The organism is Staphylococcus simulans, assembly GCF_025561465.1.
GTDB lineage: Bacteria > Bacillota > Bacilli > Staphylococcales > Staphylococcaceae > Staphylococcus > Staphylococcus simulans.
The window spans coordinates 1-57,671 of sequence record NZ_CP095100.1 but is presented as its reverse complement, the minus strand read 5'-3'; the positions used below and the strand labels follow the sequence as shown (position 1 = coordinate 57,671).

The 57,671-nt window shown below is 37.3% G+C and carries 46 protein-coding genes, 2 tRNA genes and 1 other annotated feature (1 of these 49 running past the window's edge); of the genes, 21 read left to right on the top strand and 27 right to left on the bottom strand.

Annotated elements, in window-relative coordinates; translation table 11 throughout:
• Together MUA87_RS00240 and MUA87_RS00235 are read left to right on the top strand one after the other, a co-directional pair.
• On the top strand, positions 1 to 355 hold the 3' end of the coding sequence (locus tag MUA87_RS00240; RefSeq protein WP_262551000.1) for an LLM class oxidoreductase. 599 nt of this gene lie to the left of the window's left edge; 355 of the gene's 954 nt are visible here — the last part of the coding sequence; its start codon lies off the left edge, out of view; its stop codon occupies positions 353 to 355.
• A 4-nt stretch (positions 356 to 359) separates the two neighbouring features.
• Entirely contained in the window at positions 360 to 599 is a 240-nt protein-coding gene (locus tag MUA87_RS00235) for a DUF896 domain-containing protein (RefSeq protein WP_002480257.1), read from the top strand.
• A gap of 85 nt (positions 600 to 684) precedes the next feature.
• Here the strand turns inward: MUA87_RS00235 and MUA87_RS00230 are convergent, their stop codons facing one another.
• Complete coding sequence (locus MUA87_RS00230) at positions 685 to 1,266, bottom strand: histidine phosphatase family protein (RefSeq protein WP_057510685.1); 582 nt, start codon at positions 1,264 to 1,266, stop codon at positions 685 to 687.
• Positions 1,267 to 1,561: 295 nt separating this feature from the next.
• Here MUA87_RS00230 and MUA87_RS00225 point away from each other — a divergent pair, with 295 nt between their 5' ends.
• The 7 genes from MUA87_RS00225 (at position 1,562) to MUA87_RS00195 (ending at position 8,486) form a co-directional block, all read left to right on the top strand.
• Positions 1,562 to 2,518, top strand: coding sequence for an NAD(P)-dependent oxidoreductase (locus MUA87_RS00225; RefSeq protein ID WP_002480259.1), 957 nt, complete (start codon positions 1,562 to 1,564; stop codon positions 2,516 to 2,518).
• Between the two features lie 12 nt (positions 2,519 to 2,530).
• Entirely contained in the window at positions 2,531 to 2,890 is a 360-nt protein-coding gene (locus MUA87_RS00220; protein ID WP_002480260.1) for a cupin domain-containing protein, read from the top strand.
• Positions 2,891 to 3,076: 186 nt separating this feature from the next.
• A complete protein-coding gene (locus MUA87_RS00215; protein WP_105980236.1) occupies positions 3,077 to 3,700 on the top strand; it encodes a LysE family translocator in 624 nt (207 codons plus the stop codon).
• 233 nt (positions 3,701 to 3,933) lie between these two features.
• Positions 3,934 to 4,458: a VOC family protein gene (locus MUA87_RS00210; RefSeq protein ID WP_057510687.1), complete on the top strand. Its 525-nt coding sequence runs from the start codon at positions 3,934 to 3,936 to the stop codon at positions 4,456 to 4,458.
• Between the two features lie 124 nt (positions 4,459 to 4,582).
• Positions 4,583 to 5,323: an SDR family NAD(P)-dependent oxidoreductase gene (locus MUA87_RS00205; protein ID WP_105966746.1), complete on the top strand. Its 741-nt coding sequence runs from the start codon at positions 4,583 to 4,585 to the stop codon at positions 5,321 to 5,323.
• 207 nt (positions 5,324 to 5,530) lie between these two features.
• Positions 5,531 to 6,772: a quaternary amine ABC transporter ATP-binding protein gene (locus MUA87_RS00200; protein WP_262550995.1), complete on the top strand. Its 1,242-nt coding sequence runs from the start codon at positions 5,531 to 5,533 to the stop codon at positions 6,770 to 6,772.
• The gene (locus MUA87_RS00195) at positions 6,765 to 8,486 is read left to right on the top strand and encodes an ABC transporter permease/substrate binding protein (RefSeq protein ID WP_262550993.1); all 1,722 of its coding nucleotides are present in this window, start codon (positions 6,765 to 6,767) and stop codon (positions 8,484 to 8,486) included. The genes MUA87_RS00200 and MUA87_RS00195 overlap by 8 nt, the downstream gene beginning before the upstream one ends.
• A 369-nt stretch (positions 8,487 to 8,855) precedes the next feature.
• Here MUA87_RS00195 and MUA87_RS00190 read toward each other — a convergent pair whose 3' ends face one another.
• Positions 8,856 to 10,070, bottom strand: a complete 1,215-nt coding sequence (locus MUA87_RS00190; protein ID WP_262550991.1) for a PDDEXK-like family protein — start codon at positions 10,068 to 10,070, stop codon at positions 8,856 to 8,858.
• 334 nt (positions 10,071 to 10,404) lie between these two features.
• Here MUA87_RS00190 and MUA87_RS00185 point away from each other — a divergent pair, with 334 nt between their 5' ends.
• The 3 genes from MUA87_RS00185 (at position 10,405) to MUA87_RS00175 (ending at position 13,727) form a co-directional block, all read left to right on the top strand.
• A complete protein-coding gene (locus MUA87_RS00185) occupies positions 10,405 to 10,965 on the top strand; it encodes a hypothetical protein (protein WP_262550989.1) in 561 nt (186 codons plus the stop codon).
• 37 nt (positions 10,966 to 11,002) lie between these two features.
• Positions 11,003 to 11,560 carry a hypothetical protein gene (locus MUA87_RS00180; RefSeq protein ID WP_241964490.1) on the top strand — a complete coding sequence of 186 codons (558 nt, stop codon included), beginning with the start codon at positions 11,003 to 11,005 and terminating at the stop codon, positions 11,558 to 11,560.
• A 166-nt stretch (positions 11,561 to 11,726) separates the two neighbouring features.
• A complete protein-coding gene (locus MUA87_RS00175) occupies positions 11,727 to 13,727 on the top strand; it encodes a CocE/NonD family hydrolase (protein WP_107552523.1) in 2,001 nt (666 codons plus the stop codon).
• Positions 13,728 to 13,808: 81 nt separating this feature from the next.
• Here MUA87_RS00175 and MUA87_RS00170 read toward each other — a convergent pair whose 3' ends face one another.
• The 3 genes from MUA87_RS00170 to MUA87_RS00160 all read right to left on the bottom strand — a co-directional run bounded on the left by MUA87_RS00170 (position 13,809) and on the right by MUA87_RS00160 (position 19,510).
• A complete protein-coding gene (locus MUA87_RS00170; protein ID WP_262550984.1) occupies positions 13,809 to 15,002 on the bottom strand; it encodes an FAD/NAD(P)-binding oxidoreductase in 1,194 nt (397 codons plus the stop codon).
• Between the two features lie 359 nt (positions 15,003 to 15,361).
• A complete protein-coding gene (locus MUA87_RS00165; RefSeq protein WP_262550983.1) occupies positions 15,362 to 17,044 on the bottom strand; it encodes a trypsin-like peptidase domain-containing protein in 1,683 nt (560 codons plus the stop codon).
• Positions 17,045 to 17,308: 264 nt separating this feature from the next.
• Positions 17,309 to 19,510 carry an MMPL family transporter gene (locus tag MUA87_RS00160; RefSeq protein WP_107539869.1) on the bottom strand — a complete coding sequence of 734 codons (2,202 nt, stop codon included), beginning with the start codon at positions 19,508 to 19,510 and terminating at the stop codon, positions 17,309 to 17,311.
• Between the two features lie 374 nt (positions 19,511 to 19,884).
• Between MUA87_RS00160 and fadX the strand changes: the two genes are divergently transcribed.
• The 5 genes from fadX (at position 19,885) to MUA87_RS00135 (ending at position 27,794) form a co-directional block, all read left to right on the top strand.
• A complete protein-coding gene (gene fadX, locus MUA87_RS00155) occupies positions 19,885 to 21,441 on the top strand; it encodes a fatty acid degradation protein FadX (protein ID WP_105966753.1) in 1,557 nt (518 codons plus the stop codon).
• A 29-nt stretch (positions 21,442 to 21,470) separates the two neighbouring features.
• Positions 21,471 to 22,988 carry a long-chain-fatty-acid--CoA ligase FadD gene (gene fadD / locus MUA87_RS00150; RefSeq protein WP_105966754.1) on the top strand — a complete coding sequence of 506 codons (1,518 nt, stop codon included), beginning with the start codon at positions 21,471 to 21,473 and terminating at the stop codon, positions 22,986 to 22,988.
• Positions 22,989 to 23,059: 71 nt separating this feature from the next.
• The gene (fadE, locus tag MUA87_RS00145) at positions 23,060 to 24,268 is read left to right on the top strand and encodes an acyl-CoA dehydrogenase FadE (protein ID WP_105966755.1); all 1,209 of its coding nucleotides are present in this window, start codon (positions 23,060 to 23,062) and stop codon (positions 24,266 to 24,268) included.
• A gap of 48 nt (positions 24,269 to 24,316) precedes the next feature.
• The gene (gene fadB, locus MUA87_RS00140) at positions 24,317 to 26,578 is read left to right on the top strand and encodes a 3-hydroxyacyl-CoA dehydrogenase/crotonase FadB (protein WP_105966756.1); all 2,262 of its coding nucleotides are present in this window, start codon (positions 24,317 to 24,319) and stop codon (positions 26,576 to 26,578) included.
• Between the two features lie 31 nt (positions 26,579 to 26,609).
• Positions 26,610 to 27,794: a thiolase family protein gene (locus MUA87_RS00135; RefSeq protein WP_262550979.1), complete on the top strand. Its 1,185-nt coding sequence runs from the start codon at positions 26,610 to 26,612 to the stop codon at positions 27,792 to 27,794.
• Between the two features lie 134 nt (positions 27,795 to 27,928).
• On the opposite strand, the gene MUA87_RS00130 is transcribed toward MUA87_RS00135, so the two are convergent.
• The 9 genes from MUA87_RS00130 to MUA87_RS00090 all read right to left on the bottom strand — a co-directional run bounded on the left by MUA87_RS00130 (position 27,929) and on the right by MUA87_RS00090 (position 35,377).
• Complete coding sequence (locus tag MUA87_RS00130; RefSeq protein WP_105966758.1) at positions 27,929 to 28,120, bottom strand: hypothetical protein; 192 nt, start codon at positions 28,118 to 28,120, stop codon at positions 27,929 to 27,931.
• Between the two features lie 48 nt (positions 28,121 to 28,168).
• Positions 28,169 to 28,648: a 23S rRNA (pseudouridine(1915)-N(3))-methyltransferase RlmH gene (gene rlmH / locus MUA87_RS00125; RefSeq protein ID WP_057510708.1), complete on the bottom strand. Its 480-nt coding sequence runs from the start codon at positions 28,646 to 28,648 to the stop codon at positions 28,169 to 28,171.
• Positions 28,649 to 29,106: 458 nt separating this feature from the next.
• Positions 29,107 to 29,907, bottom strand: a complete 801-nt coding sequence (locus MUA87_RS00120) for an MBL fold metallo-hydrolase (RefSeq protein WP_262550977.1) — start codon at positions 29,905 to 29,907, stop codon at positions 29,107 to 29,109.
• A 295-nt stretch (positions 29,908 to 30,202) separates the two neighbouring features.
• Positions 30,203 to 30,991, bottom strand: a complete 789-nt coding sequence (locus tag MUA87_RS00115; protein ID WP_023014864.1) for a two-component system regulatory protein YycI — start codon at positions 30,989 to 30,991, stop codon at positions 30,203 to 30,205.
• Positions 30,988 to 32,322, bottom strand: a complete 1,335-nt coding sequence (locus MUA87_RS00110) for a YycH family regulatory protein (RefSeq protein WP_023014865.1) — start codon at positions 32,320 to 32,322, stop codon at positions 30,988 to 30,990. The genes MUA87_RS00115 and MUA87_RS00110 overlap by 4 nt, the downstream gene beginning before the upstream one ends.
• On the bottom strand, positions 32,312 to 34,141 hold the full coding sequence (gene walK / locus MUA87_RS00105; protein WP_002480278.1) for a cell wall metabolism sensor histidine kinase WalK: 1,830 nt from the start codon (positions 34,139 to 34,141) through the stop codon (positions 32,312 to 32,314). The genes MUA87_RS00110 and walK overlap by 11 nt, the downstream gene beginning before the upstream one ends.
• Before the next feature lie 11 nt (positions 34,142 to 34,152).
• Positions 34,153 to 34,851, bottom strand: coding sequence for a response regulator YycF (gene yycF / locus MUA87_RS00100; protein WP_002480279.1), 699 nt, complete (start codon positions 34,849 to 34,851; stop codon positions 34,153 to 34,155).
• A 373-nt stretch (positions 34,852 to 35,224) separates the two neighbouring features.
• Positions 35,225 to 35,297, bottom strand: a tRNA-Asp gene (locus MUA87_RS00095).
• Between the two features lie 5 nt (positions 35,298 to 35,302).
• A tRNA-Glu gene (locus MUA87_RS00090) sits at positions 35,303 to 35,377 on the bottom strand.
• 107 nt (positions 35,378 to 35,484) lie between these two features.
• Here MUA87_RS00090 and MUA87_RS00085 point away from each other — a divergent pair.
• Positions 35,485 to 36,378, top strand: coding sequence for a YitT family protein (locus tag MUA87_RS00085; RefSeq protein ID WP_002480280.1), 894 nt, complete (start codon positions 35,485 to 35,487; stop codon positions 36,376 to 36,378).
• A gap of 113 nt (positions 36,379 to 36,491) precedes the next feature.
• Here the strand turns inward: MUA87_RS00085 and MUA87_RS00080 are convergent, their stop codons facing one another.
• The 5 genes from MUA87_RS00080 to MUA87_RS00060 form a co-directional block, all read right to left on the bottom strand.
• Positions 36,492 to 37,778, bottom strand: a complete 1,287-nt coding sequence (locus MUA87_RS00080) for an adenylosuccinate synthase (protein WP_262550975.1) — start codon at positions 37,776 to 37,778, stop codon at positions 36,492 to 36,494.
• 382 nt (positions 37,779 to 38,160) lie between these two features.
• Positions 38,161 to 39,558: a replicative DNA helicase gene (dnaB, locus tag MUA87_RS00075; RefSeq protein ID WP_002480282.1), complete on the bottom strand. Its 1,398-nt coding sequence runs from the start codon at positions 39,556 to 39,558 to the stop codon at positions 38,161 to 38,163.
• Between the two features lie 31 nt (positions 39,559 to 39,589).
• Positions 39,590 to 40,039 (bottom strand): 50S ribosomal protein L9, encoded by a 450-nt coding sequence (gene rplI, locus MUA87_RS00070; protein ID WP_002480283.1) that lies wholly within the window; start codon positions 40,037 to 40,039, stop codon positions 39,590 to 39,592.
• Positions 40,036 to 42,003, bottom strand: a complete 1,968-nt coding sequence (locus MUA87_RS00065) for a DHH family phosphoesterase (protein ID WP_262550973.1) — start codon at positions 42,001 to 42,003, stop codon at positions 40,036 to 40,038. The genes rplI and MUA87_RS00065 overlap by 4 nt, the downstream gene beginning before the upstream one ends.
• Positions 42,004 to 42,017: 14 nt before the next feature.
• On the bottom strand, positions 42,018 to 42,944 hold the full coding sequence (locus MUA87_RS00060) for a DUF2232 domain-containing protein (RefSeq protein WP_031262350.1): 927 nt from the start codon (positions 42,942 to 42,944) through the stop codon (positions 42,018 to 42,020).
• 216 nt (positions 42,945 to 43,160) lie between these two features.
• On the opposite strand from MUA87_RS00060, the gene MUA87_RS00055 reads away from it, so the two are divergent.
• Together MUA87_RS00055 and MUA87_RS00050 are read left to right on the top strand one after the other, a co-directional pair.
• Positions 43,161 to 43,352 (top strand): hypothetical protein, encoded by a 192-nt coding sequence (locus tag MUA87_RS00055; protein ID WP_060803765.1) that lies wholly within the window; start codon positions 43,161 to 43,163, stop codon positions 43,350 to 43,352.
• Between the two features lie 137 nt (positions 43,353 to 43,489).
• A complete protein-coding gene (locus MUA87_RS00050; RefSeq protein ID WP_002480287.1) occupies positions 43,490 to 43,720 on the top strand; it encodes a hypothetical protein in 231 nt (76 codons plus the stop codon).
• Between the two features lie 278 nt (positions 43,721 to 43,998).
• On the opposite strand, the gene serS is transcribed toward MUA87_RS00050, so the two are convergent.
• Positions 43,999 to 45,285, bottom strand: a complete 1,287-nt coding sequence (gene serS / locus MUA87_RS00045; RefSeq protein WP_002480288.1) for a serine--tRNA ligase — start codon at positions 45,283 to 45,285, stop codon at positions 43,999 to 44,001.
• A 100-nt stretch (positions 45,286 to 45,385) separates the two neighbouring features.
• Positions 45,386 to 45,590: a binding site (T-box leader), on the bottom strand.
• A gap of 89 nt (positions 45,591 to 45,679) precedes the next feature.
• The gene (hutH, locus tag MUA87_RS00040; protein WP_070848802.1) at positions 45,680 to 47,194 is read right to left on the bottom strand and encodes a histidine ammonia-lyase; all 1,515 of its coding nucleotides are present in this window, start codon (positions 47,192 to 47,194) and stop codon (positions 45,680 to 45,682) included.
• A 435-nt stretch (positions 47,195 to 47,629) separates the two neighbouring features.
• Between hutH and MUA87_RS00035 the strand changes: the two genes are divergently transcribed.
• A complete protein-coding gene (locus tag MUA87_RS00035; RefSeq protein WP_023014869.1) occupies positions 47,630 to 48,454 on the top strand; it encodes an NAD(P)H-hydrate dehydratase in 825 nt (274 codons plus the stop codon).
• An 85-nt stretch (positions 48,455 to 48,539) separates the two neighbouring features.
• Here the strand turns inward: MUA87_RS00035 and gyrA are convergent, their stop codons facing one another.
• The 6 genes from gyrA to dnaA all read right to left on the bottom strand — a co-directional run bounded on the left by gyrA (position 48,540) and on the right by dnaA (position 57,671).
• On the bottom strand, positions 48,540 to 51,224 hold the full coding sequence (gene gyrA, locus MUA87_RS00030; protein ID WP_262550971.1) for a DNA gyrase subunit A: 2,685 nt from the start codon (positions 51,222 to 51,224) through the stop codon (positions 48,540 to 48,542).
• A 61-nt stretch (positions 51,225 to 51,285) separates the two neighbouring features.
• Positions 51,286 to 53,214 (bottom strand): DNA topoisomerase (ATP-hydrolyzing) subunit B, encoded by a 1,929-nt coding sequence (gyrB, locus tag MUA87_RS00025; protein ID WP_031262353.1) that lies wholly within the window; start codon positions 53,212 to 53,214, stop codon positions 51,286 to 51,288.
• Between the two features lie 12 nt (positions 53,215 to 53,226).
• A complete protein-coding gene (gene recF / locus MUA87_RS00020; RefSeq protein ID WP_002480293.1) occupies positions 53,227 to 54,339 on the bottom strand; it encodes a DNA replication/repair protein RecF in 1,113 nt (370 codons plus the stop codon).
• Positions 54,336 to 54,545, bottom strand: coding sequence for a S4 domain-containing protein YaaA (yaaA, locus tag MUA87_RS00015; RefSeq protein ID WP_199790672.1), 210 nt, complete (start codon positions 54,543 to 54,545; stop codon positions 54,336 to 54,338). Before yaaA ends, recF begins: the two co-directional genes overlap by 4 nt.
• 367 nt (positions 54,546 to 54,912) lie before the next feature.
• Positions 54,913 to 56,049, bottom strand: a complete 1,137-nt coding sequence (gene dnaN, locus MUA87_RS00010; protein ID WP_107540171.1) for a DNA polymerase III subunit beta — start codon at positions 56,047 to 56,049, stop codon at positions 54,913 to 54,915.
• A gap of 257 nt (positions 56,050 to 56,306) precedes the next feature.
• Positions 56,307 to 57,671: a chromosomal replication initiator protein DnaA gene (gene dnaA / locus MUA87_RS00005; RefSeq protein WP_002480296.1), complete on the bottom strand. Its 1,365-nt coding sequence runs from the start codon at positions 57,669 to 57,671 to the stop codon at positions 56,307 to 56,309.

Below are 57,671 nucleotides of genomic sequence, written 5' to 3'. Positions count from 1 at the left end.
TTTAGACTGGATTAAAGAAAATATGGATGGTTGGATGTTTTATCCCCAAGAATTCCAAAAGCAGAAAGCTTTACTACAAGCTTGGCATGATAATGATGTATTCAAACCATTCATGCATCCACTCGCATTAGATTTATCAAAAGATCCAAATGAAAAAATCAAACCCATTAAGGGTGGCTATAGATTAGGCAGAAATACTTTAATCAATGTATTAAAAGCATATGAACGTATTGGTACAAACCATATCATGTTGAAATTAGTCACACATGAAAGAACGTACCAAGATATTATGAAAGAATTGGGCGATTATGTGATTCCACATTTCCCACCAAACGAAATCAAGGAGGAACAATAATAATATGAAAATTTTAGATAGAATTAATGAACTTGCTAATAAAGAAAAAGAAATGGTATTGAGCACTTCAGAAAAACAAGAACAACATGAATTAAGACAAGAATACCTTAAAATGATTCGTGGCCAAGTTGTGAGCACATTCTCAACATTGAAAGTTGTAGATCCACTTGGCGAAGACGTAACACCAGATAAAATTTATGAATTACGCGAAGAAATGGGTACTTTAGACTTAAAACCTGAATAAAAATTTTAAAATAGATGAATAGCAAACCTAAAATAGTAAGGGTTGGACACTTCTGATGGAGTCGTCCAACCCTTTTTTCTTTGGATTAAGCAGGATGAATCGCTTCTACAAATGTAAAAGTTTCATCCTCATATTCAAATTTTAAAATACAACAATTCGTTATCTTTATTTGTTTTACCGCTTCTATCGGCAAACAATAATGCGCAAATAAGAATAAGATATCACCATGACTCGCTGCTACTACATTACGATGCGTCGTCTCTTTTAATACGCGATGTAATGTCTTCACAGTACGTGTTTGAACTTCTTCCATCGTTTCTCCGCCATAAGCCGCAAAGAATGAACCAAAATCAACTACGCCATTTTGATGTGGCGGATTCAATAATTCCGGCTCTCCTTCAAACAATCCATAATTCCATTCTTTAATCCCTTTTAATCTTGTATAAGGTTCATTTGGAAATAAAATTTCTAACGTGTCAGAGGCACGTTCTTGTGTAGAAGAGAATAATTCATAATCTGTCAGGTTTAATTGATCGAAATACAGCTTCGCTTGTGCAGCTTGTTGTTTTCCTAGTTCTGTTAACGGTGAATCTGAAGCACCTTGAATCTGATGTTTCTTATTAAATAACGTTTGTCCGTGTCTGATTAAATACAAAGTCTTTTTCATGTTGTCTGCTCCTCATTTTAGTCATTTCATGATCAGTATGTCTTTGTTTGTACTAAAAATGATTGGTGTTCCCTTTCATCATATCGAATCTATGACATAGTGAGTGCTATACTTTTTTACGATTTTAATACATCTTTTAGTGGTTTCATCTGATTATGTAGCACTTTTGTTCATTTCGCACAAAATAGAGGTGTGAGTTTAGCACTTTATGCACTTCTAATATTCTGATTCCATGATAAGCTATAGATAAAGATTGTGAAAGTTTTCACAAAGTAATTAAAAGGAGCGATTGAATATGACAAAAGTATTAGTAGCAGGTGCGATTCCAGAGGCGGGATTAAATCAACTTAAAGAACATTTTGAAGTAGATATGTACACTGGGGACAAATTAATCACTGAAGATGAATTGATTGAACGTATTAAAGATGCCGAAGGCTTAATCAGTTTATTATCTACAAATGTAAGTGAAAAAGTTATTGAAGCTGCACCGAACTTAAAAATTATCGCAAACTATGGTGCGGGGTTCAACAACATTGATATTCAAGCAGCTAGAGCACGTGGTATCGATGTTACTAATACCCCGATTGCTTCAACTAACGCAACAGCTGACCTGACAATGGGTATTTTATTAGCGGTAGCACGCCGCATCCCTGAAGGCGATCAGTTATGCCGTACAAAAGGCTTCAACGGCTGGTCTCCACTCTTCTTCCGCGGACGTGAAGTCTCAGGCAAAACTATCGGTATCATCGGACTAGGTGAAATCGGTTCAGCAGTTGCTCGCCGCGCAAAAGGTTTCGATATGGATATTCTTTATTCTGGTCCATCTCGACATGAAGAGAAAGAACAAGAACTTGGTGCACGCTATGTATCACAAGATGAACTGTTGAAAGAAGCTGACTTCGTCGCAATCAACTGTTCTTATAACGAAAGCATGCGTCACATGATTGATTATAACGAAATTAAAAAAATGAAACCAACAGCGTACTTGATTAATGCATCTAGAGGTCCAATCGTATATGAAGCTGAATTAGTTAAAGCTTTACAAGATGGTTTAATCGAAGGTGCCGCATTAGACGTCTTCGAATTCGAACCAGAAATTACTGAAGAACTAAAATCTATGGATAACGTGGTCATTACACCACATATCGGAAATGCGACATTTGAAGCACGTGATATGATGGCTGAAATTGCCGCAGGTAACGTTGTCAAAGCGCTCACAGGTGACACACCGGATTATATTGTAAATAAATAGGAGTGATAATCAATGGTCGACACACACCAACGCTTTTTTAACATGAAAGATCTACCACGCTTCTCTGAGGAAGCAGCACAAAAGACAGTCTTTTATCAATCTGAACATTCAGCTGGTGCCGTTTGGTGCATGAAACCAGGTCAATCTCTACAATGTCATACCCACCAAAACGCAGATGATGTATGGATTGTGACACAAGGCGAAGGCACATTCTATACAAACGGCGGTCAGGAAAGAACTATCAAAGCGGGCGACATCATTGTATCATTACCTGGCGAAGCACACGGTATGACGAATACAGGAGACGAAGACTTTATCATGCTTGGTTTCGCAACACCGATGCCATTAGACTTTATTCCATACGAACACTAAATAAACCAACCAAAACTACTATCTTAAAATAAACCATAACCTAACCCAACTTGAGATGAATGATATTAGCACCCATAATGTCATTCATCTTTTTTATGTTCTGATACTATTTTAAATTTCCGGTCTCATAGCGTGATAAGTCATGCTAAGATAGAGGCATTACAATTTTAAAGGGAGTGCTCGATTATGGATTCATTGATCAGTTTCATTTTAATTTCATTGCTTATTATCGTTATTCCTGGCCCTGATTTCTTCATTGTGGCTACGAATACAATGAAAGGCAGTACTAAAAATGGCGTAATGGCTGCATTAGGTATTTCTTCTGCACATGTCGTCTACTCTGCGATTGCTGCACTTGGTTTAATCTTTATCTTAACGAGCTCATATTATGCGTTCATCACGATTAAGTTTCTTGGTGCCGTTTATATTGCTTACTTAGGTTTGAAAACTATCTTAAACGCACGTAAGGCAAGCCATATTACTACATCATCAACTTACCCTATCAGACACATCAGTTTGTTTAAATCGTTTAGACAAGGCTTTATGAGCACGATTTTAAACCCTAAAGCAATTCTCTTTTACATATCTATCTTGCCGCAGTTTGTGACTAAAAGCGAAGGTTCATTAAAAATTATCGCCCTATCGGCACTCTTTATCGCACTGGTCTTTATTTGGTTTTTCATATGCAGTTTCTTATTCACACATATCAAGAAACTCTTCAATCAACCTACTTTCAAAATGGTATTTGACTATATCGTCGGTGTCATCTTAATCGGACTGGCAATCAGTATTTTAAAATTTGAACGTTAATTTACACGCAGGTTATTTAAAATGACCTGCGTTTTATGGTTTGAAAAGCTTTATAAATCGTTAATCACTATAAATATTTATGATTATGTTAATATGGATGATGAACGTCAACTAATAATTTTACAAACATACTTTTACTGTCATTTATATATTTATTGAATACTTTAAGCATAATAGACACAAGTCAGGTAATACTACAAATAGAGAGATAGATTAAGAAAGAAGTGATTAAAATGGCGATTACAAGAGGGATTAATCATATCGGTTTAACTGTGCCGGATATTGAAGCGGCAACACGGTTTTTCAAAGAAGCTTTAGACGGTAAGGTGGCTTACGATAGTCAAACAGAAATGGATCAACCTCGTGGCGGTAATGATGTAGAGCGTTTCTTAGATCTTGAGTCAGGCGCTAAAATCATTAAAAAGCGTATGATGGTTTTCGGTAATGGCCCAAATATTGAAATGTTTGAGTTTGTCCATGCGCATCAACAAGCACCCGCTGCGCTTCAAGATATTGGGTTTACGCACCTTTCTTTTTATGTCGACGATTTTGAAGAAGCACTCGAGCGTATGGTGGAAGCAGGTGGCGAACCTGTTTCTGAACCGCATGAGAATACACGCTATGAAGATTCTGTCGGAAACGAAACTATTTACATTAAAGCACCATGGGGCAGCTTAATCGAGCTTCAAACCATCCCAAACGGTTACTATTATCCTGAAAATAGTGAAGCTGAAGTCTTTATTCCTAAAGAAGATTAAACTATGAAATTTAGATATCTGAATCGTGACACATAGAATATATCAGCTAAGCTGTTTTGATGATATTAAGTCGGTCATATCTTAAGATAGATATACTGTATATTTTAAAGAAAGGTGATTTACTTTGGGTAAATTAGATAATAAAGTCGCAATCATTACTGGAGGGTCTTCAGGTATTGGAGAAGCTGTCGCAAAACGATTCGCTGCTGAAGGCGCTAAAGTTGTGATTGTCAATCGTCATAAAGAGAAAGGCGAAAAAGTGCTCAAAGCGATTGAAGATAATGGCGGCACAGGTCTAGCGTTAGGCGTAGATGTGACGTCTAAAGATTCGGTGGAGGAAGCGGTTAAAACAATCAAAGATCAATTCGGCACAATTGATATCTTATACAATGGTGCTGGTGTTCATGATGGTTATAAAGATGCTTTAGAAACAGACGAAGACACATTTGATTTATTAATGGGCGTCAACGTAAAAGGTGCTTACCTATTCACACACGCTGTCTTACCGATATTCTTAGATAATAATAGCGGTGTCATCATCAACGTAGGTTCACAAGGTTCATCTATGGCAGGTGTCGGCGGCAGTACGTATGTCACTACAAAACATGCGATTGCTGGTTTCACTAAACAACTAGCCTATGACTTCGGTCACAAAGGTATCCGCGCAAATCTCTTGTCACCAGGATTTATCGAAACACCTATGACAGAGGGTGTTGATGAACAACGTACAAAAGATATTCCAGCTCAACGTGCAGGTAAACCAGAAGACCTCGCATCAGCTGCAGTCTTCCTTGCCTCTGATGAAGCAGCTTATGTCCAAGGCGCTGAACTTAATGTAGATGGCGGTTGGACTGTAGGAAGATAAAATAATGAATTAAGAAAATAAGCTTTAAAAGCACTGTATAACTGATTTAATCAGCCTTATACAGTGCTTTCTTACTATATAAGCAAAAAATATTCAAGTATATTATTGTTTATTTTTATTTATTTGTACCACTAAGAAAGTTGTTTCATCTAATTAATATGGTAATATTAAATAAGAAAATGATTTTTAAAATGGAGGAGATTAACTTTGAGCAGAGTTCGTGTAAGGAACTTGACCAAAGTCTTTGGCAGAAATAGTCAAAAGGCACTTAAAATGGTTAAAAACGGAGATTCCAAGCAAGAAATTTTAGAAAAGACAGGTGCCACTGTTGGTGTTTACGATGCAAGCTTTGATGTAGAGGACGGAGAAATATTTGTGATTATGGGACTCTCCGGTAGTGGTAAGTCTACATTAGTCCGCTTGATTAATCGTTTGATTGAACCTACTTCAGGAAGCGTGTACATAAATGAAGATGATGTATCAAAAATGTCTAAAAATGAATTACGCGAGGTGCGTCGGACTAAAGTCAATATGGTTTTCCAAAACTTCGGCTTATTTCCTAAACGTACTGTATTAGAAAATGCAGAATATGGATTAGAAATACGGGGTGTAGAAAAAGAAAAACGCCGTAAACAAGCAGAAAAAGCTCTAGAAGATACTGGATTACTTTCATTTAAGGATCAATATCCTAATCAGCTTTCTGGCGGAATGCAGCAACGTGTAGGTCTAGCACGTGCACTCGCAAATGATTCTGAAATATTATTGATGGATGAAGCTTTCTCAGCACTTGACCCTCTTATCCGTCGAGATATGCAAAATGATTTACTCGAACTACAGCGAAAAGTAAAGAAAATTATTATCTTTATCACCCATGATTTGAATGAAGCTTTACGTATTGGTGACCGTATTGCTTTAATGCGTGATGGAAAAATTATGCAAATTGGTACTGGTGAAGAAATTTTAACAAATCCAGCCAATGACTTCGTCAAAGAATTTACGGAAGATGTTGACCGTTCTAAAGTACTGACTGCAGAAAATATTATGGAACCACCACTTACGATTAATGTTGAAACAGAAGGCCCTAACGTAGCCTTACAACGTATGCGTCAAGAAGAAGTCAGCATGCTGCTAGCCATTGATCGTAACCGTAAACTAAAAGGTAGTATCTCTGCTGAAAGTGCATTAGAAGCCAGAGAGAAAGGTCTATCTTTAAAGGATGTTACGAATGATAACGTTCAAAAAATTAATAAAGACATGTTCGTTAGCGATATTTTCAATATTATTTATAACTCCCCTGCACCGCTTGCAGTAGTAAATAAAGAGAATGAACGTGTGATTGGTGTCGTGGTCAGAGGTAGTGTTATTGGGGCAATGAGCACTAAAAATATCACTGTGGGAACAGATACTTCTTCTGATTCTGAGAAAGAAGAGGTGAATGCAGATGCTTAACTTTTCAATGAAACAATTACCTTTTGCAGAATGGATTGACGCTATCGTAGATTGGCTGACTGATCATCTGTCAGGTTTATTTACAGTGTTAAGGATTGCTGGAGAAGCAGTGATGAACTTCATGACTATGATTCTAACAGCTATTCCTCCTTTTGTTATGATGGCTATCTTAGTCATCGCAGCTTTCTTTGTATTCAAACGTAAGTGGGGCTTTGCCGCATTCACTTTAGTCGGCTTACTGTTTATTTATAACCAAGATATGTGGACCGATTTAATGAACACAATCACTTTGGTCATTATTTCCAGTTTAGTCGCTGTTATTATCGGAGTACCTTTAGGTATCCTGATGTCTAAAAGTGATACAGTAGAAAAAATTATCAAACCTATATTAGACCTTATGCAGACAATGCCTGGGTTTGTATACCTCATCCCTGCTGTCGCATTCTTTGGTATCGGTATGGTACCAGGGGTTTTTGCATCTGTTATCTTCGCATTGCCACCAACGGTCAGAATGACGAACTTAGGGATTCGTTCTATCTCTACAGAGTTAGTGGAAACATCTAATTCATTCGGTTCTACTGCTTGGCAAAGATTATTTAAACTTGATTTACCTATGGCAAAAGAAAACATATTCGCAGGTATTAACCAAACGATTATGTTAACACTTTCTATGGTAGTTATTGCTTCTATGATTGGGACACCTGGACTTGGGCAAGGTGTTTTAGCTGCTGTACAACGTTCAGAAGTCGGTAACGGTTTTGTGTTCGGTATTGGAATTGTAGTCCTTGCTATTATTATCGACCGCTTCACTCAAGCTTTAAATCGTCCTAAAAACACTAGAATGAGTAACAAGAAAAAATGGATTATCACAGGCATTATTGCACTTATTGCTTTAATTATTATTTTGCTTTCTATTTTCTTCTCACCAACTAAATCTTCAAACAAAGGTACAATCACGTTAGCTTATGCGCAACAAGATGATCAAATTGTTTCAACAAACGTGATGAAACAAGTGCTAGAAGAAGAAGGTTACACAGTTAATACAACATCTTTAGATATCCCTGTGGTTTGGGAAGCTGTAGCTAAAGGAGAAGCGGATGCTATGACTGGACCATGGCTTCCTGTCACACATGAAGCACAATATAAAGAATTCAAAGACGATTTAGATGACTTAGGGCCACATATTGACGGTAAAGCTAAGCTTGGACTTGTCGTTCCTTCATACATGGATGTAGACTCTATAGAAGATTTAGACAATCAAGCTAAGAAAAAAATAACAGGTATCGAACCAGGTGCCGGGATTGTTAAGGCCACAGACAAAACAATCAAATCATACCCTAACTTAAAAGGTTGGGAACAAGTCATCTCTTCTACAGGTGCAATGAACGCACAATTAAAACGAGCTGTTCAAAATAAAGATGAAATCGTGATTACAGGTTGGAGTCCATACTGGATTTTCCAACGTTACGACTTAAAATATCTAGATGATCCAAAAGGAACTATGGGTAGAGCTGAAAGCATCCATACGATGACACGTAAAGGATTAAAAAAAGATATGCCAGAAGCCTATAAAATCCTAGACAATTTCAAATGGGATGTAAAAGATATGGAATCTATTATGTTAGAAATTGAAGATGGTAAAGATCCAGAAAAAGCAACAAGCGAATGGATTGAAAACAATCGAGATAAAGTAGACAAATGGAAAGAGAAATAAGATTGTATAGTCATAAACTTTAAAGCTATACACATAATAAAACTCTGCAGTATCGCTGACTTAACCAGTGTACTGCAGAGTTTTTTCTTTCAAAATATCAATACTTCAATAAATAATAAATACCAAATGCTACAAGATAAATAACTAAGAATATCACAAAGTTCAACACTATCTTTACAGGCCATGATTTTGAGCCAAAACATTGATTAGTTATTGTAGAGCTAATCAACGTTGCGAAGAATACGGTAATACCTATAAAGATTATTAGTGAAATGTCTTCCATATACAGAGAACACCTTTCTTGTTTCCCTTAATAATTATCCTAATTTAACTTTAACATAATATAAGAAGATAATATTATGATGGTTTTCAAACATTATCGACTGTGGCTTTCTCATTATTCATATAGCCTTCTATTAACTTCTCTTCTAATTTATTTAAATCGCTCTTAAGAAACTTATCGAACGCTTGTTTAACTTTTTCTAGCACTTCTTCATGACTCATTACGCCTTCATTAGAATGTGTATAAAAATTCTTAGAGTAAATTGTGTGATGTTTACGTGTTAATTTTTTTCTGAAGACTTTAAATACCTTACTATGTTGAAGTGCAATATTAAGCATATCTGTCCTTACTTCATTTTCTCCTGGACCAATCAATAAAGTGATCCCTGTGAAATGACTATTATTCTTAATCTCAAATAGAAGGATTCTACCACTATCGGTCCAAGGGATTTCAGTGTTGTTTTTAGGCATAATACGTTCTAAATTTTTAGTAGTAAATCTAATATAACCTTTACTGCTTTGATCTAAGATTAAGTTTTCATGTTCAGGTATATACTCTTGCAACATTTTAGAGATTTCACTTAATGTATCTGGTTTATATTCATAGATTAAATCCAATGCTCTCTTATGTTTGGCATAAATCTCACCACAAATTTTTTCTAATGCTTCGTCTCCCACGATATGCCTCCTTAAAATATCAATATACTGTTCAATAAAATCTACTGCTTGTGGGTTCATCATTGCTTTTTTATTCACCATAGTTTCATCGATACATTCAATGATTTGGTTATAAGAGATATTGGACCATACCTCAACATTACTAGCTTCTTCACCGTGTGGTGTTAAGAATATAAATAATTTCTCATAACCGCTATAGAATTGTTCCACCTTATCTTGATACTTCTTCAATTGATGCTTAGATTCTTTACTCCATATCTTGTTTTCAATCACAATAAGCGTTTGATTTTGTTCTGACACGACTAGTAAGTCAATGTTATTCCACTCTCTTAATACTTTCGCGTCCTCAAAGTCATTTAATAATAAATTAAAGATTGTTTGTTGATCTTTTTTAGACTCTGAACATTCAATATAAGCTCGAATTAAACTTTTAATAAAGGCATCGTCAAGCCCATGAATCTCATTTGGATTCAATAACCAAGCTAACATATTACTGTGACGTATTTCGGTGTTCACAACACCAAGTATTTCAAACAAATTAAACTGGTTGGAATACTTTTCAATTTCTTTTAAAGAATCAATGTCTTTCAGAAATTCCATTAATGCTTGTTCATCATTATTCATTCAGCTGCTCCTTGATGTTTTCTTTATCTATATTTAAAGCTTCCTTTAGTTAGCTATGCCATTTATAAGCACAACTTCTAATTTATTCATTTATTATATCATCAACACTTTCAATTTAAGTATCGCTTTTCCTAAGTTATTTAAGCGGATTTATCCACTTATTTCCATGCATCTTAATAAAGAGAAATATCTACTTTATTAGTTATTTCAATTTAGCAACTCTAACTTTATTACATAAAACTAAAAGGTTCTCTATTTATTAAAAAAGTTCTATGAAAGGTTTGTTAAATAGATTATTCTATTAATAACAACGTTAAAGATGGGAGATAGTGTATTGAAAAAGATTTTTGTTAGTTTAGGAATTATAGCACTTGTAGCTGCATTAGGCATTGCGATTGTCTTTGCGTATGGCAGTTATAAAGATTTGGAACTGAAAAAAGAAGAAACTAAAGTAGCTGAAGAAAAAGAGAAAAAAACAAAAGAGAAACAAAAGAAAAAAGAACAAGAAGACGACGAAAATAACACTGAAGCAGTGAATAGTGAAGAAAGTAATACACAAGAAGCATATGACCAAACACAAAACGATACTACCACTTCCCAAGCACCTCAAGCACCTGTAAAAGAAACTCAACCTGCACAAAATCAAAACAATAATAACCAAGCATCTTCTAAAAACACATCAGAATCACCAAGCAGCTCTTATGATCCAGATGCTGAGTATGCAAAACAAAAAGAAATGTATGAAAAAGCTGCCAGAGGAGAAATTCCTGAGCCAGGCGCAGACATTTCTGGTGACAATTCACAATTAATGGAACGTGATCCAAGTACGCTTACGAATGATGAAGTTGAACAAAGAGATAGAAGAACAAATGCGATGGAAGCGGAAAGTCAATAATCTAACGTAATACACATATAATAAGGGGAACTAACATATGAATAAGCTTTTAGTAATTTTATCCGTCGTATTAGTACTCGGAATCATAGGTGCTGTAGGTTTCTTTGGATACAACAAATATCAAGAAGTCGAATTAGAGAAAAAGAAATTAGAAGCACAATTAAAACAAGGTGAAGAAAATGATGAGTTAGAAGCTGAGTCTAATAACACTGAAAACATAGGTCAGTCAGATGAATCGACAAGTAATCAACAAGAAGTACAAGCTACTGACGGAAGTGAAACTGTTAAAAATAGTGGCGGTTCAGGTAGTGGTACTGCTAATAAAGAAGAATTCTCTGATTTACAAGTGAACAGAGATAATGTCTTCGATTATCTAATCGCTGCCATTAATCAAAGTGAAGGCGGAGACGCTTCAAAAATTAAGTTTCAACAACCAGAACTAATTATGCAAGATGGCGGAATGTGGAAAATTCCTGCGAATAATAAATCAGGACATGGCTCTTATACTTTCATAGTTAATCAAAATGGTACAGTAGAATTTTGGGATGGCATGATGAATGATAAGTTCGATGAAATACATGTGACTTTACCTTAATAAACGAGGATTGAGTGTGATTGCTCAATCCTTTTTTATTTTACCTTCCTTTATTACAACTAATGCATAAGTTTGACGTTATAAACTCTATGACTGAGAATAGATATGATTCAAAAGTGATAAAGAGATTGTTTTAAATGGCTAAAATAAGGAGGATTCATAATAAATGGGCGTTTTTGATGTAGATTATAATAAGATTAACATTTTGAAAGATATGCCTTATGAGGTCGAAATCACACATCATACATGGATTACCATGTCAGATGGCACAAAGCTTTCAGCTAAAATTTGGTCACCTGTTATGGAAGGTGTGAATAAAGGAACGGTATTAGAATATTTACCATACAGAAAAGATGATTTCACTGCTTTAAGAGATGAAATTAGGCATAAATACTTCGCAGGACATGGTTATACTGCGATCAGAGTAGATATTAGAGGTACTGGAGATTCAGAAGGTATCATTGAGGATGAGTATCCAAAAATCGAACAAGATGATGGTGTAGAAGTCATTGAATGGATTGCGAAACAACCTTGGTCTAATGGTTCTGTCGCGATGATTGGTAAATCATGGGGCGGTTTCAATGGTTTGCAGATTGCCGCAAGACAACCCGAAGCCTTAAAGACTATCATCACATTATGTTCGACAGATGACAGGTACGCAGATGATGTTCATTATCGCGGCGGCACAATGATGGCTTCAGACATGTTGTGGTGGGCGTCTACGATGTTTGCGTATAATGCTCGTCCTCCATTCCCTAAATTTGTCGGTGATAGATGGTATGATATGTGGCTAGATAGATTAGAAAATACACCGCCATTTGTAGAAAAATGGGTAGAACATCAAACAAGAGACAGTTACTGGAAACATGGTTCAGTCAATGAGAATTACTCTGATATTCAAATTCCAGTTCTTACAATGAGCGGTTGGGCAGATGCATATCCAAACGCTGTCTTTCGTTTAATGAATAACTTAAATGTACCTAAAAAGGCCATTGTCGGTCCTTGGGCACACGAGTTCCCTGATCTTGCGATACCTGGCCCTCAAATAGGTTATCTTCAAGAAGTATTAGAATGGTTAGATAAATGGATGGGCTCAACTAAAGATACAACACATCAAGATGAATTCTTAGTATATCTTCAAGATTCAGTAGAACCTCAAACCTCTTATTCATACCGTGATGGTAAATGGTTAGATTTACTACAAGAACAAGTCAATTATCAGGATATCTTACATGATTTAGAAGGCCCAGTCAGATTATTAAACCGCCAACATCACGGCCTTTATTCAGGCGTCTTTTGTCCATTTGGTCAAGAAGGCGATCTACCGGATGATCAAACAATTGATAATGCTTTGGCTACAACAGTACTACTTAATCATCTCGATAACGATATCAATATCATTGGCATGCCTATCGCAAAATTACGTGTGAAATCAGATAAACCACAAGCCAATATCCATGTCAGACTTTCAGACGTACACCCTAATGGTAAGAAGACTTTAATCACAAGAGGACAGTTCAACATCAATCATCATAAGAGTCATGAATTCCCAGAATCCTTACCAATTCACGAATATATAGATGTTGAGTTCCCATTAGATGTAATCGGTTATCACTTACCGAAAGGACATCAACTAGAAGTTTCAATGTCACCAACCTATTGGCCTCAAGTTTGGCCTTCTGCAGAAATTGTGAACTTAGATGTTGATTTAACAAACTCAAAAATCGAAGTGCCTTATGTGAATGACTTCAAAGCAGTTACTTTAAATTATCCACATTCAGAAACAGCCGAACCACTAGAAAAAGAAGTTATCAGAGAAGGCAGCAGAACAAGAAATATTATTAAAGCATTAACAGAAGACAAGTGGGTGTTAGCCGATTACTCAGATGAGGGCTTAAGAAACCTACCACATTTAAACATTACGTATGGTACAGAAAACTATAATGACTTTGTGATTGTAGAAGATGATCCATTATCTGCTTATGTTAAATGTACATGGGATGTCATTGTTAAAGATGATGATATCGATACAAGAGTTGAAACAATCAGTGAGATGTGGTGTGATGAAACATACTTCTATCTCTACAATAAAGTCATTGCTTATAACAACGATGAACACTGCTTTGAAAAAGAATGGCACAAAAAATATAAACGAAACTTTGTATAAAATTAAGAGGGTGAGACAAGACGTCCCACCCTCTTTTTCTGGTTTAATATAAAAGGTTCGACATGAACTTTTCACAACTGCTTACATTAAGCCTTTTAACATACCATACCAGTACATTCTTGGTAGTATATCTTTCTTCAAGATATACATACTTCTACGTTCTTTAGCTTGGTTAAATGGCATCGTTTCTCTTGGTTTTTTATTATAATCAAACTCAGCTAACATCATCGTATTATAACTTGTCACGATTGGGCATGAAGTATAACCATCATAATGATGTGTCAGCATTTCTTGACTCATCACTTGTAGTAAGTTATTCACAACAACTGGTGCTTGTTTTCTAATTGCGGCACCTGTTTTAGATGTTGGTGAGTTAGAAGCATCACCTAACGAAAAGACATTGTTGTATGTCTTGTGCTGCATTGTCGTAGGGTCGATATCTACCCAACCTGCATCATCTGCTAGCGCACTGTTTTTAACGACATCTAAAGGTCCCATGGGCGGTGTGACATGTAACATCTCATAATCTAATGTTTTAGTCTCACCTGTTTGTAAGTTTTCAAAAGTTGCTTTTCTTTGTTCGCCATCAATTGCGATTAAGTGGTGTTGATAATCTACATTAATGCCTCTTTCTTCAACAATACGTTCTAAAGGCTTTTTATATTTATCCACTTCGAACATCGCAGGTTTTGCGGTCTCAAAGATAACATTCGCTTGATTGCGCATATTATGTTTTCTGAAGTAATCCTCAGCTAAAAACATAATTTTCATAGGTGCCCCACCACATTTAACCGCTGTATTCGGATGGGTGAATATCGCATTTCCGCCTTTAAAATTAGACAATTGATTCCATGTTTCTTTCGCATATTGTGGTGCATAGTTAGAGCACACACCATTTTTGCCGATATTTTCTTTAAGTCCTTTCACATCAGACCAATTCACTTGTAAGCCTGGACATACCACTAAATAGTCATAACTGACTTGTTTCTCATTATCTAGTTGGATGCGATTCTCTTTTGGATTAAATTGTTGAACAGCTTGTTTAATCCAATCAACACCCTTAGGAAGTACTTGTTTCATACTTTTACGTGTGGATTCTAATTTTGATGCCCCTGCGCCTACTAACGTCCATAAAGGTTGATAATAATGATCTGACGCAGGATCAACAATTGCGATTTGTCCTTTTAAATCTTTTCTCTGTCTTAAAAGTCGCGCTGCCACTGTGATACCAGCTGTACCGCCACCTATAATGACCACTTTATAATGTTGAGCCATCTTTAACACGTTCCTTTATTTAATAATTGATGACTGTTCTAGATCAACTTCTCAAAAATACCTCTAGGGGTATATTAAAAGATACATCGATATAAGTCAAATGCCCCTAAGGGTATTTATTTGTATATCAATGATGTATAAATAATAGTTCCATTTAATCCCCTTAAAAATAATCCTATTATATATTTTACCCTCACAGTTACACGAAACACTTAATAGACCCCGTATTTTTCATAAATTCTTTGTTTATAGTAAAAACTACATAACTGGCATCATTAAAAATAAAAAAACGACTATTCATTATTAAAACAATCGCTAATATTGTCTAATAAGTGAATAGTCGTTTATGACAAAACTCTTTATTTAATGTTCTTGATAACTTCCTGACGTAGTTTACCTCTTAATTCTGCCATCGTATTCAGGTTATACTTTTGATATTCTCCAGAAGCAATTCTGAAAGCATGTACACCTAATACTTCATTTTTACTATTTAATACTGCCCCACCTGAAGAACCAGGTTCAGCCATCATCTGATAATAACCAATAGGATTCACATTACGTGCCATCATAGAGTATTTACCAGTTGAATGATACATCGTACCCATTGGATCATTTTTAAATTTTCCAGCTGGTAAACCATAATGATACATATGGATAGGTGTATTCGCTTTGATTTTCGTAATTGAGGCTTCTGGTGCGATTTTACGTACGGTCATATATTGAGATAAATCTTCTTTCGTATACAACAAAGCAACGTCTCCATATTGAAGCATCTTAACACCTGTAACGGTAACAGTACGCGCTACTTTCGAACCTTCTCGCAATAAATCTATTCTCAAGTTTTGTACTTTTGAAGGTGTCATCGGTTTACGTGCTTGTGAATCGTTGACCACATGATTCGCAGTTAGAATTATATGTTTTCCAATTGCGGTACCTGTGCCATAAGTCAGCTTTTTAGTCGTTGGATTGTAGTTAAATATCGTCGCAATATTAGCTGCTTTAGCTGTTGTATGATTAATCGTTACCCCTTTATTACCAGAGGCTTTCATAATTTTTAATGCATCATTAATACCTGAGGCATAGGTAGTCTGCCCGAAGTCTCGAACATTCTCACTACCAGGTATCCCTTTTGGCCAAAGTTTTGGTGCTTGATTATAGTAATTGCTTACTGGAGATTTCGTCTTAGGCGCAACCTTAGGTACTGGCTTTGGAGCTGCTTTAGGTTTCGTTGTGACTACTACTGTTTTCTTTTTAACAGGTGCTTTCTTTACTGTTGTAGATAACAATTGAACTTTTTTCTTTGGCACTGCTGATGCTTTCTTTTTAGAAACAACTGGTGCCTTTTTCTTACTTACTGTTTTAGCTTTTGGTTTTGATTTAGTGTTTGCTTTTGGCTTTGCTTTTACTATTTTAGATTTTGACACTACTTTTGATTTTTTAGTTACAGGTGCTTTTTTAGCAACTTTTTTAACAGTTGGTTTAGGTTTTTTCACTGAGCTAGATAAGTGTTGTGGTTTGAGACCTTTCGGACTCGTAAAAGTTGTTTTAGCCTTTGTTTGTTTAACGTTTGAAGGTACTGCTTTTATTGGTTTAACTGATTGAGTTTTAACTGGAGCTGCTTTTTTAATACTTTTAACTGGTGGCGATACTTTAGTATTCTGTTTTGTGATTACATTAGATGTTTTTTGAAGTGGTTTATTAGGTACAATCGGAGGTGTTTGTACCGCTTCAGTTGATACAACTTGAGGTTGTTTTAACTCTGTCTGCTGCTTTGGCATTACTGGAGAATGTGTAGCTTCAACGCTATTTTGTGTAGAAAGTTGTGACTCATTCTGTGAGTGGTTTGTAACCTGTTCTTCGCTTCCTATAGCCGCTTCTTTATCAGTTGTAACAGCTACTCTCTGATTAACTTGTCCCTCGATCTCTTGATTCGTTTGTGACGCGTGTGCACTGTTATTTTGAATCACGAACACGCAACCCATCAACATTAAAATTAATATAAAACTGTATACATATTTACCCATTGAGAATCCTTGATTCATCAGACCTCATCCCCTTATTTCTATCTATGAAATGGGCACACCCTTATTTCCTCATAAGCATATCCTTTTTAACTAGGTATAGCAATATATTTTTAAAGATTTAATTGACTATTTTTAGTAGTTAAAATGTTCCAGAAAAATGGAGTGTTAATTAATAAAAAATTCGATTGAGAGATAACCGTTAAGTTATCTCATCAACCGAATTAATGAGGTTTCTATTCATGGTTATGAAATAGTAATTGAATCATTATTTTATTTATAACGTCACTGCTTTGTCTCATGTCCTTTTTGATCTACTACGTAGTCTTGACGCGGCATCATTGATTCTAAGGCATGTCCTTCTATATCTACTTTTGGAAGAATACGTTTCAACCATTTTGGTAAGTACCATGATGCTTTACCAAATAACACTGTGAGGGCTGGAATAATCATTAACCTAACGACAAACGCATCAAACAGTACACCAAACGCTAACGCAATACCCATTGTCTTAATCATGACATCTTCTTGCGTTACAAATGCCATGAATACACTGAACATAATCAGTGCAGCCGCTATGATAACTGGGCCACTTTCTTTAATACCTACTTTGATTGAATGCTTGTTGTCTTTTGTACGGCTATATTCTTCATGTACACGAGACATTAAGAACACTTCGTAGTCCATTGCTAAACCGAACAAGATACCAATAACAATAACAGGCAAGAAAGCAAGCACAGGTGCTGTTTCGTGTACACCAAACAGTTGATTTAAGAAGCCATCCTGCATAATAAAGGTTGTGAAACCAAGTGTAGCAGTTAGTGATAAAATGAATCCTAAAACTGCTTTTAACGGAATAAGTAATGAACGGAATACAACCATGAGTAAGATAAATGCGAGTGCCACAATGATACTAGCAAAGACAGGAATCGCATCATTTAATTTCTTAGACATATCGATATTAATCACGTTTTGTCCTGAAATTTCTGTATCAAAGCCATATTTACTTTTCGCTTTATCATGATAGTCTCTTAAGTCTTTTACTAATACATCTGTTTTTTCTGATTGCGGACCATGTTTAGGAATAATAGTCATTAATGCATAGTCATTACTCTTAGACATCATTGGAGGAGCTACAATACTTACATTTTTCATTCCATTGACGTCTTTCATCACTTGCTGTAAATCTTTTTGTAATTCTTCAGGTTGATCTTTTTTATTTTTGACATTGATTAACATCGGAATTTGTCCGTTGAAACCTTCACCGAACTTATCACTCATAATGTCATATGCTTTTTTCTCTGTTGCATGCGGTGGTTTCACACCATCATCTGGAATACCTAAACGCATATGCGTCACTGGAATAGATGCAGCACCTAAAAGTACGAGACCTAAAATCACTGCAATAATAGGTTTACCTACCACTAATTTAGACCAGAATGTATCTGCTGATTGATTCACTTTTTTCTTAGCTTTAGGTTGAATACGTTTATGGAAGACACTGATTAATGCTGGAACAAGTGTTAATGCACTAATCACCGCAAATAACACACTGATCGCAGACATATATCCCATAATACTTAAGAATCCAATACCTACTAAACCTAAACCACAAACTGCAATAATTACTGTAACACCTGCAAAGACAACTGCACCGCCAGCTGTACCAATTGCGAGACCAATCGCTTTAATTACGTCAGGTTCTTTTTTAATAATTTGACGATAGCGGAATAAAATAAAGAGTGCATAATCTATACCTACTGCGAGTCCTATCATCACTGCCAATGTCAACGTCACATTAGGAATTGCAGTGAAGTGCGTCAGCAATCCAATAATACCTACACTTGTTAAAAGTCCTAAGACTGCTGTCACAATCGGTAATCCTGCTGCGATAAATGAACCGAATGTAATTAACAATACAATGAATGCGACCGCAATACCGATTAATTCAGATGCGCCACCCATTTCAGTTGCGGCTGCCATCCCTGTTCCTGTTAATTCTGTTTGAATATGATGTTTATCTTTAAGTTCACTTACCTGATCTTTGACTTTATCAATGCTTTTCACATCCATCGCTGCAGCACTGACTTTATATTGAACATCAGCGAAAGCTGTTGTTTGATCTTCACTTATTTGTTGATACTTATAAGGATCTGTAACACTTTCTACTTGTTTATCTTCTTTTTTAATATCATTTAAGGTTTTCTGAACATCTTTCATGACTTCAGGTTTCATAATTCCTTTTTTATCATCGGATTTCAGAACGACTCTAATACCAGCCTTTTCATTATCTACCTTAAATTCCTTTTCAATCTTTTGGTTTGTTTCTATAGACTTCATACCCGTCATCTTAATATCATTTTCAAATTGCGGGGGTTTAACTGCCATTGTAATTACTAATGCGGCTAAAACCGCAATCCATAAAACGATAGAGAGCCATTTATGTTTTGCTGTAAAAGTACCAATTTTATATAAAAATTTTGCCATATCATTTTCCCTCCCAGTAGAATATATAGTGTAGCTTAATCTACATAGTAGTTTTAACTACGCTATAAGTTTACCAAGCACTAAACAGCATTCATATCCTCAAACAAATGGCTATGTATGTATAAACTACATTTCGAAGAAAATGTTGTTTTAAATCAGATTCATGAAATACTTTCATTTTATTATTAGGATTAGCTGCATTTTTTGTGTAAAATTACTCTAATCCTTTCAATCATTTCACTTTTAATTAAAACAATTTTCAGAATTTAAAGACTTTTTATTTTTACATTTTTTGGTCCTATGTTATATTTTTTGTAAGGGTTTACATTATCGATAAAGGGGAGTTGTAAAATAAAAAGAAAAGGGGTCTTTTTATGGAGCAAATCACATGGCAAGGTTTAAAACACATCGTGTCAGATGGCCAAATTATCGGGGTAGCCGGTTTATCTGTTTCTAATCTTGCCGCAGAACTTTTACTTAATTTGCTAGAAACCTATGACGAAACAGGTTCACCCAAAGATTTAACCTTCATCATTGCAAACGACATCAGCAGTTTAGGGTTAGAACCTGATTTGGATGATTTTGTTGAAAGAGGAATGATTTCACGTATCATCATGAGTATCATGACAGCCTCGCCTAAAACAGCTGAAGCGATTCGTAATAATGAGCTGGAAGCTTATTTTCTGCCACAAGGTATTATTGCGACGCATTATCGCCAAACGAACACCCTTCAACCTGGGATCATCACAAAAATTGGCTTACACACACATGTAGATCCAAGATATCAAGGTGGGCGTATCAATCAGCGTACGATTAAAGACCTCGTATCACTGGTCAAGATTCAAGATGAAATTTATTTGCATTATCATTTACCTGCCGTAGATGTTGCCTTTTTACGCGGAACTTATGCAGATGAAGATGGCAATATCTATGTCACAGAAGAAGCTTATTTAACTGAAGCCTACAGCATTGCACTTAACACAAAGTCCAACCATGGTACTATCATTGTTCAGGTGAAATCAATTATAAAACGTACAAAAGTAAACCCTAATCACGTCTTTATACCTGGTTCACTTGTCGATTATGTCTATGTTGCCGGTGCGTCTAAACACCATCGACAACTTATACAAACTTATTATGACCCTGTGTATTCAGGAGAAGCACCAATGACACAGCCTATCGATTTGCCACTGCCGTTCAATACACGCAAAACGATTTTACGTCGTACGGCACAGTTTTTAACTAGAGGCGATACGATTAGTATTGGTTTTGGTATCAACAATGAACTCTCTAATCTGTTATATGAAGAACAAGCAGAACATCTTGTTCAACCTATACAAGATATTGGTATTTTCGGAGGGTTTCTTGGCAGCGGTAAACATTTTGGTATGAATGCGGATGTTGATTTTCGCATGCGCCATGACCAAACGTGGGACTTTATTTATAACGGGGGTGTTTCAATTGCTTGCCTCAGCTTCGCAGAGATTGATCAATATGGAAACGTCAATGTCTCCTACTTTGATCAAAAAATGAATGGATGTGGCGGTTTTATCGACATTAGCCAATCCGTTCAACGTATTATTTTTTCTGGTCAATTAGTTGCTAGAAGTCAACTAAATATTGTGGATGGCCATTTAGAAGTCGAACACCAAGGTACGGCACAAAAGTTTGTCCAAAAAGTCAGTAATATCGACTTTAATGCAGCTTATGCCAAAACGTTACATCAAGAAGTATTCATCGTAACAGATCGTGCTGTTTTTGAATTGAGAGATGAGGGTTTAACCCTGATTGAAATAGCACCTGGTCTTAATTTAGAACAAGATGTCATTGCACAAATGGGATTCAGACCTTTAATTACTAAAGATGTGAAAACCATAGATCCTACGATTTACAGCGCACAATGGGGATTATTAACACAATCAATTCAGTAGTTCGTAGATAAACAAAGGGGGTTCTACCTATGAATTTCGATTGGATTAAAACAAGATCAGACTTTGATGAAGAAAAACCTGCAATTATCGACCCATTTAAAGGCACAGAATGGTCTTATCAAGAATTAAATATTCGTGCCGAAAACTTAGCCAACCATTTGATTGAACAAGGTATGCAACGTGGAGATGTTGTCGGTATCTTTGCGCCTAATGATGTCGCAATTCTTGACTTAATGGCCGCTTCATTTAAAACAGGTGTTATTTTCTTACCGCTAAACTGGCGCCTAAGTCCGAAAGAAATCGACAAGATTATACAAGATTCAGGCTTAAAACTGCTCTTTTATGCCAAAAAGCATGTCTCTTCACTATCAATGGTTGACCCACATCTACTTCATATGGATATTGACTCCAAAGCGTATGATGATGTGGTAAACCCAGAACATCCGCACGCATTTAAATCAGTTTCAGTAGAACCAGATGATATTGCAGCACTGATTTATACAAGTGGCACCACAGGTGATCCTAAAGGTGTCATGTTCTCATATGAATCCTTTATGAATAACGGTGCCAATATTCAGCTCACTTATCGCCTCAACTCAGATTTCACAACCATTATCGCGACACCAATGTTTCATGTATTAGGACTGAATGATACTGTCCTTCCTGCTATGATGGCCGGTTCTACATTGGTGATTCAACGTTACTTTGAAGGGCAAATGTTAAATGAATTCATTTCGACCTATCAACCAGATTTCCTCATCTTAATTCCAACAATGTATTACAGCACCATTCGTCAAGACAACTTCAACCCTGAAGATTTCAGAGCTATTAAGTATGTCATTCAAGGCGGTTCTCACCCACTTCCTAGTATTCAAGAAGCTTTCAAACAATATGGTATTAATATTATCAATGGGTATGGTTTGACCGAAGCACCACTAGTTTTAGTCAATACACCAGATAACGCGCGTGTCAAACCAATGAGTATCGGTAAAGCAGTCATGTTTGTGGATGCACGCATCTTAGATGATGACCACAATGATGTGGCACCTGGTGAAATCGGTGAACTCTCAGTGAAAGCCCGAAACATCACACCAGGTTATTGGAATAAACCAGACAAAACTGCCGAAATAATTCAAGATGGTTATTTATTAACAGGTGACTTAGCTAAACAAGATGAAGATGGCGATATTTATATCGTAGACCGCAAGAAAGAACTTATCATTACAGGCGGTGAAAACGTCTTGCCTTCTGAAGTTGAAACAGTGCTCGCACAACATCCGCTTGTCGACCGCTGTGTTGTTGTCGGCTACAATGATCCGAAATTTGGAGAATCGATAGGAGCAGCTGTGATTTTACGCGAACAACCATCTGATTTTGAAGCACAATTAGACACTCACATGCGAGAAACATTAGCAGCTTATAAAGTGCCAAAGCTTTATAAATCTGTTGATACCATGCCTTTAAATACGACTCAGAAACCAGACAAAATTACAATCTCAGAAATGATGAATGAAATAGCACAAGCACAATTAAAAGCGAATCAGTAAAAATTACACAAGAGACAATGCACACTACAATCAGTCATACAGCTGCTCTTCAAACTAAGGGGGATTTTACTATGAGCAATAAAGAACAAGTGTTAAAAGAACTATTTCCAGAAGACATTATGAGCATTTCAAAGGGATTAACAGAGGGAGAAGTCCAATTCTTAAAACAATTAGATGACTTATTAGAAAGCAAGTATCGCAAGGACATTAATCAACACTGGACAGAAGCAACCATTCCAGAAGGGTTCTTTGAAGATATGGGGAAATTACAATACTTCTCTAACCCCTTGCTTTTTGAGGGACGAGAAAACGCAAAAACGACAAGTCAACTCTTCCAATTCTTTATGTCTTACGTGCTCGCACGCTTTGATGTCTCACTCGTCACATTATTAGGTGTCCATCAAGGTTTAGGTCATAACAGTTTCTTATTCGGAGGCAGTAAAGAACAAGTCGCAAAATACGTTCCAAAATTACAATCACATGAATTACGTACTTGCTTCGCACTCACAGAACCTGATCATGGTTCCGATGTGGCAGGTGGTTTAGAAACAGGAGCCGAAAAACATGGTGATAAATGGATTATCAATGGCTCTAAGAAGTGGATTGGCGGTGCGAATGTCGCAGATGTTATGCCAGTATTCGCAATCAACAAAGAAACAGGCAAACCTGCATGCTTTGTCGTACGTCCAGAGCAAGAAGGTGTTGATATTGAAGTCTTACAACATAAAATCGCCTTACGTATCGTGCCGAATGCCTTGATTACATTAAAAGATGTAGAAGTCAGTGAAGCCGATCGTCTCCAAAATATTAATAGCTTTAAAGACATCGCGAAAATTCTTTACTCAACACGTGCAGGTGTTGCCTATATGGCAACAGGCGGTATTGCAGGTACATTACGTGCGACTTTGGATTATGTGAAGCAACGTAAACAATTCGGTCGCCCTATCAGTCAATATCAGCTCGTACAAGAAAAGATTGCGTTAATACAAGGGAATCTCGCACAAGCAATGGCAATGTGTGCAGAACTTGCGCGGATGCAAGAGCACGGAGAATATGATGAAGTTGCGACGTCTGCCGCGAAGATGATGAATGCGTTACGCTTTAGAGAATCTGCCGCAATGGGCCGCGGTATTACAGGCGGTAACGGTATTCTCGCTGGTGAATATGATATTGCCCGCTTCTTCTCAGACGCAGAAGCTGTCTACACTTATGAAGGTACGCACGAAATCAATGCGTTAGTGATTGGTCGTGCTTTAACTGGAGAATCAGCCTTTGTCTAATACATGCAGTTGAATAAAGTAAATCACTTTAAACAGGAGGAATGCATTATGACAATCAGAAAAGTAACAGTCTTAGGTGCTGGTACAATGGGTGCCCAACTTGCCGCAATGCTCGTCAATGCAGGCTTAAAAGTCAAACTCTTAGATATTGTAATAGATGAAAATGATCCGAATAAAATTTCAAGAAAAGCCTATGAAACGATTACAGATAAAAAGCGTCCCCTACTCTTTAACTTAGAGTCGGCTGGTCATTTAACGTACGGTAACTTTCATGATGATTTAGAACATGATGATGCTGATTTATACCTGGAAGCCGTCAAAGAAGACTTAGCAATCAAACATCAAGTCTGGCAAGCCGTAACTGAATATGCGAAGAATGATGCACTATTTGCGACGAACACCTCAGGTATTCCAATCAATGCGATTGCTCAAACATTTAATGCAGAAGATAAAGCTCGTTTCTTCGGTCTTCATTTCTTTAACCCGCCACGCATTATGAAGCTGGTTGAAGTAATACCAAGTAAAACGACACGTAAGCAAGCGATTGAGGAAGTCAGCGCTTTTGCGCAAGATGTTTTAGGTAAAGGTGTCGTCATCGCAAATGATGTGCCAGGCTTTGTCGCAAACCGTGTTGGAACACATTCTATGAATGACGTGATGTATCGTGCAGAACAACAAGGATTTTCCATTCCAGAAGTGGATGCTCTAACAGGTAAGGTCATCGGGCGTCCTAAAACAGGTACTTACGCTTTAACTGATTTAGTGGGACTAGATATTGCTGTATCTGTAATTAACGGCTTACAACAAGTACCAGAAGAAGCATCATACTTCAAAGAAGCGAAGTTGCCTCAAAAATTATATGAGGCAGGCGCATTAGGACGTAAAACTAAACAAGGATTCTATAAAAAAGATACAGAGAAGAAACAGCGTCTTGTCTTTGATCCAGAATCGGGTGATTATCTTCCGGTTGAACCACCTAAATTGCCTATCTTGGCAGAATTCAATAAGGATTTGAAGCATAATTTAGATGTAATTTTTGAAACGGATGACCCAGCAGGACAATTCTTATGGGAAACATTGCGTAATAACTTTTACTATGCGGCACAAAACGTCCCTAAAGCTACTAAAGATTTCAGAGATATCGACCGTGCTTTAGTATGGGGATTCAACTGGAAACTTGGTCCGTTCCAACTTTGGGATTTAATGGGATTCAACCGCGTGAAGACACGTATGAAAGATGAACTTGGAGACTTGCCAGATTGGATTGATGACATCACAGATCACTTCTACCAAGAAGGTGAGAGTATCGAAAATGTCACACCTGTTTCAGAATTTGTAGATTCTGAGATTTGGAATCACCAAGATTCAAAACTCTCCATTGCTAATAGTAATCAGCTATTATTGAAGCTGCAAAGTAAAAATAATGTCATTTCCAATGACTTTAATGATGACTTAGCTGAAGCGATAGACCTCTTAGAACAAGAAGATTATTCTAGTATGGTCATTTATGCTGATGGCAATAACTTTAGTGTCGGTGCGAATCTCTACCAAATGAAACAAGCTTATGAAGAAGATAGAATTGATAAAGAAATTTCAGAAGCCATTGAAAAGCTGCATTATACGTTCAACCGTTTAAAATACAGTTTGAAACCTATTGTCACTGCAGTACATGGCCGTGCTTTAGGCGGCGGTTGTGAACTTGTCTTATACTCTCCATTTGTCGTGGCCGCAAGTGAAACATATATCGGATTAGTTGAAGCTGGCGTTGGTTTATTACCAAGCGGCGGCGGCTTAGCTGAAATGGCTGACCGTATCTTAAGTACGTCACATAAAACAGATGACAAACAAACTAGCATGTCTAAAGTATTAATGAATATTGGATTTGCGAAAGTTTCTACAAATGCGTATGAAGCAATCCGCTTAGGTTATTTACGTGAGACAGACACTGTGATTTTCAATAAAGAAAAGCGTGTTGAAATTGCATTGAAACGTGCACAGTACGAAGCAGAAACCAATTATATTCCAACACCTAAGCGCCAATATATTGCATTAGGTGAAGACTTTAAAGCGAATGCAGAAGGCCAACTAGATGCTCAAGTTAAGGGTCATTTCATCAGTCCGCACGATTACAATATCGCCTTGCGTATTGCGACAGTGTTAGCTGGTGGCGATTTACCACGCAATACGTTCGTGAATCAGCGTTACATTCAAACATTAGAAAAAGCGAACTTCATTGAACTCTTAAAAACAGAAAAGACTTATGAACGTATCAGTCACATGCTTGAAACAGGAAAACCATTACGTAATTAAAAGTTGAATTGATTAAGGAAGGGTGATGAGCATGAGAGAAGCATATATTGTAGCTTATGGACGTTCCGCAGTCGCCAAAGCAAAGCGTGGCGCTTTCGTCCATGAAAGACCAGATGATGTTGCCGCAAAAGTATTAAAAGGTGTCTTAGAACATGTAGACGGGGATTTCAAACCTGACATGGTAGAAGATGTAATTGTCGGTTGTGCATTCCCAGAAGGCTTACAAGGCATGAATATCGCACGTACTATCGCACTACGTGCAGGATTGCCAGATACAGTACCCGGTCAAACTATAAATCGTTATTGTTCTTCAGGACTTCAAACCATTGCGACAGCTGCAAATGAAATTATAGCCGATCAAGGTGATGTGCTGGTCGCAGGAGGTATTGAATTCATGGGCGCTGTGCCTATGGGTGGTAATGAACCGACGAACAATCCCACACTCCAAAATGAAGACCTCGGGGTGTCTTATCCAATGGGACTAACTGCAGAAAACGTCGCAGATCAATACCAAGTATCTAGAGAAGACCAAGATCAATACGCTGTCGAAAGCCATCGCCGTGCTGCACAAGCAAAATCTGAAGGCAAATTCGATGATGAAATTATTCCGATTGAAGTCAATACCGTTTCCTATACAGAACAAGGTCCTAAAGTCAGTCAAAAGATATTCGATCAAGATGAATTTATTCGACCTGATACAAACGAGGAAGTATTAGCCACATTACCGACAGTCTTTAAAAGAGACGGGACTGTCACTGCAGGAACTTCTGCACCTATCTCAGATGGGACAGGATTTGTGGTCTTAATGTCAGGAGAGAAAGTGAAGGCCTTAGGCGTTACACCTATCGCAAAATTCGTCGGCTTTAAAGCGGTCGGTGTCGACCCGAAAGTTATGGGTATAGGCCCTGCTTATGCCATTCCAGAAGTATTATCTCTTACTAATCTAACACTAGATGATATGGACTTAATTGAGTTAAACGAAGCCTTTGCCTCACAAACCCTTGCGTCTATCAGAGAAACAAACTTAAATACTGAGATTACCAATGTGAACGGAGGCGCCATTTCCTTAGGTCACCCTCTCGGAGCAACTGGTGCTATTTTAACAGCACGCTTACTCTCAGAAATGAAGAAACGACCAGAATCAAAATACGGCATGGTCTCTATGTGTATTGGTGCAGGAATGGGTGCTGCAGGTATATTTGAATATGTGAGATAGATGATTGGGGTGAAGCGGACTGCATTTGTGGTTCGCTTCTTTTCTATGGATAAACTTTTAATAAAAGTAAATATAGCAAAAGCAGAATTGAGATCATAAATTCTCAACCCTGCTTAGTTTTTCATTATTTCAGTTCAATTATTATTTATTTTTCCATGATAAGCTATTTGTCTAATTAGCTCATTATTATTTTCTTCTTTATTGTTGATAGCACCTAAAAGTGATTGTTGCTGTTCTTTAGTATGCGTCATGCCTTCTAATACAAGATTACTTACAACCTTCTTATTAGTTTCCGAATCAAGTGTAAGTATCATAATCATCTCCATTTAAATATCAAACACCTCATATACTTGAGTTTATAACTTAAAACCGTATCACTTATGATAAGCTTCCCCACGCATGATCTTGAATGCTCTATATACTTGTTCAAGTAAGATGACACGCATCATTTGGTGAGGGAAGGTCATTTTGCTGAAGGATAAGGCGTAATTACTTCTGTCTAGGACGTCTTGATGCAGGCCGTTTGATCCTCCGATGATGAAAGTGAAGTCGCTTTGACCTTGAACCATACGTTGTTGAAGATTTTTGGCTAATCCCTCTGATGTTAACATGTTACCTTTAATCTCTAATGTAATGACTGTAGATTGTGGTTTTACTTTCGCTAACAGCCGTTGTCCTTCTTTTTGTTTCACTTGTTCTATTTCTTTATCGCTCATATTTTCTGGTGCTTTTTCATCAGGAACTTCGATGATTTCTATCTTTGTATAAGCACCTAAACGTTTTTGGTATTCTGCAATGGCTTGTTTCCAGTATTTTTCTTTTAATTTGCCTACCGCAAGTACAGTTATCTTCATCACATTCTCCTTATATCTGAATAGTTATTCGAGTTATCCACAGGTTATCCACCTATTCACAGCTTACTGTCTTAATAAGTGGTTTATGTATATAAATTCACTGCTATTCTTGTGTATTTTACCCACATTTCTGTGGTTAACTTGTAGATATGTGGATAACTCTGTTAATAATGTGGGTATTTCTCTGTGGATTGTGCACAAATGTGGGTAACTTATCCTCATTTTGTGCATAACTTTGAGGTCAGTCTTACATAGTTATTCACAGTTTTACGCTTTCTTTACACAAAATTGTGAATAACTACCCTACGTGCACACTACCTTAGAAATTATACATTTTCTCCCTAAGTTTTATCTACACTTTTTCCGTTTTTTGTGATGACTTTTGCGTGTTTTTTTACTTTTCTTCGTAAAAAAACAGCCAATGAAGTGGTTCGCTTCATTGGCTGTCTCAAACTTATTTATATTGTATAAATCGGTGTAGGTTCTGCTTTATCTGTATCGCATAGTAGAACTTCTTTATTTGTATCAATATCATGATGATTTAAGACTTGTCCTACACTCATACGCGCTAAGTCTTTCATATTGTTATCTTGTGATAAGTGAGAAAGATAAATACGTTTCGTGTTGCCTGTAATGACATCACACATTGCCATAGCTGCATCTTCATTTGAGACGTGCCCCATGTCTCCTAAGATACGTTGTTTGGTTTTCCAAGGGTAACGACACATGCGCAACATATCTACATCGTGGTTACTTTCAAACATGAAGGCATCACTGCCTCTGATCATACCTTTCATACGATCTGAAACATAGCCTGTGTCTGTAATCATCGTAAATTTTTTGTAGTTATTATGGAAAATATAGAATTGCGGATCAATCGCATCATGTGACACATTGAATGATTCAATATCAAATCCAGCTAATGAGTGTGTTTCATATGGATTGAAAATGAATTTTTGATCCATTGGAATCTTGCTGTCTTTCTTTTCAATCGCTTGCCAAGTTTTTTCGTTGGCATAAATCGGTAATTTATATTTACGCGTAAGAACACCTAATCCTTTAATATGGTCAATGTGTTCATGCGTGACTAAAATCCCATTTAAATCTTGAATATTTTTATCAATCTTACTGAAGAGTTCTTCCATCTTCTTGCCAGTTAATCCAGCATCAACGAGCAGGCTTCCTTTATCACTTTCTACATAAGTGGCATTGCCTGTACTACCACTCGCAAGTACGCTCATACGTATCAAGCGATTCACCCTTTCTAAGTTTCTAACTGTTTCTATTTATTTTGGACATCCGGATACATTTTAATTATTATCTCAAATTATGAGCTGTTTGTTAAAGATACGGCTTGGTCATACTGCCGTTTGAGTGGCCGAACAGTGCCGTCCCTCATCTTTTTTAATTTTTACTTATCTATTGTACACCTAATTGATACAGCTGCCCACCATATCATCTGAAATTGTTTCACACATTGAACATCCTATGTATAAGAGGACTACCATCAGATTGATCTCATGATACTCCTCTTTGCTTATTTTATATTGTTGGTTATCTCACAATAATCTTCGGATTTTTTGAAGTCGCTTCAACATAGTACGTTTTCGTTTTGGTACTGCCAGCGTGATTAACTTTAATCTCCCAACTTGCTTGGAGAACTTGAACATTGGTTTCTCTCACTACTGAATAGTATCCTAAACGAATATTAGTGACTGCGTCATTACGTTTTAAATAACGGTTGAAGTATAAAGCTTCAATCGCATTACGCGCACTGATGACATGTTGTGCTTCGTTATTTTCACCTTTTGAAGTACTGAGCTCATGGAGCGCTGTTTGGCGATAACTGCTCGCTTCTTCGTCATCATTAATTTTAAACTTCAACATTGCTTTATCATTGTTCATAATCGGTAAACCATTAAAAGTTTGTTCGAACGTTTCTTCGTTATCATCCGTACTAAATAATTGGTAATCTTCACCTTTATAAATATTTTTCTTCATGTACATTTTAAGGCTGGTTACTTGATCATTGCTGACGCTGATTGGTGGGCTGATGTTACCTTGTGCGATTTTACCATCATCTTCTGTTTTAACTTCGTCTTTTGATTTCGCGTAATTCGTGAAATCTTTAGAACGACCTGTGACTAGTTGAACTTTCAATCCTCTGACATCTGGTAATTCTTTAGGAATACTGATTTCTTCTTGTCTGAAGTTGACTTCATTATTCCCTTCAGCATCATTAATGTAAGATTTATTGATTTTATTCACATACATCACAGCTAACATAATATTGATGATGAGGAACACGAAAATGAAGAGTGTCTTTGCGTACTTCCAATTCATGACTTAAGCCCTCCATTCTCGTAAGCATACCATTCACCATCATACTGCACATACCACTGTGGTACATACTCACTATTACGCTGAACTTCCATGTCATCTTCTTCTCGATCTTTCATCGTATAACCAATCGTGATATTCGTTATTTTCTTAAAGTCGATGGATGGATTATTCGCTAAGTTAGAACGTACTGTTTCTGCGCCAGGGAGTTTTTCCTTTTCTTCACCGCTATCAATGGTGATATTGCTTTTTAATAAAGAGCGTCCATAACTGAAAATACCTTTCTCACCCCAAGCCACTTGGATGGTACTTAAGTTATTTTCGTTAAATACAGGTACACCATTTAAAAACATTTGATAAGTTAACTCACCAGACTCATCATCCGTATCAAAGAGGCGGAAATCATCTGTAAAACCACCATGTGCGTTAATAAAGTCGAATGTACTAGGAATCGTTTCTAACATATTCTTAGATTTTGATTCATCTTCAGATAAGTTCATATAACGATAGAGTTCATTTTTAGAATCATATGTTGCGACACCTGTATTATTGTTGTAAGTCGTATTACCGCTTTTCGTACTACGCACCACTACAGAATCATTAAAGAGTATAGAATTCATCGTTTCCACACTAATGTGATTAAAAATCGTACGGTACGTTTTTAAATGTTGCGGCTTTTCAGGCGCAAAGATATGCGTTGCCGCATCAATTGTATTTCTATTCGTAATAATATCTGCGAATGGTATTAAATTCGGTTTGATTTTACCTACTAAGTCATTAACCTTGTTGCTTGGAATAGATGTTGTCATACGCATCACACGGTGATGATCACTGCTGATGGCGTAAATGACTGCTGTATCCTTTTGCTCTGCATCAATCAATAAACGATTGAACTCATACTTATTTGAGACCTTCGCATCCATATTCAAGACTTGACCCAAATACATAGATAAAGGCATATCATACGCAAAGTCTAACACCAAGAAGTTATCACTGAGTTCTGGAATAAATAGGTTATGCGCATGATAGACTTCATGAGCATCTTCAACCTCTTGATTCTTTAATACCTTCACAATATTACGGTTAATCGTACGGGTTTCTAAAGCACCTGTGAACTTATCATCATTCGAATACACCACTTGATACGGCGAAATAACACTCGCCATAGGTTCTGAATTCGCTTTACCGATGGTATTCTGATTTGTTTTCTTATTATCTTGGCTTTCAAGATTCGCAAGGTCTGGTGAGAAGTTCCACATTAAATATGTCAGCACAATACTCATTAAGACTAAAAGTGTGAGAATCACGGATTTTGCTGCTTCTTTATGCCTCATCCCAATCACCATCTTCTATAACTTCACACGGTAATGTGATGAAGATTGAGGTACCTTGTCCCTCGACACTATTTGCCCAAATACGTCCGTTATGTGCTTCCACAATTTCTTTTGAAATCGCAAGACCTAAACCTGTACCGCCCATCTTACGTGTACGTGCTTTATCTACACGGAAGAAACGATCAAAGATTTTATCCACTTTATTAATCGGAATACCAATACCATTATCTTTAATACGAATCGTCATACGGTTATACAATGGATTCGGTTTCACGTGAAACTCAACACGCTTGCTGCCGCGTGAGTATTTCATCGCATTCGTAATGACGTTATCAAACACTTGCGTCATCTTATCCGGATCAATTTCCGCAAAGATAGTTTCATCAGGAATGTCACGCACAAACGTTACATCTTTTGAAGCCATCTCATGACGGTTGATGATTTTATTAATGAACATATTAAAGTCCACAATTTCTTTAGTGATTTGTTCTGTATCATTATCCATACGTGATAAATTCAATAAGTCATTAACCAAGCGAATCATACGTACCGTTTCTTCTCTTGTTACAGATAAGAACTGCGGCGCAATTTCAGGATCTTGCCAAGCGCCTTCTTCTAAAGCTTCTAAATAACTGTTCATAGAAGTTAACGGCGTACGCAACTCATGTGAAACATTCGCAACGAATTCACGACGTTCTTGTTCTACTTGTTGTTGTTCTGTTACATCATGTAACACCGCAATGTAACCTGTCACAAAGCCTGTGTCTTGTACAATTGTACTGAAGCTGACACGCGCAATAATACCTTCCGCTTCATTAATATCTAACAAGAAGCTATTATTATTTTCCTGCATCTCATCTAACGCGAATTCATCTTCTAAATCTAAGACACCCAGCATGTTGTAACCCATAACATCTTCTTTAGACATACCTAACATCTTCAATGCCATATCGTTCACAATACGCACACGTCCACGTCTGTCCGTCGCAATGACCCCATCACTCATATGTGTGATAACTGAGTCCAAACGACGTTTCTCACTTTCCGTATTCGCTTGTGCTTCTTGTACACGTTTTGACAAGTTGTTGAAGGCTAATGCCAGTTCACCGATTTCATCATTACCATAGATTTTTACACGTTGCGTATAATTACCTTTTGACATTTCAACCGTTTGGTTACGCATATCCGTAATCGGTTTAGTAATCGTACGCGCAATGAAGAATCCGAGTAATCCTGTGATAAATAAAGAAATCGCAGTACCTACAATGAAGATTTGGTTAAAGTTGTTTAATTGGTCATAAACACTATCGATATCCGCTTCAATATAAATATCACCGATGACACCTTTAGACGACTTCACAGGCAAGTTATAGATCCATACACGCTGTTTACCTTTACCATAGTCTTTCAGCATCGTATGGTCATTCGCTTGTCCTAATGAAAGTGCCTTTTGAATAGAGGTATCATTGGCTTTTTGATTAATGATACTGTTAGAAGATTGTTTCGTCGACGCGACTATAATTTGATCTTTATCAATATAGTTGATTTGTTCAATTTCTTGGCGGTTCGCATATTCATTAAGTAATTCTTGAATCTCTTTTTGCGTATTGACTGATTTGTCTTCTTCATTGACCTTCTCCACGTTAATCTCTATTTGTTTCGCATACTGCGAAATATTGTTTTTGAATGTCTGTGTTAATTCACGTTCTAAGTTATTGGTAAAATATAAACCAATAATCTGCATCCCAATAATAATTAACAAGACATAAACAATCACGAGCTTCGTGTGAAGGGACTGAAATTGTTTAAGCCATTTCATATCCTATGGCCTCAGTCGTGCTGCTGCAAGAAGTATCCGACACCGCGGCGTGTCACGATATATTCTGGATGTGACGGATCATCTTCGATTTTTTCTCTTAAACGACGGATTGTAACATCGACCGTACGTACGTCACCGAAGTAATCATAGCCCCATACCGTTTGCAGTAAGTGTTCACGTGTCATAACTTGTCCCATATGGTTCGCTAAATAATGGAACAATTCAAATTCACGATGTGTCAATTCAATATCTTTGCCGCGTTTCTTAATAGAATACGCATCTGGGTAGATGACAATATCTTTAATTTTAATTTCGTTCGGCGCATTATTTGCTTCTTGCGGTTGTGTATATTGACGACGTAAGTTCGCTTTCACACGTGCAATCAATTCACGTGTGCTGAAAGGTTTCGTCACATAGTCATCCGCACCTAGTTCTAAACCAAGCACCTTATCAATTTCTGAGTCTTTTGCCGTCAACATAATAATCGGCATTTCATATTTCTTACGTACTTCACGGCAGACTTCCATACCATCTCTGCCTGGAAGCATAATATCTAAGAGTACGATGTCTGGTTCTTCTTCATAAATTAAGTCAATCGCATCATTTCCGTCATATGCACAAAAGACTTCATAACCCTCTTTTTTCAAGTTAAATTCTAGAATATCAGCAATAGGTTTTTCATCGTCTACTACAACTACTTTTCTCGCCATAATCCTAAACCTCATTTCTAATCATAATCGTACATGAATAATTTTATTTAGACATAAGTATCTACTATATAATTTACCATTTCTAGCACGCCAATTCTATTTTTCATACCAAATTAATTCTATTATTGACTATCTATTTTTTCGGGTAAAAGACATTATGTGAAGGTATTGTAAATTTTATGTGGATTGCAGAAATGGGGATGTCTAAAAGAGAGGATTCATGCATGTTTATGCTATTGTAACATTTCATTACATTTTATACCTTGATTTTGTTTTTTAATAGCACGTTATCTAATTATAAAACTAACTATCTTAAACATAAAACAAGAAAAAGACAAAATAAAAATGCCCACCCTATTGGATGAGCATTGTACGGTCTCGACGGGAATCGAACCCGCGATCTCCTGCGTGACAGGCAGGCGTGTTAACCGCTACACTACGAGACCTAAAATGGTGACTCCTACGGGACTCGAACCCGTGTTACCGCCGTGAAAGGGCGGTGTCTTAACCGCTTGACCAAGGAGCCGTTTTTCAAGCACAAGATAGATTATAGCACAGCTCTTTAAAAAAACACAAGCAATTTTTAAAGTTTTTTTGTATAATTTTTACATAACCCATTTTAGGAGGCAAATTATGAATCAATCCACGCACTCTGGGGGTCATACAAAGAAAGAGAAAAAACTGTCTCTCACACAAATTATTATACGTATCCTTTTCTTAACGATAGGTTCAATGCTTACGGCAGTAGGACTTGAACTCTTCTTAGTTCCAAATAAATTGTTAGATGGCGGGATCGTCGGTGTTTCGATTATCTTATCTCATCTAACAGGTTTATCACTCGGTGTGTTTATCTTTATTCTTAACTTACCGTTTTTCTTCTTAGGTTATAAACAGATCGGTAAAACATTTGCGGTATCTACGCTTTATGCGATTACTGTCTTATCTATCGGAACTATGTTGCTCCATGATATTCCTGCAGTCGTTAGAGAACCTTTACTTATCACCATCTTCGGTGGTGCCATTGTCGGTATCGGTGTCGGTTTAGTCATCCGTGCCGGCGGTAGTATGGATGGAACAGAAATTATGTCCATTCTCGTGCATAACCGTCTGCCATTTTCAGTCGGTGAAATCGTGATGATCTTCAACTTCTTTATTTTCGCAGTCGCTGGTTTTGTATTCACATGGGAAAGTGCCATGTACAGTGTTGTCGCTTATTTCATCGCTTTTAAAATGATTGATTTAATTTTAATCGGTTTAGATGAATCAAAAGCGGTCTGGATTATCAGTGATGAGTATAAAGAAATTGGAGAAGCGATTAACGACCGTTTAGGGCGTGGTGTGACGTACTTACACGCAGAGGGTGCCTATACAGGCGATCCGCGTAAAGTCGTCTTCACGGTCATCACACGTGTTGAGGAAGCGAAATTAAAAGAAGTCGTTATTCAAATCGATCCGAACGCCTTCTTATCCTTCGGTAATGTTTCTGAAGTACGTGGCGGACACCATCGTAAGAAAAAAATTCATTAAACTTCATCATAAGCTTTATGAATACAAAAAATGCAATGCAGGTTCATACCCGCATTGCATTTTTCTATATCATTTATTTTAAGTTGCTGTAATTACAACTTATTATTTTTAAATTATGACCATAAAGGTTTTAACATATTTGTTTGTGTACGGTCTGGACCTACAGAGAAGATTGAGATACCTACGTTACATAACTCAGAAATACGTTCTAAGTAACGACGTGCGTTATCTGGTAATTCTTCTAATGATTGTACGCCTGTAATATCTTCAGACCAACCTGGTAATTCTTCGTAAATTGGTTTACAACGGTTCAACGCGTTTAAGTTTGCTGGGTATTCAGTGATTTCTTCACCATCTAACTCATACGCAACACAGATTTTAACTGTATCTAAACCAGTTAAAACGTCGATTGAGTTGATAGATAAGTCAGTAATACCACTTACACGACGTGAATGACGTAATACCACTGAGTCGAACCAGCCGACACGACGTGGACGTCCTGTAGTTGTACCATATTCACGACCTACTTCACGGATATGATGACCATCTTCATCGAATAATTCAGTAGAGAATGGACCATCACCTACACGTGACGTATACGCTTTACATACACCGATTACTTTAGATACTGATGTTGGTCCGATACCGCCGCCGACAGTAACGTTACCAGCAATCGGGTTACTTGATGTAACGAATGGGTATGTACCATGGTCGATGTCTAACATAACCCCTTGTGCACCTTCGAATAATACACGTTCATTAGCTACAAGTGCATCATCTAATAATTTAGGTGTGTCTGTTACATATTCTTTTAAGCGTTGACCAGCTGCATAGTATTCTTCGAAGATATCTTCGAAAGCTGGTGCTTCTTCATTAAACATACCTTTAAAGTATGCTGCTTTGTGTTCAAGATTTGCTTTTAATAAGCGTTCGAATGTTTCTTTGTCTAATAAATCCGCCATACGGATACCGATTCTTTGTGCTTTATCAACGTATGCTGGGCCGATACCTTTCTTAGTCGTACCGATTTTGTTATCACCACGAAGACGTTCTTCATACTCATCTTGTAATAAGTGGTAAGGCAAAATAACCTGTGCACGATTTGAAATACGCAAATTATTTGTTGGAATGCCGCGTTCATTTAATGCGTCCAACTCTTTTAATAATGCAACCGGATCAACTACAACACCGTTACCGATAACAGATAGTTTATCTTGATAGAAAATGCCTGATGGCACTAAGTGTAATTTATAAGTTTCTCCGCCGAATTTGATTGTATGTCCTGCGTTATTTCCGCCTGAAAAACGTGCAATAACGTCCGCTTGTTCTGCTAAAAAGTCTGTGATTTTACCTTTACCTTCGTCTCCCCATTGTGTCCCAACAACTACGATTGATGACATAAGAGCACCTCCAAGTTATTCTCAATTAACCATTCAATATTCTATCAATTGTAAGCGTGTAATGCAAATAGAAAACGAACATTAAATATTACAGATTTTTGGCAGTTCAGTGAACACTCAAACTTCCGAAAAAGTAATACAAACCCTTTAATACCAATGTTTTATACCGTTTATTACACTTTATATTACACATACTTATTGACAAAATAACCCTTTTAAATCGACTTAAAACCGTACATTCAAACATAATACTAGTTTATTGTACGTAAAAATATTTTTAAATTCGTTTCTATCTCGCCTTATTTTTTCTAATTTCCCATTAAAAAAAGACCAAAACGCGCGTTTGGTCTTTTAAATTCATCTATGCTTTCATTTTTAATTTTTACATCATATCTGCATGTGCATAATCAATGTCCGTGAATTTGTTGTATTGCTTCATGAAGTGCAATTTAACAGTTCCTGTCGGGCCGTTACGCTGCTTCGCAATAATGACTTCAATTTCACCATTATCATCATTTGTGACAGGTTCCATGCCGCCATCGTCATCTTCTTCACCGTCTTCACGATTATAGTAATCATCACGATATAAGAAAGCAACGATATCCGCATCTTGCTCGATAGAACCTGATTCACGAATGTCACTCATCATTGGGCGTTTATCTTGTCGTTGTTCAACACCACGAGATAACTGACTCAGTGCAATAACCGGACATTCTAATTCACGTGCAATCGCTTTTAACGTTCTTGAGATTTCAGATACTTCTTGTTGACGGTTATCAGACATACGAGAACCGCTTCCCATAATCAACTGCAAGTAGTCGATCACAATCATGTCTAAACCATGCTCTTGTTTGAGTCGACGACACTTAGAACGTAAATCTGTAATTCTGATACCCGGTGTATCATCAATAAAGATTTTCGTTTTAGATAACTTACCGACTGCCACTGTGAAACGATTCCAGTCTTCATCTGTCATCGTCCCAGTACGTAAACGGTTCGAGTCTACATTTCCTGAACTACAAATCATACGTGTTGCTAATTGGTCTGCGCCCATCTCTAGCGAGAAAATACCGACTGTATAATTGCTTTCATGTGTCGCAACTTTTTGCGCAATATTCAATGCGAAGGCAGTCTTACCTACCGAAGGACGTGCAGCTAAAATGATTAAATCATTTCGGTTAAAGCCTGCAGTCATCTGGTCTAAATCACGATAGCCTGTCGGGATACCTGGCGTTTGACCACTATTTTGGTCTAACTCTTCAGCATTCTCATAGACTTGTCCTAAGACGTCTCTGATATCTTTAAACCCTTCAGATTCTCTCGTAGATGCGAGTTCTAAAATCTTACGCTCTGCATCACTTAAAATATCATCTAAATCAAGTTCTGAATCATAACCGTCTTTCGCGATTTGATCTGCGACACGAATCAAATTACGTTTCGCAGCTAATTTATAAACAATCTCGCGATAGTACTCAATATTTCTTGTCGTCGGCACATTGCTTGCGAGCTCCGCAAGATATTGCGGGCCACCCGCTTCACTCAATGTCCCTTCAGATGTCAGCTGGTCCATTAAGGTTACGACATCTATTTCACTATTTTCCTCAAAGAGGTGCATCATCGCACGGAAGATGTGTTGGTGAGCGCCTCTATAAAAGGACTCAGGAAGTAAGACTCCCTGAGTTTCCCCCATGAGCTGTGGATCAATAATAATGGCACCTAAGACAGATTGCTCAGCTTCGTTGTTATGCGGCATCTGGTTTTGTTCATACATTCCATCCATTTTTTGATTACACCTCTAATTATTTCATTGCTTATTTTTGTTCAACAGTGTGAACACGGATTGTACCATCGACTTTTTTGTCTAATTTTACTGGTACATTTGTATAACCTAAGGCATGGATACCGTTAGGTAAGTCCATTTTACGTTTATCAATTTTGATATCGTGTTGTTTTTGTAAGGCTTGTGCAATTTGTTTTGTGCTGACAGAACCGAATAATTTGCCGCCTTCACCTGATTTAGCTGTGACTTCTACTTCGATGTCTTCAAGACGTTTTGCTAATGCTTTCGCATCTTCGATTTCTTGTTCTCTTTCTTCTTCAGCACGTTTGTTTTTAAGTTCTAATTGTTTCAAGTTACCTGGTGTTGCTTCTACTGCAACATTTTTCTTGAATAAGAAGTTTTGTGCGTAGCCTACAGGTACGTCTTTAACTTCGCCTTTCTTACCTTTACCTTTAACATCTTGTGTGAAAATTACTTTCATTGTCCTTCACTCCTACTAATTTGTTCATCTATTGCTTGTTGTAATTGTTCTACTGCTTCATCTACTGTTACACCTTTAATTTGCGTGGCAGCATTTGTTAAATGTCCACCGCCACCTAAAGCTTCCATTGTCAGTTGGACGTTGATAGACCTAAGTGAACGGGCTGAAATACCCACTAAGTCATCTTCTCGTCTAGCCACTACATAAGAGGCCTCTACACCATCTAAACTTAACAATTCGTCTGCAGCTTGTGCAACTGTAACAGGGTGATAGATTTTATCATTAGATCCGTGTGCCACCGCAATACCATTGCTTTGCAGTTTCACAGTACGGATAAGTTCTGAACGATTAATGTACGTATCAATATCATCTTTTAAGAAATGCTGCGTCAAAATCGTATCTGCACCATGTGCTCTTAAGTAACTTGCCGCATCAAAGGTTCTTGAACCTGTACGTAATGTGAAGTTACGCGTATCGACAATAATACCTGCATACATAATCGTTGATTCTAATCTTGTCAGACGTTGTTCTGTCGGTTGGTATTCAAGGAGTTCCGTCACAAGCTCAGCTGTAGAGCTGGCATAAGGTTCCATATATACCAATAATGGATGAGAAATAAAGCTTTCACCACGACGGTGATGGTCGATTACGACTTTACGGTTTGCTTTATTTAAAATGTTCTCATCTAATACCATTTCTGGTTTATGTGTATCAACAACAACTAATGTCGTTTTCGATGTCATAATATCCCACGCATCATCTGATGTGATGAAACGTTCTTTTAATTCTGGTTTCTTATCAATTTCATCCATCACACGACGTAATGTCGGATCGATATCTTCTTCATTTAATACAACATAAGCATCTAAGTTATTCATCATGGCAAAGCGTGAAACACCGATAGCTGCACCGATTGCGTCTAAGTCAGGACGTTTATGTCCCATAATGATAACTTTGTCGCCTTCCATCAATATATCTTTTAAAGCATGTGAGATAACACGCGCACGCACACGTGTACGTTTTTCCATTGGGTCAGTCTTACCGCCATAAAATCTTACATTACCATTGATATGTTTGATTGCGACTTGGTCACCACCACGGCCAAGGGCTAAGTCTAAACCTGATTGTGATAATTCCCCTAAGTCAATCAAGTTCTCTGAACCTTCACCGACACCAATACTTAATGTCAATTGTGCGCGGTAACCTACACTCTTTTCACGTAGGTTTCGTAACAAGTCGAAATTTGATTCTTCTAATTGGTCAAGAATACGACGGTTTAAATACGCTACGAATTGGTCTGAACTATAACGCTTGAAATAGATATCATACTCAGAAGCCCAACGACTGATGACACGTGTGACCATAGAGTTGATTTCAGAACGTTGTGTATCGTTCATATTTTGTGTGATTTCATCGTAGTTATCAAGGAATAAGGTTGCGATAACCGGCTTCGATTCTTCATATAATTCATACGTGTGTACTTCTTCGGTAATATCAAAGAAATATAAGACGTGTTCATCTTCTGAATAACGCACACGATAATGATAATTGCCATCTGTAATTTCAATCTCTTGCGTCTTCTCTAATTGTTTCAGAATGTTCGGGTACACTTCATTTATCGGATCTGAGATAACATTACGATCCAATCGTTCAGACATGAAATGGTTCATCCATTCTACATCTTCATTCTCATCAAGAACAATGATGCCAATTGGCAAACTTTTAATCGCGATACTATTGCCAGCTGATATCTGTCCGCTTAAATCATCTACATATTGATCTAATCGTATGAATGCATTACGAAACGCAAATGCACTGATAATAATCATCACAAGTAAGACTGCAGTTGCGATACCAGCAATCAATTGGTTAAAGATAAACCAAACAACAACTAATGCGATTGCAGTTAATACCATAAGCAAGAAAGGAATAAACAGTGCTTTCTTCGTAGATTGACGATTCATTCTGTCACCTCAAATCATTTTTTAATAAATCGTTTTAAATTGAATGTAATATCTACAACACCCAGTAAGCCGATAATCGGTATCACAGGTGTCAGTAAAAATCCTATAACCATTAATAAAATGCCCACACCTACCGGCATACGTTTCGCTTTCGCAAAGTAAGCAATGAAACTTAAACCTTGGATGAACATAATGAATGATAAGATAACTTGCATATTTAAAACGATACTTTGGAACGTGCCAGGTTGCGTTGCGAACATGACACAAAGCAATACTATAAAGTAAATGTATGCGAGTACACGTTTAAATTGCCATGCATATAACGGTTTAAACACTGGGGTTGCTATTTTAAACTTACGTAAAATCGGAAACGATACAATCAAGTTAATGAGTATCATAATAAAAATAACGATAATCGTATAACTAGGTAATTGAACTGCTAATTGTCTAAAACCTTCTTCTAACACACTACGTGAAGAAGCATCTAGCCCACTCATTGCCATTGCTTGATACATTTGATCTTTAAATGGTTTCACAAGCACTTGTGAAAGCGGAAGTTTATCGAAGACTTGAAGCAGCATAAAGCCTGCCAAACTGATGATACTCATATATGTAGTTGCGATATAGAGTATACGTTCTTTCGATGTACGTTCTTTTAATAATTGCCCTACTATCAAACTCAAAATCAAAATGAAGATGATATAACTCAGTACACCCTCACTTCCGAACAGGACAGTTAAAATAACTGTAATCAGTGCGGCAATACCGAAAGACATAATAGACTTATGCCATAGAATAATACCAGGCACCGTTGCAATAAAAAATAAGATGAGTCCGGCAACCGGTATAACACAGGTGACTGCCACAATAATCAGCAATGCCAATGTTGCAAGTAGCGTCGCCTTCAGGTCTATTTTTGCAAACAAATTCGCCACTCCTATACTTTAGTAACTATAAGAATTATTTTAACATAGTTGGCAAGAATCACCTACTTGATATCACTAGCTTGCTACATGTTTTTAACAGCATAGATAAAGTTCAATTTCTTCAGTTGTATCTTATCAACTATACCCAATATTTTATAATGTTTCCCTTCAGAAAAGTGAGGTATATAATAAATAAAGTATTTATATTATAACAACTATGGAGGAGATTTTATGACAGCTGGAAGTATCGTTACATATTCTATTGTAGGTTTGTTATTAATTGCAGCGATGATCATTTTATTTATTGAAACGAAAAAACCTAAGCAAGTAAGAAATCAAAAAATGACGACCATCGCTTTATTACTCACTACCGCATCAACTCTAATCATCTTCATTTTTAGTTTGATTCAATCACTCTCTTAACTAAATAAGAAAGACTTGGACTCTATCCATTTGTTAAATTTTTATTAATTCCCGAAAACGCTATCGTAATATATTGCAAACCACGTTATAATGAGAGTGATAAAAAAAGATTTAAACGAAGAAGGAGTACCAGAAGTATGCAGAAAGTTTTCTTAGCTGGAAGCAGTCTTGCGCTGTTCTTCACAAGCATTTTATGTTTCGTCTTGCATGCCTTAATTAAAATGAGCATTACAGGTCTCATCTTTTTAAACGCAGGAAATTTTCTGATTCCATTAGGTTGTGCATTTGTGACACTAAGTATTATGAGTGTCATCGCATTTCTATATGTTGATACCGCTGAGCAATCAGAAACACAAAACCAAGAGTGATAAAGTTAGACTGACGCTTGTCTGAAGTAAGACATCCATTCGTCTACAAACTCTTTAACAGAAACACTTTCAAACTATTCTATTTCAACCGATTATCCTTAGAGGGTAGTCGGTTTTTCTTTGTGTTTCAGGAAATAACAAGACGGGAAATATTAATTTTCCATATAAAAAGAGGACGCTATGTTGGTAAGGCATAGCGTCCATGTGGTAGGTAAATATATATATTGGAACGAGGTTGGATCATCTTAATTCGTTTTCCAACTACTCGATGATCCCATTTATTTTGTTGCAGGGCCGATTTTTTCTTTTCCGCCCATGAACGGTACCAATGCTTTTGGAATCGTAATTGATCCATCAGCGTTTTGGTAATTTTCAACAATTGCTGCAAACGTACGACCTACTGCTAAGCCGCTTCCGTTCAATGTATGAACTAATTCTGGTTTAGCATCTTTGTCGCGTTTGAAACGAATGTTAGCACGACGTGCTTGGAAATCTGTCATGTTAGAGCATGAGCTGATTTCTTTGTAATCTTGATAACTTGGAAGCCAAACTTCTAAGTCATATGTTTTACTTGAACTGAAACCTAAGTCGCCAGTACAAAGAATGACACGACGATATGGTAATTCAAGTTCTTCTAAGATTGCTTCTGCGTCGCTTGTTAACTGTTCTAATGCATCCCAAGAATCTTCAGGTTTTTCAAAACGTACCAACTCAACTTTATCGAATTGGTGTAAACGGATTAAGCCACGTGTGTCACGTCCGGCAGAACCCGCTTCACTTCTGAAGCAAGCTGACTGTCCAGTGAACTTGCCTGGCAATTTATCTGCAGACAAGACTTCTTCGCGGTAGAAGTTAGTTAACGGTACTTCCGCAGTAGGAATCATGTAAAGTCCTTCTTTTTCAATCTTGAATAAGTCTTCTTCGAATTTTGGAAGTTGACCTGTACCATACATAGAATTTGCATTCACAAGTTGTGGTACCATCATTTCAGTATAGCCGTGCTGTGTTGTATGTTTTGTTAACATGTAGTTCATTAATGCACGTTCTAACTGTGCACCTTCATTTGTTAAGAAGACGAAACGCGCACCAGATACACGTGCAGCACGTTCGAAATCTGCCATACCTAATTCTTCAACTAAATCCCAGTGTGCTTTCGCTTCGAAGTCGAATTCACGAGGCGTACCCCATTTTTTCACTTCGATGTTTTCTTCATCAGTTTCGCCTTCTGGCACATCATCATGCATGATATTAGGGATTGTAGATAATTTATAATGTAAGTCATCATCCACTTCGTTTAACTCAGTATCGATGTCTTTGATTTTATCGCCAAGTTCTCTCATTTGTTTAATGACATCATCCGCATTTTCTTGGTTGCGTTTTTTCTCAGCGATTTCACCGCTTACTCGGTTACGTTCAGCTTTCATTTCTTCTGCTTTACCGATTAACTCACGGCGTTTACCATCAAGTTCTAATACTTTGTCCACGATTTGTGGGTCCATTCCGCGTAATCTTACTTTCTCTTTCAAGCGATCCGTTTCGTTTCTAAACAATTTAATATCTAACATGTGTCAGTCATCCTTTCAAAATAAGTGTCGGGGTATTTAAATTCAAATTAATAATATAATTAGAGCAGCTGAAAAAAGAATAAAAAAATACCACGCCCCTACAAGGGACGTGGTATTACGTGTTGCCACCCTATTTAACAGTATGTATCAAATTAATTGATGCACACTGCACTCTCTCTAAAATAACGGTTAAACCGGTTGTTCTCTCAAATGCAGGTAGATTCGTCACGTAGTCTTAATTGCTTATTCACACCAACCATAAGCTCTCTGGAATTAATAACTAGGATTACTTATCCTGCGAACAATGTCTTATGAACTTAACTTCACTATAGCAAATAGTTATTTGAATTGCAACTCAAATATAAAATTTTTCTGAATTCAAGAAAAATTCATGTTATTTGCATTCTGCATCAGTATACGCTGCTTGCTGTAAATAACGCGATACTTGCGTGATATCATGATGGAATTGACGGTCTTCTGTAATGGATGGCGTAATATTTCTTAACGTCTCATATTTCTCAAGTGAGCGTGGCGATAATTGATCAATACCTTTTAATTCCACCGCTTGCAGCGCAATAATTAATTCAATCGATAACACTCTACGCGCATTATCCACAATTTGATAGCCATGTCTTGAACCAATTGTACCCATAGAGACATGATCTTCTTGGTTCGCAGATGAAGGGATAGAATCCACACTCGCAGGATGCGCCAATGTTTTATTTTCTGATACTAAACTCGCTGCCGCATACTGCATAATCATCGCACCACTTTGTAAGCCTGGTTCAGGACTTAAGAAAGCAGGTAAACCACCATTCAATTGTGGATTTACTAAACGTTCTAAACGACGTTCTGCGATATTCGCAAGTTCACTTACCGCAATTTTCAAGAAGTCTAACGCATATGCAACAGGTTGACCATGGAAGTTGCCGCCTGAAATAACTAATGTTTCATCACCTTCATGGAAGATTAACGGATTATCATTCGCCGCATTCATTTCACGTTCTAATTGTTGTTTCACAAATTTCAATGTTTCAAAGCTTGCGCCATGAACTTGCGGAATACAACGTAACGTATACGCATCTTGAACTCTGATTTCACCTTGTGTCGTCGTTAACTGAGAATCCTCTAACCAATACAACATACGATCTGCGACTGCACTTTGTTCAGGGAAATTACGCGCATCATGTACTTCAGGACGATACGCATCCGTAATACCGTTTAACGCTTGATGTGTTAACGATGCAATCCATTCTGATTGATAAGCTAACGCTTCCGCTTCAATCCAGCTGATGACACCTTGTGCTGTCATAGCTTGTGTCCCGTTAATCAACGCCAAACCTTCTTTGGCAGATAACGCTAACGGTTCACGACCTAATTCATGTAAGACCTCAATACTCTCTTTTTCTTCTTGTTGATAAAAGACTTTGCCTTCTCCAATTAAAGCTAACGCAAGATGAGATAGAGGTGCTAAGTCACCTGAAGCGCCTAATGAACCTTGTTGTGGAATAATCGGAATAATACGTTCATTAATAAAATAAACTAATTGATCAACTAAATCAGTTGTGACACCTGAATGACCTTTCAACATTGTATTCAAACGTAAAATCATCATCACAAGTGCAACATCATGAGAAAACGGATCACCTGTACCGCAAGCATGTGAACGAATCAAGTTCACTTGAAGTTGATTATATTGCTGTGGATCGATTAAGACATCACTAAACAAGCCGAAGCCTGTTGTAATTCCGTAAATCGTTTCTTTATTTTTAATAATATCTTCTACAATGGCACGACTTTGTTTAACGCGTTCCATCGCATCAGATGAGATTGTTACCTTATCTTGCTGGTGTAAAAATTTTTTTATATCTTCAATTGTGAGCGATGCTCCGTTTAATTCTAGTGTCAATTGAATTACCCCCTCAGAAAATAAATGTATACAATTATCCCAAGTATACGCTTACATTTTTAGAAGGACAATAGATTCTGCCAAAGCCGTAGCGTGTTAATACGTCACTAGTTTAGCACGCTAAATTTAAATAACAGTTTTCTATCCAGCCAGACAATATGAGTTAAACAAAGGTAATCTTCAACCGTTCATCCTTACGCGCACAAGACTTTACAAAACGTTCAATAAGTCTTCGCAATGAAAGTGTTGACTTACCTAAACGATAGGTATAAGATGTTGTAATGCATTGAGAAACAATCAACATTACAGGTATGAAAGGCTCACTCCAATGATATGGGTGTGCTTAAATTTTATAAATAATCAAATACATCGAAAACCTAAAGCTCCATTGTATGAAGCTTAAGTGTAAAATGAATGGGTTATGGAGGGATTATGGTGGAAATTTTAACAGATGTTACGATTCCAAAACGAAAAGATGAGACGCACAAAGGAGATTACGGCAGAATCTTATTAATTGGCGGAAACGCAAATTTAGGCGGCGCAATTATTATGGCTGCACGTGCATGTGTGTATAGCGGAAGCGGTTTGATTACAGTTGCAACACACCCGACGAATCATGCGGCTTTGCACTCACGCTGTCCTGAAGCGATGGTCGTGGACATTAATGATACGAAGATGTTAACAAAACTTATTGAAACATCAGACAGTATTTTAATCGGCCCTGGACTTGGTTTAGACTTTAAAGGCAATAATGCGATGACATTCTTGCTTCAAAATATCCAACCGCATCAGAACCTGATTATTGATGGTGATGCGATTACAATTATGAGTAAATTAAAAGTGGAAGTACCTAAGTGTCAAAATGTTGTGTTCACACCACACCAAATGGAATGGGAAAGATTAAGCGGCATTCCAATTGAGGAACAAACTTATGAACGTAACCGTGAAGCTGTAGATCAAATACACTCTGCAGTTGTCTTAAAACAACATGGCACAGAAATCTATTTAAAAGATAACACGTACAAATTAGAGATTGGTACACCAGCTATGGCTACTGGCGGTATGGGTGATACATTATCAGGTATTATCACAAGTTTTATCGGTCAGTTTGACGACTTTGATTATGCGGTTAAAACTGCGACATATGTGCATAGTTATATTGGTGAACACTTATCTAAAGAAATGTACGTTGTTCCGCCATCAAACTTAATCGCAGAAATCCCATATGCGATGAAGCGTTTAGAAGAAAAAGAAAATTAAACTTAATCTATTAAGAGTAATAAAAAAGCTTTCTGCTTAACCTAGTGGTTTTGCAGAAAGCTTTTATTTTATCTATTCACTTAAATTATTCTTCTTCGTTATCTTCATCTTCTGAATCTGCGCTTTCAATATCTTCGTTCACGCGATCCATGAAGTCTTGTCTTAATTCAGTGCGTTCACCGTCTTCTTCTACAGTTTCATCTAATTCTTCTGTATGAATTGTACGGTCATCATCTTCTGATTCTACGACTTGTTCACTGATTGTTGGTGTTGGACCATTTTCACCTGGTTCTGTTTCATCTTCAGAAGTACCTTCTAATTCATCTTCTGGTTCTTCTTGAACTTTCGCAACCGTAGAAACAAATTGTTCATCGCTCAAGCGGATTAATCTTACCCCTTGTGCTGAACGTCCGTTTTGTGAAATGTCGCCGACATCGATACGGATAATCACACCATGGTTTGTGACAATCATTAAGTCCTCTTCGCCTGTTACTGTTGTGATGCAGACGATATCACCGTTTTTCTCAGTAATCGTAGCTGTTTTGATACCTTTACCGCCACGGTTAGACACACGGTATTCTTCAAGTGGTGTACGTTTACCGTAACCATTTTCAGTGACTACTAATACTTCATCTTCACTATCGCCATTTGCGACTGCGAGTCCGATGACTTCATCACCTTCACGTAAAGTGATACCTTTTACGCCGGCAGCTGTTCGGCCAAGTGGACGTAAGAGTGATTCTTTGAAGCGGATAAGTGATGCACGTGATGTACCAAGTAAGACATCTTTTGAGCCATCTGTAAGACGTACTGCTACGAGTTCATCTTCATCTCTGAAGTTGATCGCAATCTTACCGTTTCTATTGATGTGTGAGAAGTTGCTTAGAGATGAACGTTTCACGATACCGTGTTTCGTTGCGAAGATTAAGAAGGCATCTTCTTTCTCTAAATCTTTCACCGCAATCATCGTACTGATGACTTCATCATTTTCAAGCTCAATTGCGTTGATAACTGGAATACCTTTAGACTGACGTGAGAGTTCCGGCACCTCGTACCCTTTAAGTTTGTAGACACGTCCTTGGTTCGTAAAGAACAATACATGGTCGTGGGTACTCAATGTGACAATTTGACTCACGAAGTCTTCTTCTAATGTATTCATACCTTGCACACCGCGACCGCCACGATTTTGTGCACGGTACGTAGAAACAGGTAAACGTTTGATGTAGTTATTATGACTTAATGTGATTACAATTTGTTCTTCAGGAATTAAGTCTTCATCTTCAATATGGTCTAAACCGCCAAGTTGAATTTCAGTACGACGTTCATCACCATATCGTTCTCTGACTTCGATTAATTCGTCACGAACAAGTTGTAATAATTTTTCTTCGTCAGCAAGAATCGCTCTTAATTCTTCAATGTATGCAATTAAGTCGTTATATTCAGATTCAATTTTATCTCTTTCTAAACCTGTTAAACGTCTTAAACGCATATCTAAGATAGCTTGTGCTTGACGCTCAGATAATTTGAAGCGTTCTTGTAAACGTTCCATTGCTACTTTATCTGTATCAGATTCACGGATTGTTGTGATGATTTCATCAATATGGTCTAACGCAATACGTAAACCTTCTAAGATATGTGCACGGTCTTCAGCTTTTTTCAAGTTGTATTCTGTACGTCTACGTACGACTACTTTTTGATGTTCTAAGTATTCGACCAATGCTTCTTTTAAATTAATTAATTTCGGTCTGCCATTGATTAAGGCAATCATGTTTACACCGAATGAAGCTTGAAGTGGTGTTTGTTTGTATAAATTATTTAGAATAACACTCGCATTCGCATCTTTACGGACATCGATTACGACACGTACGCCAGTACGTAAACTTGTTTCATCACGTAAGTCTGTAATACCATCAATTTTCTTGTCACGTACTAATTCTGCGATTTTCTCAATCATACGCGCTTTGTTGACTTGGAACGGAATTTCAGTCACAACGATACGTTGACGACCGCCGCCGCGTTCTTCAATTTCAGCACGTGCACGCATTTGAATAGATCCACGTCCTGTTTCATAAGCACGACGGATACCGCTCTTACCTAAAATTAAACCAGCAGTCGGGAAGTCCGGTCCAGTAATGTCTTCCATCAATTCTGCAATTGTGATATCAGGATTATGACTTAAACTTAATACACCATTGATGACTTCTGTCATGTTGTGAGGTGGAATGTTCGTCGCCATACCTACCGCGATACCTGCAGCACCGTTCACTAAGAGGTTAGGGAAACGTGCCGGTAAGACTTCCGGCTCTCTTTCCGTACCATCATAGTTATCGATAAAGTTGATTGTGTCTTTATTGATATCTCTTAATAATTCAGTCGCAAGTTTTGTCATACGTGCTTCTGTATAACGCATTGCAGCTGCACCATCGCCATCCATGGAACCGAAGTTACCTTGGCCGTCTACAAGAGGATAACGATAGCTGAAATCCTGAGCCATACGTACCATGGCTTCATAGATAGATGAGTCACCGTGAGGGTGGTATTTACCCATTACGTCACCTACGATACGTGCGGATTTCTTATACGGTTTATCAGGCGTCATCCCTTGTTCATTCAACCCGTACAAAATACGACGATGTACCGGTTTCAAACCATCTCTGACGTCTGGCAAAGCACGAGATACGATAACACTCATCGCATAGTCTAAGAACGATTCACGCATCTCGTTACTAATATTTCGTTCAATTATTCTTGATTCAGGATATTCAGCCATCAAGATTGCCTCCTTAAGTTATTAATTCCGTAGCTGTTTCGCTGATTCATAGCTTCCAAAATTAGAAATCCAAGTTCGCGTAAACCGCATTTTCTTCGATGAATTGACGACGGTTTTCTACAACATCGCCCATTAACATTTCGAAAGTTAAATCCGCTTCAATCGCATCTTCTAATGTCACTTGTAACATTGAACGATGCTCTGGATTCATTGTTGTTTCCCATAATTGATCTGCATCCATTTCACCTAAACCTTTATAACGGGCAATAGACCATTTCGGTGTCGGTTTCAATTCAGATTTCAATTTCTCTAATTCACGTTCGTTAAAGACATAGTATTTCTGTTTACCTTGTGTCAATTTGAATAAAGGCGGTTGTGCAATGTATACATAACCCGCTTCAATCAACGGACGCATGAAGCGATAGAAGAATGTCAATAACAGTGTTCTGATATGCGCACCATCCACATCGGCATCTGTCATGATAACGATTTTGTGATAACGTGCTTTCGAAATATCGAATTCTTCTCCGATACCGGTACCGAATGCAGTAATCATAGAACGGATTTCATTATTATTTAAGATTCTGTCTAAACGTGATTTTTCAACGTTCAAGATCTTACCACGTAGCGGTAAAATCGCTTGTGTTCTTGAATCACGACCAAGTTTTGTAGACCCCCCGGCAGAGTCACCTTCGACGATGAAGATTTCACTCTCTTCAGGGTTTTTACTTGAACAGTCAGCTAATTTACCTGGTAAGCTTGAAACTTCTAATGCTGATTTTCTACGAGTTACTTCACGTGCTTTTTTAGCTGCGATACGTGCACGAGAAGCCATCATGCCTTTTTCGACAATAATACGAGCAACTTGTGGATGTTCTAACAAGAAACGCTCCATATCCTCTGTGAAGAGTCTGTCTACGATTTGACGAACTTCAGAGTTGCCGAGTTTTGTTTTTGTTTGTCCTTCGAATTGAGGGTTGCTGTGCTTAATTGAGACAACCGCTGTTAAACCTTCACGTGTATCTTCACCAGATAAACGCTCTTTATCATCTTTCATAATGCCTTGTTGAATACCATAACTGTTCAATACACGTGTTAACGCACGTTTAAAGCCATCTTCATGTGTACCGCCTTCGTAAGTATGGATATTGTTCGCATAAGATAATAAGTTTGTTGAGAAACCGCTGTTGTATTGCAATGCAATTTCTACTTCCACGTCATCTTTACGGTCATGTAAGTAAACCGGCTCATCAAATAAAGGCTCTTTATTCTCGTTGATTAACTCAACGTAAGATTTAATACCGCCTTCATAGTGATATGAGTCTTCTTTTACTTCTTCACCGCGTTCATCACGTAAAGTAAGCTGAATGCCTTTGTTTAAGAAAGCCAACTCACGAATACGTTTTTGAAGCAATTCATACTGATACGTTGTTGTTTCAGTAAAGATTTCAGGGTCAGCTTTAAAGCGGATTTCAGTTCCTGTATGTTCTGTTTCGCCAACCACTTTCAAATCATATTGAGGAACCCCGCGTTTATACGCTTGGTTATAAATTTTATTATTACGGTGTACAAACACTTCTAATGTTTCAGAAAGTGCGTTAACAACTGAAGATCCTACACCATGCAGACCGCCTGATACTTTGTATCCGCCACCGCCGAATTTACCGCCGGCATGCAATACAGTTAAGATAACCTCAACTGCTGGACGGCCCATTTTTTCTTGAATATCAACTGGAATACCACGGCCGTTATCTGTTACACGAATCCAGTTATCTTTCTCGATAATGACTTCGATTGTATCAGCATAGCCAGCCAATGCTTCGTCAATACTATTATCTACAATTTCCCATACAAGATGGTGCAGACCTCTTTCTGAAGTCGATCCGATATACATACCTGGACGTTTACGAACGGCTTCAAGTCCTTCTAATACCTGTATTTGTCCAGCACCATAATCTTCCGTGTTGTTCACATCTGACAATGCTTCCACCTTCACTTTCTATCACTTGATAATTTCACCTTGATTGATTCGGTAAAGTTTTGCATGTTTCATAATTTCATGATCAATACCTTCTACAGACGTTGTAGTCACAAATGTCTGCACCTTATCTTGAATTGTACTCAGCAGGTGAGTCTGACGAGAGTCATCTAATTCACTCAGCACATCATCAAGCAATAAGATAGGGTATTCGCCGACTTCTTTGTTAATCAGTTCAATCTCAGCCAGCTTAATTGATAATGCAGATGTCCGCTGTTGACCTTGTGAGCCATAAGTCTGAGCATCCATCCCATTAACGTTAAAACCTAAATCATCACGGTGCGGACCATAAAGGGCCACGCCGCGTTCTATTTCTCTGTCCATATTGTCAGCCATCAATTGCTGCACTTCTTCAAACAAAGCCGCTTCATCCTCAGTATCAGACAACTTCAAGCTCGGACGATATTTAACCTCTAAGCTTTCTCTGTTGTCTGTAATGCTGGCATGAATCGGTTGTGCAAGCACTTCTAATTCCTCGATAAAGTGCGCACGCTTCAAAGTGACTTTAAGCGCATACTCCGCAAACTGCTGATTTAATACCTCAAGCATTGTGCGGTCTGTTTTCTGCTTAATCTGAAGCTGTTTTAAGTAATTGTTCTTTTGTTTCAAAATCCGTTGATATTGAGACAAATCATTCAGGTAAACCGCAGACATCTGACCTAGCTCCATATCAATAAAGCGGCGTCTGACTTGCGGTGATCCTTTGACAATATTCAGGTCCTCTGGGGCAAAAAGAACAACATTCAAGTGTCCGATATATTGTGTCAGACGATGTTGTTCTAAATGATTTACTTTAACCTTTTTGCCTTTTTTAGTTATAAACATGGTCAATGGCATCTTCCCATGTCGATAACTCAGCTCACCTTCTATTTTAGCATACTCAGCCCCAAAGCGTATGAGCTCTTTATCATTTGAAGTTCGATGGCTTTTCGCTAATGCAAGTGTGTAAATGGATTCTAATAAATTAGTTTTGCCTTGCGCATTTTCACCAATCAAAATATTCACATCTGGATGGCAATCCAATGCGACTTCTTCATAATTGCGATAATTTTCAAGTTGGAGTGCATTTAATTTCATTGGTCACCTTGATGAGCAATTACAAAAGAACCCACTTCAGGTATTTCAATTTGATCGCCATCTTCGAGTTTTTTACCACGACGTGTTTCACGCTCACCGTTTAAGAAAACTTCGAAATCTTTTAAAAACCATTTTGCCTGTCCACCTGATTCAATAATGCCTTCAGTTTTCAGGAATTGTCCTAAAGTAATGTCACCTTCAACCATGATTTTTTCAGTCAACACACTCACTCCATTTCTTTATAAGGTCATTAATATATTATACCTTTTTTCGTAATAAATTTCATGTTTGAGCGGTTGAAATCTAGCGTTTTCTCATCATTTTTTCACGTTAATCTCATATTTTGAATTTTTCAGCGTCTTTAACACTCATTTTTCGCATTTTAAAAGGTGACATTGAACATTTTAAGCGCATCGATATTTTTATCCTAAATAATTTTAAAGTGCATTCAGCGACATCTGAGACACTTTAAAATGAATTTCACGTTGTTATTTTGAATCTGCCATAAAAAACGGAAACCCTGCAAAGAGGATTTCCGTTTTTTAAAGTGAATGTCACCTTTTGTTTTTGAGATTAGTATGTTCTGATTGGCAAGATTAATTGCACAACTGAATCGTCATCTTTTGGCTTTAATGTGAATGGTTTCATCGTACCGAAGAATTCAACTTCTACTTCGTCATTATCGATTGCTTTTAAAGCATCCATCATGTACTTAGAGTTGAATGAGATTTTCAAGCTGCTGCCTTCCACACTGTTTGCATCAACATCTTCTTTTACCGTACCGATTTCTGGTGATGTAGAAGAAAGTTCGACTTCTTGATTGCCAGTGCTTAATTTGATTACGTTATTACCGCCTTCACGCGCAAGTAATGACGCACGATCAATTGCGTGATAGAAATCACTGTTGCTCATTTCAATTTTTGTTTCGTAGTTCTCTGGGAACAAACGAGATGTATCTGGATAATGTCCTTCAAGCAATCTTGAAATGAAATTGATGTTGCCGACTTTAAATAACACTTGGTTAGATGCGAAGAAGATATTAATGTCATCTTCTGAATCAGTGACAATTTTATTAAGTTCAGCTAAAGCTTTACCTGGAATGATGACATTTTTATTATCAATGTCTTCGTCTTCTAGTTTAAGTTTACGAACTGCTAAACGGTGTGAGTCTGTTGCAGTGCATATTAATTCATTATCTTGAATCAACCAGTTCACACCAGTTAAAACTGGCCGTGTTTCTGAGGTGGACACTGCGAAGTTTGTTTGTGCAATCACGTTTTTAAGTACTTTAATTGGTAATTGAATTGCGTCATCTTGAGAAACTTGAGGTAATAATGGATATTGATCTGGGTCTAAGCCGCTCAAGTTGAACTCTGAATGACCTGAAGTAATCAATGTTTGGAATTGCTCATTTGTTGATAACTTCACATCTTTGCCTGGTAATTTTTTAATAATATCTACAAAGAAACGACCAGGAAGTACAACGGATCCTGTTTCAGTAATCGTTACAATCTCTTCTCCGTCAACTTCTTTAGGGATTGAAATTTCAATTGAAATCTCAGAATCTGAACCTGTTAAAATAATGCCTTCTTCTTTTGCATCGATTTTGATACCCGTTAAGATCGGCAATGTTGTTCTTGGTGAAATGGCTTTTAATGTGTCATTTAATTGATTTATGAAATAGTCTCTTTTAATCGTGAATTCCATCATAAATTTTAAACTCCTTCCAGTCGTTTATAACTTAATTATATAGGTTTTAAAACCGTAGTAATAGTAGTAGGGGCTGTGGATAAGTGGATAACCGAGTTAAAACCTTGTCACACAAAGTTATACACATGTGGATAAACTGTGTATGGTGTGTACAACTTTTACACATTGTCCACAATGACGATTTAGTTCGCTGTATTATAACAGCTTCGATTTCTCACTTATTTTTACCCGAATTGCTAGTAAAATTATTTAAATGTTTACTGATTTCGAATTTCTTTCTCCAAATTTTCAACTTCTTGTTTGAAAATCGGATCTTTTTCCATATCTACCCGTATTGTTCTATGAGCATGAATCACAGTTGTATGATCACGTCCCCCGAACTCTTCTCCGATTTTAGGAAGGGAGAAATCTGTAAGTTCACGTGATAGATACATCGCGATTTGACGCGGATAGGCAATGGATTTCGTACGTTTTTTCGCAATGAAATCTTCTTGGCGCACATTGTAATATTGACCGACTACTTTTTGAATATCTTGAATTGTAATTTTCTTAGATTTCGGTGTTTGAATAATATCTTTTAGTGCTTCAGCAGTCAGTTCAGTCGTAATCGGTTCACCTTGTAATCTTGAATAGGCGATGACACGTGTTAATGCACCTTCTAATTCACGAATGTTCGACTGAATTTGATTTGCGATATAGGTTAAAGATTCTAATGGAATATCCACATCTTCTTCCTCTAATTTTTTCTGCAGAATAGCCATTCTTGTTTCATAATCGGGCGGTGTGATATCAACGATCAAGCCCCATTCGAAGCGTGAACGCAGGCGATCTTCTAATTTCGAAATTTCTTTTGGTGGTCGGTCACTTGAAATCACAATTTGTTTTTCTGCTTGGTGTAAGTCATTGAAAGTATGGAAGAATTCTTCTTGTGTTTGTTCTTTGTTTTGAATGAATTGAATATCATCAATCAATAGAACATCAATGTTTCTGTATTTTTCACGGAATTGTTCCGTTTCGTTATCACGAATAGATTTAATAAATTCATTCGTGAATTTTTCACTTGATGTGTAGATAACTTTCGCATCTTTATTATTTTGTAGAACATAATGACCGATAGCATGCATCAAGTGAGTTTTGCCTAAACCTACGCCTCCGTAGATGAAGAGCGGGTTGTAAGCTTTTGCGGGTGCTTCCGCGACTGCAAGACTTGCAGCATGAGGGAAGCGGTTCCCAGGTCCGATAACAAAAGTTTCGAATGTGTTGTGTGCGTTAAATTGATCTTCGCTGCTGCTTAGGAAACCAGGAGTTTCCGTTTCTTTTTCTGGTTGTTTGTCTTTTTGATCGTCTTTAAGTTTTTTATCAGCTGTTAAATCGCTTTGAATGACAAATCGAGGTTTAAGCGGCGTTCCAATCGCTTTTTCGAATAAATTTTCTACAATATCCATGTATTGCTTCTTTAGAAAATTTTGAATGAAGTTATCTTCGACTAAAATAATCGCTTCAGAATCTTCGATGTCGATCAGCTTTGTTTTTGGAGGCTCAAACCAAGTTGAGTAACTGACTTCTGCCAATTCGCTTTTAGCTAATTCAAGAACTTTTTCCCAAATTTCTTCTTTTGACAT

Excerpts from the sequence above, each read along its gene's own strand:
- MUA87_RS00235 (WP_002480257.1), top strand. The coding sequence starts at position 360 with ATGAAAATTTTAGATAGAATTAATGAACTTGCTAATAAAGAAAAAGAA.
- MUA87_RS00230 (WP_057510685.1), bottom strand. The coding sequence starts at position 1,266 with ATGAAAAAGACTTTGTATTTAATCAGACACGGACAAACGTTATTTAAT.
- MUA87_RS00225 (WP_002480259.1), top strand. The coding sequence starts at position 1,562 with ATGACAAAAGTATTAGTAGCAGGTGCGATTCCAGAGGCGGGATTAAAT.
- MUA87_RS00220 (WP_002480260.1), top strand. The coding sequence starts at position 2,531 with ATGGTCGACACACACCAACGCTTTTTTAACATGAAAGATCTACCACGC.
- MUA87_RS00215 (WP_105980236.1), top strand. The coding sequence starts at position 3,077 with ATGGATTCATTGATCAGTTTCATTTTAATTTCATTGCTTATTATCGTT.
- MUA87_RS00210 (WP_057510687.1), top strand. The coding sequence starts at position 3,934 with ATGGCGATTACAAGAGGGATTAATCATATCGGTTTAACTGTGCCGGAT.
- MUA87_RS00195 (WP_262550993.1), top strand. The coding sequence starts at position 6,765 with ATGCTTAACTTTTCAATGAAACAATTACCTTTTGCAGAATGGATTGAC.
- MUA87_RS00190 (WP_262550991.1), bottom strand. The coding sequence starts at position 10,070 with ATGAATAATGATGAACAAGCATTAATGGAATTTCTGAAAGACATTGAT.
- MUA87_RS00180 (WP_241964490.1), top strand. The coding sequence starts at position 11,003 with ATGAATAAGCTTTTAGTAATTTTATCCGTCGTATTAGTACTCGGAATC.
- MUA87_RS00175 (WP_107552523.1), top strand. The coding sequence starts at position 11,727 with ATGGGCGTTTTTGATGTAGATTATAATAAGATTAACATTTTGAAAGAT.
- MUA87_RS00170 (WP_262550984.1), bottom strand. The coding sequence starts at position 15,002 with ATGGCTCAACATTATAAAGTGGTCATTATAGGTGGCGGTACAGCTGGT.
- MUA87_RS00165 (WP_262550983.1), bottom strand. The coding sequence starts at position 17,044 with ATGAATCAAGGATTCTCAATGGGTAAATATGTATACAGTTTTATATTA.
- MUA87_RS00160 (WP_107539869.1), bottom strand. The coding sequence starts at position 19,510 with ATGGCAAAATTTTTATATAAAATTGGTACTTTTACAGCAAAACATAAA.
- fadX (WP_105966753.1), top strand. The coding sequence starts at position 19,885 with ATGGAGCAAATCACATGGCAAGGTTTAAAACACATCGTGTCAGATGGC.
- fadD (WP_105966754.1), top strand. The coding sequence starts at position 21,471 with ATGAATTTCGATTGGATTAAAACAAGATCAGACTTTGATGAAGAAAAA.
- fadE (WP_105966755.1), top strand. The coding sequence starts at position 23,060 with ATGAGCAATAAAGAACAAGTGTTAAAAGAACTATTTCCAGAAGACATT.
- fadB (WP_105966756.1), top strand. The coding sequence starts at position 24,317 with ATGACAATCAGAAAAGTAACAGTCTTAGGTGCTGGTACAATGGGTGCC.
- MUA87_RS00135 (WP_262550979.1), top strand. The coding sequence starts at position 26,610 with ATGAGAGAAGCATATATTGTAGCTTATGGACGTTCCGCAGTCGCCAAA.
- MUA87_RS00130 (WP_105966758.1), bottom strand. The coding sequence starts at position 28,120 with ATGGAGATGATTATGATACTTACACTTGATTCGGAAACTAATAAGAAG.
- rlmH (WP_057510708.1), bottom strand. The coding sequence starts at position 28,648 with ATGAAGATAACTGTACTTGCGGTAGGCAAATTAAAAGAAAAATACTGG.
- MUA87_RS00115 (WP_023014864.1), bottom strand. The coding sequence starts at position 30,991 with ATGAATTGGAAGTACGCAAAGACACTCTTCATTTTCGTGTTCCTCATC.
- MUA87_RS00110 (WP_023014865.1), bottom strand. The coding sequence starts at position 32,322 with ATGAGGCATAAAGAAGCAGCAAAATCCGTGATTCTCACACTTTTAGTC.
- walK (WP_002480278.1), bottom strand. The coding sequence starts at position 34,141 with ATGAAATGGCTTAAACAATTTCAGTCCCTTCACACGAAGCTCGTGATT.
- yycF (WP_002480279.1), bottom strand. The coding sequence starts at position 34,851 with ATGGCGAGAAAAGTAGTTGTAGTAGACGATGAAAAACCTATTGCTGAT.
- MUA87_RS00085 (WP_002480280.1), top strand. The coding sequence starts at position 35,485 with ATGAATCAATCCACGCACTCTGGGGGTCATACAAAGAAAGAGAAAAAA.
- MUA87_RS00080 (WP_262550975.1), bottom strand. The coding sequence starts at position 37,778 with ATGTCATCAATCGTAGTTGTTGGGACACAATGGGGAGACGAAGGTAAA.
- dnaB (WP_002480282.1), bottom strand. The coding sequence starts at position 39,558 with ATGGATGGAATGTATGAACAAAACCAGATGCCGCATAACAACGAAGCT.
- rplI (WP_002480283.1), bottom strand. The coding sequence starts at position 40,039 with ATGAAAGTAATTTTCACACAAGATGTTAAAGGTAAAGGTAAGAAAGGC.
- MUA87_RS00065 (WP_262550973.1), bottom strand. The coding sequence starts at position 42,003 with ATGAATCGTCAATCTACGAAGAAAGCACTGTTTATTCCTTTCTTGCTT.
- MUA87_RS00055 (WP_060803765.1), top strand. The coding sequence starts at position 43,161 with ATGACAGCTGGAAGTATCGTTACATATTCTATTGTAGGTTTGTTATTA.
- MUA87_RS00050 (WP_002480287.1), top strand. The coding sequence starts at position 43,490 with ATGCAGAAAGTTTTCTTAGCTGGAAGCAGTCTTGCGCTGTTCTTCACA.
- serS (WP_002480288.1), bottom strand. The coding sequence starts at position 45,285 with ATGTTAGATATTAAATTGTTTAGAAACGAAACGGATCGCTTGAAAGAG.
- gyrA (WP_262550971.1), bottom strand. The coding sequence starts at position 51,224 with ATGGCTGAATATCCTGAATCAAGAATAATTGAACGAAATATTAGTAAC.
- recF (WP_002480293.1), bottom strand. The coding sequence starts at position 54,339 with ATGAAATTAAATGCACTCCAACTTGAAAATTATCGCAATTATGAAGAA.
- yaaA (WP_199790672.1), bottom strand. The coding sequence starts at position 54,545 with ATGGTTGAAGGTGACATTACTTTAGGACAATTCCTGAAAACTGAAGGC.
- dnaN (WP_107540171.1), bottom strand. The coding sequence starts at position 56,049 with ATGATGGAATTCACGATTAAAAGAGACTATTTCATAAATCAATTAAAT.
- dnaA (WP_002480296.1), bottom strand. The coding sequence starts at position 57,671 with ATGTCAAAAGAAGAAATTTGGGAAAAAGTTCTTGAATTAGCTAAAAGC.